This window comes from Streptomyces sp. NPDC051133, from assembly GCF_040682635.1.
In the GTDB taxonomy this organism is placed as follows: domain Bacteria; phylum Actinomycetota; class Actinomycetes; order Streptomycetales; family Streptomycetaceae; genus Streptomyces.
Window position 1 is genome coordinate 113,828 of record NZ_JBFBBK010000005.1, and the last position, 57,671, is coordinate 171,498.

Here is a 57,671-nt window from a genome sequence, read left to right on the forward strand (position 1 = left end):
AAGGACAAGCCCGACCCGAACGCCACCACCCGCATTCCGTCGACGTCCTCCTACCCCTCCTCGCTGCGCAGGCAGGAGATGCCGGGCGCTGCCTTCGGGCAGATCGCCCGCACCCAGGAGAAGCTCGACAACTTCCAGGTGATCCTCGCCGACCAGTCCCGGGTCGTCACGCCGTTCGGGCGGGCCATAAACCGTGAGATGTCGACGTCGTGGCGCGGCCGGAGCGGTGCCGCGGACGGCTTCCGGGGTGGCGTGGAGGCGTGGCTCGACGAGCTGACCGACGAGGTCAAGCTGATCGACAAGTCGGAGACCAAGCTCTCCGGCCGCAGCGCCACGATCCCGGTGACCGTCCAGAACAACCTCGTCCAGCCCGTCGGCCACCTGGTCCTGCGCCTCACCTCGACCATGCCCACCCGGCTGAAGATCGGCGGCAAGGCCTACTCCGAGCAGCGCGTCGAGGTCTCGGGCGGCCACAGCCAGTCCGTGAAGTTCACCACCTCGGCCAATGCCAACGGCCGGGTCGGGCTGATCGCCCAGCTGTACACCGAGGACGGTCAGGAGTACGGCGACCCCGTCAGCTTCGATGTGAAGGTCACCGAGGTCACGCCCACCGTGATGCTGGTCATCGGCGGCGGTGTGCTCCTCCTGGTCCTCGCGGGCTTCCGGATGTACACCCAGCGCAAGCGCGCGGCCGCGCGTCAGGCCGACGAGGACGGTCCCGGCGGCGCGGGGGAGGACACCGACGAGCCCGGGAACCCCGACGCGCCCGCGGACCGTCTCCCGGAGGAACCGGAGGAATCCGGTCCCGCCTCCGGGGCAGGCGACCCGGAGCAGCCGAGTGACCCTGCACCGGACACCGCACCGGAAAACGCCGACCCGTCCGGCACGGGTGAGAGAGTGGACCGTTGAGCGATGTCGTGGCCGGTGGGCCCGGGACGATGAGGTGGGGTAAGCATGAACGCGCCGTACGACGGTGACCGCGGCCAGGGCGCGGCCGGCTCGGGCTACCCCGAGCCGCCGCCCGAGCCCGGCCAGGTGCCGCCGCAGCACGCTGCGGACATGTACCTCCAGGACGCCTACGACCAGGACCCCTACCGGGCTCAGGACCTGACCGCTCAGGACCCGGTCGCCGAGGCGCTCTACGACCGTGCCGCGCACCCCCCGCCGCCTCCGGGTAGCTACGAGCAGCAGCAGCCGCTGTACGGCCAGCCCGCCCAGTCGCCGTACGCCCCCGACCCGCGCGTGTGGGCGCAGACCCCGGCGCCCGAGCCGGACGGCACCGCCCCGTACATGCCGTACGGGGACGACCCCCGCACGACCCGTTTCGTGGGGGTGGACGACCTGGTCACGAACTCCGGCGAGGAGTACCACGAGCCGGACGCCTTCGCGCACCTCTTCAAGGACCAGCAGCAGAGCGGCGGCCACACGCCGATGAACTCCCCGGGCGCACCGTCCGCCGTCCCCGGCATCGGATACGGCCCCGCGGGCGGCCAGTACGCGCCGGTGCAGGGGCAGGGTCCGCAGCAGACCGCCCCGTACGCCGCGGCCTCCTACCCGGCCGCCTCCGGGAACCCCGTGCCGCCCCCGGTGCCCGCACCGGCGGCGGCGCCCGATCCCGCCGGCCCGTCCGGCACCGCGGAGACCGAGGCAGCCGCCGCACCGGCGAAGAAGGGCGGCAAGGCCGCAGGCCTGCTGAAGTCCAGTGCCGTGATGGCGGCGGGCACCATGGTCTCCCGCCTCACCGGTTTCGTCCGCTCCGCACTGATCGTCTCGGCGCTCGGCCTGGGCTTCCTCGGCGACTCCTTCCAGGTCGCCTACCAGCTGCCGACCATGATCTACATCCTCACCGTCGGTGGCGGCCTCAACTCCGTCTTCGTGCCCCAGCTGGTGCGGGCGATGAAGGAGGACGACGACGGCGGCGAGGCCTTCGCCAACCGGCTGCTCACTCTGGTGATGGTGGCCCTGGCCGCGCTCACCGGTCTCGCCATGTTCGCGGCGCCGCTGCTGGTGCGGATGCTGTCCAACCCGGTGGCGACCAACCCGGCGGCCAACGACGTCGCGGTCACCTTCACCCGCTACTTCCTGCCCTCGATCTTCTTCATGGGCGTCCATGTGGTGATGGGTCAGATCCTCAACGCGCGCGGGAAGTTCGGCGCGATGATGTGGACGCCGGTCCTGAACAACATCGTCATCATCGTGACGCTCGGCATGTTCATCTGGGTCTACGGCACCTCGGCCAACTCCCACATGGCGGTCACGAACATCCCGCCGGAGGGCCAGCGCCTGCTCGGCGTCGGCGTGCTGCTCGGTCTGGTCGTCCAGGCGCTGGCGATGATCCCGTACCTGCGCGAGACGGGCTTCCGCATCCGGCTGCGGTTCGACTGGAGGGGCCACGGCCTGGGCAAGGCGGCGATGCTCGCCAAGTGGACGGTCCTGTTCGTCCTCGCCAACCAGGCCGGCGCCATGATCGTCACCCAGCTGTCCACGGCGGCCGGAAAGGATGCCGGCGTCGCCGGCACCGGCTTCGCGGCCTACGCAAACGCCCAGCTGATCTGGGGCCTGCCGCAGGCGATCATCACGGTCTCCCTGATGGCCGCCCTGCTGCCGCGTATCTCGCGCTCGGCCGCCGAGGGCGACGGAGGCGCGGTCCGTGACGACATCTCCCAGGGCCTGCGGACCACCGCCGTCGCCATCGTCCCGATCGCCTTCGGCTTCCTCGCGCTCGGCATCCCGATGTGCACGCTGATCTTCGGCTCCTCGGGCACCGACGAAGCGACCAACATGGGCTACATGCTGATGGCCTTCGGCCTCGGCCTGATCCCGTACTCGGTGCAGTACGTCGTCCTGCGCGCCTTCTACGCCTACGAAGACACTCGCACGCCCTTCTACAACACCGTCATCGTCGCCGCGGTCAACGCGGGCGCCTCGGCGCTCTGCTACTTCCTGCTGCCGGCCCGCTGGGCGGTCGCCGGTATGGCCGCCGCGTACGGCCTCGCCTACGCGATCGGCGTGGGGGTCGCCTGGCGGCGGCTGCGCAAGAGGCTGAACGGTGACCTGGACGGTTCCAGGGTGCTGCGCACGTACGCGCGCCTGTGCATCGCGTCGGTGCCCGCCGCCCTGCTCAGCGGCGCGGCCTGCTACGGCATCGGGCACACGCTCGGCCAGGGCGTCATCGGCTCCTTCGCCGCACTGATCGCCGGCGGTGCCGTCCTGCTCGGTATCTTCTTCGTCGCCGCCCGACGGATGCGCATCGAGGAACTCAACTCGCTCGTGGGTATGGTGCGCGGGCGTCTGGGTCGCTGAGGCGGGGGTAGGCGCACAACCATCGTCGGCAGCTGTGTGTCGTGCATAGCGGCAGACTGTGGGCACAATTGGTTTCGGCGTCGACAGCGTGCAACGGATGGGGAGGCAGGGACGACGGTGGCAGAACGGAGCACAGCTGCCGTCGACGTGGCAGACAACAGCGGCGAGCAGCCGCTGACCGCCAAGGCGGAGCAGTCCACGGCCGACGGGGTGGCCAAGAACCCGGAGCGGGACACGGACAGCGACGAGGCGCAGGGGGGCGGCGGGACCGAGGGTTCCGCGAAGAAGGCCTCGTCTCCCGAACTGCACAGCGGTCACAAGCTCGCCAGACGGTACCGGCTGGAGGAGTGCGTCACCCGTCTGGACGGATTCAGCAGTTGGCGTGCGGTCGACGAGAAACTCCGTCGTGCCGTCGGCGTCCACGTGCTGCCGGCGGACCATGCCCGGGCCCGGTCGGTCCTGGCCGCCGCCCGTTCCTCCGCGCTGCTCGGCGACCCGCGTTTCGTGCAGGTCCTCGACGCCGTCGAGGAGAACGACCTCGTCTACGTCGTGCACGAGTGGCTGCCCGATGCCACGGAGCTGACCACGCTGCTCGCGGCCGGACCTCTGGAGCCGCACGACGCCTACCAGATGGTCAGTCAGATCGCCTCCGCCATGGCCGCCGCCCACCGCGAGGGCCTCGCCCATCTGCGGCTGAACCCCAACGCCGTCCTGCGCACCTCGAGCGGTCAGTGGCGCATCCGCGGCCTGGCCGTGAACGCCGCGCTGCGCGGCATCAGCTCCGACACCCCGCAGCGCACGGATACCGAGGCGATCGGCGCCCTGCTGTACGCGGCACTCACCCAGCGCTGGCCGTACGAGAGCGACGCGTACGGCCTGTCCGGCCTGCCCAAGGACGTCGGCCTCATCGCACCGGACCAGGTGCGGGCCGGTATCCACCGCGGCCTGTCCGAACTGGCCATGCGCGCCCTCGCCAACGACGGTGCCACCGCCTCCCGGCACGAGGCTCCGTGCACCACGCCGGAGGAGCTGGTGAAGGCGATCGGCGAGATGCCGCGCATCCGCCCGCCGGAGCCGGCTTTCACGGCACCGCCGGAGTACCAGCGCACCACCTACCAACAGGGCACGTACGGCCGTCCCGCCTCGCATCCCGGCGCCAGTCAGCCGATCGCACCCCCGCCGCCCCCGCTGCAGAGCCGCACCGGCAAGGCCCTCAAGTGGGCCGTGTCGGCGCTTCTCATCGCGGCCCTCGGCCTCGGCAGCTGGCAGTTGGCGGACGCGCTGATGGACCGAAGTGGCAAGTCGGACGACACCCACAAGAGCCAGGGGACGGACGACGGCGACAAGGGGGCCGCGAAGCCGAAGCCCCAGCCCATAAAGATCCAGGACGGCAGGGAGTTCGCCGCCGAGGGCAGCCTCCAGCATCCCCGTGACGTCCCCAAGACGTACGACGGCGATCCCTCGACGTACTGGAAGACCATGTCGTTCGCCCAGGGCCCCGTCATCGCGCCGTACAAGCCGGGCGTCGGCATCGTCTACGACCTCGGCTCCGCCAAGGAGCTCAGCACCGCCACCCTCGACCTGCGCTACGGCAGTGACCACACCACGGTCGAGCTGTACGCGGCGGACTCGCTGGCGCCGTCCTCGCTGGACTCGACGACCCAGATCGGCAAGCTCACGACGACGGACAAGACCGCCACGGTGAAGGTCACCAAGTCGGTGAAGACTCGGTACGTCCTCGTCTGGCTGACGGCCGTGCCCTACTCGGGGTACGACTCCACGCTGTACGCCAGTGAGGGCTACAAGCAGGCCATCGGCGAAGTGAAGTTCACGGGCTGACATCTCACCCGGACCGGAGGGGGCAGATGGCGGAGGGCGCCGGATACGGCGGGGTGAGCGACAAGGATCTGCTCGCCCGCCATGTGGAAGGCGATTCCGATGCCTTCGGTGAGATCGTGCGGCGGCATCGGGACCGGCTCTGGGCAGTCGCGCTGCGCACGCTCGGGGACCGCGAGGAGGCCGCTGACGCCGTCCAGGACGCGCTGGTGTCGGCCTACCGGGCTGCCCACACCTTCCGGGGGCAGTCGGCCGTCACGACATGGCTGCACCGCATCACGGTGAACGCCTGCCTGGACCGTGCCCGCAAGGCCGCCTCCCGGAAGACCTCCCCGGTCGATGACACGGAGCGTCTGGAGCAGCTGCTGGAGCCGCACGAGTCGGCCTCGGCGCCGGCCGAGCGCAATGATGTGCACCGCCAGCTCCTCGAAGCACTCGGCACGCTTCCCCATGATCAGCGTGCTGCTCTGGTCCTCGTGGACATGCAGGGATACCCCGTCGCGGAAGCCGCTCGCATCCTCAACGTGCCCACGGGAACGGTGAAGAGCCGATGCGCGCGGGGCAGAGCACGACTGCTGCCTCTACTCACTCATCTACGGCCCGAGGGCACCGGGGGCGGAAAAGAACCCGGCGCGGGACGGAACCGGATGCAGGGGACATCCGTCCCACCGGCAACGGAGCCTCCCAGCGGAAGCCCCGGAGACACCGGACCGAGCGATTCAGCCGTAGTGAAGGGCGGAGGTGGGCGAGCGTGACTTCCACGACGGACACGGCCGGGCACCCGGACGTCGAGGAGATCTCCGACCTCACCGAAGGCCTTCTCCCGCCGGACCGCACCGCGGACGTAAGGCGCCATCTGGACGCCTGCGAGCTGTGCGCGGACGTCCATGCCTCGCTGGAGGAGATCCGCGGGCTGCTGGGCACCGTATCGGGAGCGGAGCGCATGCCGGCCGATGTGGCCGGTCGTATCGATGCCGCCCTCGCCGCCGAGGCGTTGCTGAGCGCCACCGCCCCCGATACGGGGGAGCCACGAATGCCCGTCCGTGAAACGACGCATGTTTCACGTGAAACATCGCCCCCCTCGGACCGGCCCGCCGGGCGTCCGCAGGCGGCGTCCGGGCCCGGACGCCAGGGCCGGGAGCGAGGCCGACGTCGCAGGCGTGCGGTTCTGGGGGCTGTCCTCACCGCCGCCGTGCTGGGCGCGGGGTCGCTGGTGCTGCAGTCGCTCGGTGACCGCTCCTCCGACACCACCGCCCACACGAAGCCGACTCCTTCGGTGGGTCCCTTCTCCGGCACCAGCGTGCAGAGCCAGGTGAAGGGGCTGCTCGCCGGCCAGAGCAAGCCGCAGCCGGGATCCACCAGCCAGCGCCCCCGGTCGGGTGTCGAGTCCCAGCAGAACACCCCTGGCTCCTCCGAGAGCGCGAACACCCTGATCCAGAGGAGCGCCGCCGTTCCTGACTGCGTCCGGCAGACGCTCCCCCCGGGAGGCGATGTCCTGGGCGCCAAGGCGGGAACCTACGACGGGAAGTCCGCCTACCTGGTCGTGGTGCCCGATGCCGACGACACCGCCCGTGTCACGGCCTACGTCGTCGACGCGTCCTGCGTCCGTCAGCAACCCGCCTCTGCCGGCAAAGTGCTCCTGAAACACTCCTACGCCCGGTCCTGAGTCTGCTGGGCCTCTCTGTCAGTCACACCCGTGCGTGTGCCCGGACACAACGGGAATGCGCGCCCCGTAGGATCCGTTGGGTGGGGTGAGAGTCCTGAAAGGGACTCCCACCGGTCGACTGACACAGACCAGAGACGAGGAATCAAGCCGTGAGCGACGTCCGTAACGTGATCATCATCGGCTCCGGGCCCGCAGGCTACACGGCGGCGCTCTACACCGCCCGTGCGTCGCTGAAGCCCCTGGTGTTCGAGGGCGCCGTCACCGCGGGTGGTGCGCTGATGAACACCACCGAGGTGGAGAACTTCCCGGGCTTCCGCGACGGCATCATGGGCCCCGACCTCATGGACAACATGCGGGCACAGGCCGAGCGCTTCGGCGCCGAGCTCATCCCGGACGACGTCGTCTCCGTCGATCTGAGCGGTGAGATCAAGACCGTCACCGACACCGCCGGCACGGTCCACCAGGCGAAGGCCGTCATCGTCACCACCGGCTCGCAGCACCGCAAGCTCGGCCTGCCGAACGAGGACGCCCTGTCCGGCCGTGGTGTCTCCTGGTGCGCCACCTGCGACGGGTTCTTCTTCAAGGACCAGGACATCGCTGTGATCGGCGGCGGTGACACCGCGATGGAGGAGGCCACCTTCCTCTCGCGGTTCGCCAAGTCCGTGACGATCGTGCACCGCCGCGACACGCTGCGCGCCTCCAAGGCGATGCAGGAGCGCGCCTTCGGCGACCCGAAGATCAAGTTCATCTGGGACAGCGAGGTTGCCGAGGTCCAGGGCGAGCAGAAGCTCTCCGGCCTGAAGCTGCGCAACGTCAAGACCGGCGAGCTGTCCGACCTGCCGGTGACGGGCCTGTTCATCGCGATCGGCCACGACCCTCGCACCGAGCTGTTCAAGGGCCAGCTGGACCTGGACGAGGAGGGCTACCTGAAGGTCGCCTCCCCCTCCACCCGCACCAACGTGACCGGCGTCTTCGCCGCCGGTGACGTGGTCGACCACACGTACCGCCAGGCGATCACCGCCGCCGGCACCGGCTGCTCCGCCGCCCTGGACGCCGAGCGGTTCCTCTCCGCCCTCGCGGACGAGGACAAGGCGGAGCCCGAGAAGTCCGCCGCCGTCTGATCTTCCCCGTTCCCCGCCCCACCGTACGATCAAGGTAAGGAGCCCGCTGTGGCCGGCACCCTGAAGCATGTGACCGACGACTCCTTCGAGCAGGACGTCCTCAAGAGCGACAAGCCCGTCCTGGTGGACTTCTGGGCCGACTGGTGCGGCCCGTGCCGCCAGATCGCTCCGTCCCTCGAGGCGATCGCCGCCGAGCACGGCGGCAAGATCGAGATCGTCAAGCTGAACATCGACGAGAACCCGGGTACGGCTGCCAAGTACGGCGTCATGTCCATCCCGACCCTGAACGTCTACCAGGGCGGGGAGGTCGTCAAGACGATCGTCGGCGCCAAGCCGAAGGCTGCGCTCGTCCGCGACCTCGAAGAGTTCATCGCTGAGTGACGTTTCACGTGAAACACGAATGGGTCAACCCTCAAGGGGTTGGCCCATTCGCTTATGCCCGTGCGCTGACGCACCCGCTACAGCGGCCTCAGTGCCGGTTCCTTCTGGACAGCCCCGAGAAGCCGGTCGAGGGCCATCTCCACGTCTTCCTTCCAGGAGAGCGTCGACCGCAGTTCCAACCGCAGCCGGGGATGCGTCGGGTGCTGTCGGACCGTTTTGAAGCCCACGGACAGGAGATGGTCTGCGGGCAGGAGACAGGCGGGCTCCTTCCAGCGGGCGTCACCGAAGGCCTCGATCGCCTTGAAGCCACGGCGCAGCAGATCCTTGGCGACGGTCTGCACCAGCACCCGGCCCAGCCCCTGCCCCTGATACCCGGGCATCACGAAGGCCGTCATCAGCTGAACGGCATCCGGCGACACCGGGCTCGTGGGGAAGGCCGTGGAACGCGGGACGTAGGCCGGAGGAGCGTAGAGCACGAACCCCACCGGCACGTCGTCGACGTACACGAGCCGACCGCATGAGCCCCAGTCCAGCAGGACGGCCGAGATCCAGGATTCCTTCTCCAGGGCCGCCCTGCCCGCCTTCACCGCCGCTTCGCCGCTGACAGGATCCAGCTCCCAGAAGACACACGAGCGACAGCGCTGGGGAAGGTCCTGAACGTTGTCCAGCGTGAGCGGCACAAGCCGACGCCCCATGAAGGCTCTTCCTCGCTTCCCTCGCCCGTCGTATCGCGGGCTGCAGTCAGAGCGCTTCGCTCCCTGAGCAGGCTGCCGACGAATCCGCCGACCGCTCCCAGGCTCAGGCCCGCGCTCACCAGTCCGGTCCGGCTCATCGATCGCATGGCCCCCGTCTCCCCACTCAGAGATCCAGATGCTGTCCGGTGGATGCGCCATACCCGTTCGCATCGTATCCACGATGCGATTCACTCGATACTGCCTCAAAGCAAAGAGCGGGCCGTGTTCCGGTACACACCGGACACGGCCCGCTCCCCGCACGGCCGAGTGGACTCGTCCGTGGCTCAGTCTTCCTGCTCGTCCGTCGCGCTCAGCGCGTTCTCCGAGCCGTCCTCGAACTCCTGCTGCAGGACCCGGCCCTCGCCCGGAGCGAGGGTGCCCAGGATGCGCTCCAGGTCCTCCACGGACGCGAACTCGACGGTGATCTTGCCCTTCTTCTGCCCGAGGTCGACCTTCACCCGGGTCTCGAAGCGGTCCGACAGACGGGTCGCCAGTTCGTTCAGTGCCGGGTTGAGCCGGGACCCCGCACGCGGGCCCTTGGAGCGCTGAGGCTTCTGGGGCCGCGAGCCCATGAGGGTCACGATCTCCTCGACGGCCCGCACCGACAGCCCCTCGGCGACGATGCGATGGGCCAGCCGGTCCTGCTCCTCCGAGTCCGCCACGGACAGCAGGGCCCGGGCGTGGCCGGCAGAGAGCACGCCGGCAGCGACCCTCTTCTGCACCGTCGGCGACAGCTTCAGCAGACGCAGCGTGTTGGAGACCTGCGGACGGGAACGCCCGATCCGGTCGGCCAGCTGGTCGTGCGTGCAGTTGAAGTCCTTCAGCAGCTGGTCGTAGGCGGCCGCCTCTTCGATCGGATTCAGCTGCGCCCGGTGCAGGTTCTCCAGCAGGGCGTCCAGGAGGAGCTTTTCGTCGTCCGTGGCACGGACGATGGCCGGGATGGCCTCCAGGCCGGCCTCACGGCAGGCCCGCCAACGCCGCTCACCCATGATCAGCTCATAGCGGGCGGGGCCGAGCTGCCGCACCACGACAGGCTGCAGAAGACCGACCTCCTGGATGGAGGTCACCAGTTCGTGCAGCGCATCCTCGTCGAAGATGTCGCGGGGCTGCCGGGGGTTCGGCGTGATGGCATCGAGGGGGATCTCGGCGAAGTGGGCACCCATCGGAGGCGCGGGCGTCTCCGCGACCGGGCTTGCCGGAGGCTCCTCGGTTTCATGTGAAACAGGCGGCAGGGTCGCCACCTTCGCCGCGGCGATTCCCCGCTCGCTCGTCAACACCGGGACGGCCGCGGGGGAGGTGGATGTTCCTCCCCCCGTCGCTGCCTGCGCCGGGGGCTTGTCGGTCGGGGTCGGGGCAGCGGGGATCAGTGCGCCGAGACCACGGCCCAGCCCCCTCCGTCGCTCGCTCACTGGATGCCCTCCACCATGCTCGGGTCGTTCTGGGCGCCGATATGGGCCTGGCTCGCGTCGTAGCTGATGCCGATGCCCTTCAGCGCGATTTCTCGGGCCGCCTCAAGGTACGAGAGGGCACCGCTCGAACCAGGATCGTAAGTCAGCACCGTCTGCCCGTAGCTCGGCGCCTCGGAGATACGGACCGAACGGGGAATGCTCGTCCGCAGCACCTCGTCGCCGAAGTGGGTGCGCACCTCTTCCGCGACCTGGGAGGCAAGGCGCGTCCTGCCGTCGTACATGGTGAGCAGGATGGTCGACACGTGCAGCGTGGGGTTGAGGTGCCCCCGCACCAGGTCGACGTTCCGCAGCAGCTGGCCCAGACCCTCCAGCGCGTAGTACTCACACTGGATCGGGATGAGGACCTCCTGGCCGGCAACCAGGGCGTTGACGGTCAACAGGCCCAGTGAGGGCGGGCAGTCGATGAGGATGTAATCCAGCGGCTGCTCGTACGCCTGGATCGCCCGCTGGAGCCGGCTCTCCCGAGCCACCAGGGACACCAACTCGATCTCCGCACCGGCGAGATCGATGGTGGCAGGGGCGCAGAAGAGGCCTTCGACGTCGGGGACGGGCTGGACGACCTCGGCCAGGGGCTTGCTCTCCACCAAGACGTCGTAGATGGAGGGAACTTCGGCGTGATGGTCGATCCCGAGTGCCGTGGACGCGTTGCCCTGCGGGTCGAGGTCGATCACCAGGACACGGCCACCGTGCAGAGCCAGCGAAGCGGCAAGGTTGACGGTCGTCGTCGTCTTGCCTACACCGCCCTTCTGGTTGGCCACCACGATGACGCGGGTCTGCTCCGGTCGCGGAAGGCCTTCGCCGGCGCGGCCGAGAGCCTCGACCGCCAGTTGGGCCGCACGGCCGATCGGAGTGTCGTCCATCGGAGGCGGTGTTTCACGTGAAACATCCGCCCCCATCGACTCGGTACGGGGACCGGGGACCGGATCGGCCATCGGTCCCGCGATGTTGGCGTCGGACCGCACGGATTCACTCTCCTCGACTTCAGGCTCGCAATGAACAGAGCCTCCCATGCCTTCGGGGTCGTGAACCAGTGAGGCCTGGTGTTCTGTGGAGAAATCCACCTCTGTGGACAACTCGGTACCCCTCGCAGGGGGTGGATTCTCCGGGGTTTCGGGGTCCTCTCCCAGGGAGCCGAGGGGCTTTCGGTCGCGGGGTTCGGCCGCAGCCCGGCCGCGACTGATGATGCCGTGAAGCAGTGAGCGACGTTTCACGTGAAACACGATGCACAGCGTCGGCGACCGGATCTCCGCGACACTCCGACTCGCGTGGGTTTGGAAGCTTGTGTGGAGTACGTCTCGTCGTCAGGACGGATCAGCGGCGCTCGAAGCGCCGCCGTCCCTGGTCATCCTCGACGCCTGCGCGCCCGCCCTGTCCGTGCTGCCTTGGCACGCTTCGCCGCGAAGCGCACACCGCCCGGGCTCTCGCCGACCTCAACCCGCACGACGGTGGACTGCGGGTCCACGACGCCCTCGCCCACATGCAGGATGGACGTCTCCACCGCACCGAGCTTGGCGAGCGCGGTGGCCGCCGCCTTCAGCTCCTCCTCGGCGGTGTCGCCCTTGAGGGCGAGCATCTCGCCGTACGGGCGCAGCAGCGGAATCCCCCAGGTGGCCAGGCGGTCCAGCGGCGCCACGGCGCGGGCCGTCACCACATGCACCGGCGGCAGCTTGCCCATGACCTCCTCGGCACGCCCACGCACCACGGTGACATGGTCCAGGCCGAGCAGCTCGACGACCTCGGTGAGGAAATTGGTGCGCCGCAGCAGGGGCTCCAGCAGAGTGATGTTCAGGTCCTCCCGGACCAGGGCCAGCGGGATCCCCGGAAGCCCCGCGCCGGACCCGACGTCGCAGACCGTCACTCCCTCGGGGACCGCCTCCGAGAGCACCGCGCAGTTCAGCAGGTGCCGCTCCCACAGGCGGGGCACTTCCCGCGGGCCGATCAGGCCACGCTGCACGCCCGCCTCGGCGAGCAGCTCCGCGTAGCGGACCGCATCGGCGAAGCGATCACCAAACACTTCCCGCGCCTGTTCGGGCGCGGGGGGAAGCTCCGCTGCCTCCGTCACGGGGACCGTCCTTCCGTACCGCGCCGGCGCTTCGCGCACCGGCCACCAGAACTACCAGGCTGACAAAGTTCGGCCCCGCCTGCTCTACAGACGGGGCCGGTGAAACGTGGGGCCGATCAGGCGGGCAGCACGACGACGAACCGCTGCGGCTCCTCGCCCTCGGACTCGCTGCGCAGTCCCGCGGCCTTGACCGCGTCGTGCACGACCTTGCGCTCGAACGGGGTCATCGGCTTGAGCTTGACGGGCTCGCCGGAGCTCTTCACCTCGGCGGCGGCCTTGGCGCCCAGCTCCGACAGCTCGGACCGCTTCTTGGCCCGGTATCCCGCGATGTCCAGCATCAGCCGGCTGCGGTCGCCGGTCTCCCGGTGCACGGCCAGGCGCGTCAGCTCCTGCAGGGCCTCCAGCACCTCACCGTCCCGGCCGACCAGCTTCTGCAGGTCACGGCCGCCGGTGTCGCTGATGATCGACACGGAGGCGCGGTCGGCCTCGACGTCCATGTCGATGTCGCCGTCGAGGTCGGCGATGTCCAGCAGACCCTCCAGGTAGTCCGCCGCGATCTCACCCTCCTGCTCCAGGCGGGTGAGGGTGTCTGCACCCTCGGCAGCGGCGGAGGTGGTGCCTTCCGTCACGGGATGGGCTCCTTCTTACTTCTTGGACGGGGACTTGGGCCGCTGCGGACCACCCTTGCGCTGGCCGGACTGGGCCTTGCTGCGGGTGCCGGAGCCGGGCTTCTGGGGCTGCTTGGCAGCGGCGGGCTTGGCGTCCTCGGGCTCGACGGACTCATCCAGCGCGTCGGACTCCTCCAGCGCGTCGGACTTCTCCAGCGAGGGGGAGTCGCCCGCCTGCTTGGCCGCACCGGACTGACGCTGGGCCTTGCTCTGGCGCTTGGGCTGCTGACGCCGTGCGGCGGCGGTGCCGGCGGCACCCGTGGTGGTGGTCGCGCCGTCCTCGGTCTGTGCCGCGGCCTGGGCCGTGCTCTGCAGCACGTTGCCGTCGGCCTGGGCGGCGAGGCCGGCCTTGTTCAGGGCGTTGATGAACTTGCGCTCGAACTCGTTGCGGTCGCGGCCCTTGGCGACGATCGCCTTGACGATCGTCTTCTCGCTGCGGCGACGGACCTTTCCGTGGTGCGTGACGTGCTTCGTCAGACGCTCCAGGTAGGCGGCCTGAGCCTTGGAACCCGGGGTCGGGTTGTTGTGGATCACGTACATCTGCTGGCCCATGGTCCACACGTTGGTGGTCAGCCAGTAGACGAGGACACCGACCGGGAAGTTGATACCGAAGACGGCGAACATCACCGGGAAGACGTACATCAGCATCTTCTGCTGCTGCATGAACGGCGTCTTGACCGTGGTGTCGACGTTCTTCGTCATCAGCTGGCGCTGCGTGTAGAACTGCGACGCCGACATCAGGACGATCATGAGCGCGGTGACGACCCGCACGTCGGTGACCGTGGCGCCCAGCGCGTGGACGGTGTCGGCACTGTCCTTGAACTTCGCGGCGAGCGGGGCACCGAAGATGTGCGCCTTACGGGCGCTGGCCAGCAGCGACTCGTTGATGACGCCGATGGTCGTGCCCGAGGCGATGCCGTTGAGCACGTGGTACAGGGCGAAGAAGAACGGGGACTGCGCCAGGATGGGAAGGCACGAGGAGAGCGGGTTGGTGCCCGACTCCTTGTACAGCTTCATCATCTCTTCGGACTGACGCTGTTTGTCGTTCTTGTAGCGCTCCTGGATCTTCTTCATCTCGGGCTGGAGCGTCTGCATGGCCCGGGTCGCCTTGATCTGCTTCACGAAGAGCGGGATCAGGCAGATGCGAATCAGAATCACGAGGGACACGATGGACAGGCCCCAGGCCCATCCGGTGTCGGGGCCGAAGATGGCGCCGTACACCGCGTGGAACTGGACGATGACCCAGGAGACGGGTGTCGTGATAAAGCTGAAGAGGCTGGCAATCGTGTCCACTAATCATGCTCCTTGGGCATGGGACGAGGTCTCTGCGGCCGGGCTCGAAGGAAGCTCGGAAGTGAGCCTGTCTTCGGTGGCCGGTTCGGCGGCGGAGGACCCGCCTCTGCGTGCGCGCCAAGCGTTGCGCAGTATTTCGTGCCACCGCGGGCGCTTGCGCGGCGGAACATGGTCCACACCGCCCAGCGACCACGGATTGCACCGGAGGATGCGCCAGGCGGTGAGTGCCGTGCCCTTGATCGCACCGTGCCGGTCGATGGCCGTGTAGCCGTAGTGGGAGCACGACGGGTAGTACTTGCACACCGGCCCGAGCAGTGGACTGATCGTCCACTGGTACAGCTTGATCAGAGCCAGCAGTGGGTACTTCATCGCGCGCCCCCTCCCAGCAGCCGCTGAAGGGCGGCGTCCAGGTCTCGGGCCAGCTGTGCATGGTCTGCGTCGCCCGATCCGGGCAGCGCTCGTACGACTACCAGGCTACCGGGGGGAAAAAGGGCGACTCGGTCACGCATCAGATGACGCAGTCTGCGCTTCACTTTGTTGCGCACGACCGCTCCACCCACAGCCTTGCTCACGACGAAACCCGCACGCGTCGGGGGAGCGCTCTCCCCTGGCGCGTGCGGGTCCGTTGCACCGCTACGAAGGTGGACGACGAGGGTCGGGCGACCTGCCCGGCGACCCCGTCGTACCGCGGTCGCGAAGTCCTCGCGCCGCCTCAGCCGATGCTCGGTAGGCAGCACGACGTCATGACCTGATCAGGATCAGGCGGACAGGCTGGCGCGACCCTTGGCACGACGGTTCGCGAGAATCGCGCGGCCGGCACGGGTGCGCATCCGCAGGCGGAAGCCGTGGGTCTTGGCGCGACGACGGTTGTTCGGCTGGAAGGTGCGCTTGCTCACTCGGGGGCTCCAGAAAAGAATCGGTAGTGGCGGGGTGCCGTCCTGGCTGTCACCGTGCGCCCACGAGTAGCTCGCGTCACGCCCGATTGCACCGCTTCCCGATCACCTGACGTGACCTGTGCCCATCGGTAGGCAGGCGGCAGCAGCCATCGACAACTCGACCTGGTTACGGTACGCGGGGCTGAGCCATGCGGTCAAACCGGCGTCCACGGGGGACACTATCCACAGGCTGGGGACAACAACTTGAACCGTACCCGCCGCGCTGACTACCGTGGCTGGACTCCGATTCGTTCCTTTATCCCCGGCCGACCCGATATTCATCCTGACCCGTCCCCGAACCACACGTTCGAGGGACCTGTGAGAGAGCGTGCCCTGTGGCTGACGTACCTGCCGATCTTGCCGCAGTGTGGCCACGAGTACTGGAGCAGCTCCTCGGAGAGGGCCGCGGTCAGGGCGTCGAGTCGAAGGACGAGCACTGGATCCGGCGCTGCCAGCCCCTCGCGCTGGTCGCGGACACCGCCCTGCTCGCCGTACCGAACGAATTCGCGAAGAACGTACTGGAGGGCCGGCTCGCGCCGATCGTCAGCGAGACCCTGAGCCGTGAGTGCGGCCGCCCCATCCGCATCGCGATCACCGTGGACGACTCCGCGGGCGAGCCGCCGGCCCCCGCCGCGCCGCCCGCGCACCAGCAGCCCAAGCCTCGCTACGAGGAACCGGAGCTGCCCTCCACGCCGTACGAGGGCTACGGTCGCCACCGCGCCGGCGACCAGCTGCCGGGCGGTGAGCCGCCGTCCCGCGCCGACCAGCTGCCCACCGCACGCCCGGCCTACCCGTCCGAGTACCAGCGCCCGGAGCCCGGCGCCTGGCCGCGCTCCGCGCAGGACGACTACGGCTGGCAGCAGCCGCGGCTCGGCTTCCCCGAACGCGACCCGTACGCGTCGCCGTCGTCCCAGGACGGCTACGGCTCCGGGCCGGACGCCTACGACGCGCCGTCCCAGGACTACCGCTCGAAGGGCATGGACCGGCCGGGGTACGACAAGCAGCGCGGCGAGTACGACGGACCGCGCGGAGAGTACGAGCCGTCCCGGTCCGACTACGACTCCGGCCGTCCCGACTACGACACGGGACGTCCCGACTACGGCTCCGGCCGCTCCGACTACGACGCGAAACGTCCGGACTACGAGACGGGCCGTCCCGACTACGAGACGGGCCGTTCCGAGTACGACTCGTCACGGACCGAGTACGACCAGCGTGATCCCGTCCGCCGTGAGCTGCCCGAGCAGCCGACGGGCGGCGGTCCGTCGCACCGCGGCGGGCCGGGCCGCCCGGACCTGCCCGGGGCCCCCGGCCCGCTGGCCTCGAAGCCGGCGCCGGCGAGCGGTCCGGCCGAGCCGACGGCACGGCTGAACCCGAAGTACCTCTTCGACACGTTCGTCATCGGCGCCTCCAACCGGTTCGCGCACGCGGCCGCCGTCGCCGTCGCCGAGGCACCGGCGAAGGCGTACAACCCCCTGTTCATCTACGGGGAGTCGGGGCTCGGCAAGACGCACCTGCTGCACGCCATCGGGCACTACGCGCGCAGCCTCTACCCGGGCACGCGTGTGCGGTACGTGAGCTCGGAGGAGTTCACCAACGAGTTCATCAACTCCATCCGCGACGGCAAGGGCGACAGCTTCCGCAAGCGCTACCGCGAGATGGACATCCTGCTCGTCGACGACATCCAGTTCCTCGCGGACAAGGAGTCGACGCAGGAGGAGTTCTTCCACACCTTCAACACGCTCCACAACGCCAACAAGCAGATCGTGCTCTCCAGCGACCGGCCGCCCAAGCAGCTGGTCACGCTGGAGGACCGGCTGCGCAACCGCTTCGAGTGGGGACTGATCACCGACGTCCAGCCGCCCGAGCTGGAGACGCGTATCGCGATCCTCCGCAAGAAGGCGGTGCAGGAGCAGCTGAACGCCCCGCCGGAGGTCCTGGAGTTCATCGCCTCCCGGATCTCGCGGAACATCCGTGAGCTGGAGGGCGCGCTGATCCGGGTGACGGCGTTCGCCTCGCTCAACCGGCAGCCGGTGGACCTGGGCCTCACCGAGATCGTCCTGAAGGACCTGATCCCGGGTGGGGAGGACTCCGCGCCCGAGATCACGGCCACGGCGATCATGGCGGCGACCGCGGACTACTTCGGGCTGACGGTGGAGGACCTGTGCGGGACCTCGCGCGGCCGCGCGCTGGTCACCGCTCGGCAGATCGCCATGTACCTGTGCCGTGAGCTGACGGATCTGTCGCTGCCGAAGATCGGGGCGCAGTTCGGCGGCCGTGACCACACGACCGTGATGCACGCCGACCGGAAGATCCGGGCGCTGATGGCTGAGCGGCGGTCGATCTACAACCAGGTGACCGAGCTGACGAACCGGATCAAGAACGGCTGAGGCAGGGCTGAGGCACGGCTGGGCGCGGCTGAGGCCGGCTCTTCGCAGACGCCTAGGGCGCCTTCGGGACACGCATCCCGGGGCGCCCTTCGTGCTTCCGGTGCTCCCGGTCGCCGGCCCGTCCACGCGCCGCCTCACGGCCCACGCGCTGCCGTACGTCATGACCGGTCGCTGCCAGGTGGACGCCTTCCCAGGGTCGTGGACGACGTCCCAGGGTCGTGGACGAGGGCGCCGGGAGTCCCGCGAGCGCCGGCCGGCGTTCCCCGTCCGCTCCCGCTCCCGCTCCCCGGTGTTCGATTTCCTGGTGGGTTACGGCCACTCTCCACAGATTCGGTGACTTTCTTCCTTCCACATCCTGGGGACTGCGAAGTTGTCCCGAACGGCGTCCACAGGGACCCTGTTCATACCGAGTTCGCCCAGCTCAGGTGCCTGTGGAATCGTGGACGAACGATCTCCACAGACTGTGGACAACGCGGAGATCCACAGGCTGTGCACGAAGTTGTCCACGGGCAACCCACAGGCTGGGGGCGGTTGTCCCCAGCGATCGCTCGCTTCTCCACATGGCTGTCCACTGTTCGGCAACCCGACGCACCCTCTCACCGCGTCGAGTGAAAGGCGTCACACGAAGGTGCCGGATTGGGGTGTGGGAAACCCGGGTAAACCTGGGGACGCAGCTGGGGAGAACTGCCCTCAGGCTGTGGGCGAGGTGTGCAGAACTTTCCGTTCTCCACAGACAGCCCCAGTTGTCCACCGGCTCCACCCACAGGGGCAGTGGACAAAATTTCCGTGCTGAGCTGGGCAAACGTGGTTATCCACGGTATCCACAGGCCCTACTACTACTCCCGACTAGAGAGAGCTCGGCAATCGTTTGGAAGCGGGGCCTGTGCACAACTCGGCCTCTCGGGCCCGGCTGCCCCTCTGAGCGACTTGACCCCGACAGGCGCCTACTGTCAGTGCGGTGCGTCAGACTGGTCCCCGGTGTCCTGCCCGTCGCAGTGGGCGGTGACACCGAGTCGGAGGACTCAGAAGCAACAGCAGCAGGAGGCGGCTTACGGTGAAGATCCGGGTGGAACGCGACGTACTCGCGGAGGCAGTGGCGTGGGCGGCACGCAGCCTCCCGGCCCGTCCGCCGGCGCCTGTCCTCGCCGGCCTGCTGCTGAAGGCCGAGGACGGCCAGCTGAGCCTGTCGAGCTTCGACTACGAGGTCTCCGCGCGGGTCAACGTCGAGGCGGAGGTCGAGGAGGAGGGCACCGTCCTCGTCTCCGGCCGTCTGCTCGCGGACATCTCGCGCGCCCTCCCCAACCGTCCGGTGGAGATTTCCACAGACGGTGTACGGGCGACCGTGGTCTGCGGCTCCTCGCGATTCACACTCCACACCCTGCCTGTGGAGGAGTACCCGTCGCTGCCGCAGATGCCGAACGCGACCGGCACGGTGCCCGGCGAGGTCTTCGCCGCCGCCGTCTCCCAGGTGGCCATCGCGGCCGGCCGTGACGACACGCTTCCCGTCCTCACCGGTGTGCGCATCGAGATCGAGGGCGACACGGTCACCCTGGCCTCCACCGACCGGTACCGCTTCGCGGTCCGCGAGTTCCTGTGGAAGCCGGAGAACCCGGACGTCTCCGCCGTCGCCCTGGTGCCCGCCAAGACGCTCCAGGACACCGCCAAGGCGCTGACCAGCGGCGACAGCGTCATCCTCGCGCTGTCCGGCTCCGGCGCGGGCGAGGGCCTGATCGGTTTCGAGGGCGCCGGGCGGCGTACCACCACGCGTCTGCTCGAGGGTGACCTGCCGAAGTACCGGACGCTGTTCCCGACCGAGTTCAACTCCGTCGCGGTGATCGAGACGGCGCCGTTCGTGGAGGCCGTCAAGCGCGTGGCGCTGGTCGCCGAGCGCAACACCCCGGTGCGGCTGAGCTTCGAGCAGGGCGTGCTGATCCTGGAGGCCGGTTCCAGCGACGACGCACAGGCTGTGGAAAGGGTGGACGCCCAGCTGGAGGGCGACGACATCTCGATCGCCTTCAACCCGACGTTCCTGCTGGACGGTCTGAGCGCGATCGACTCGCCGGTGGCGCAGCTGTCGTTCACGACGTCCACGAAGCCGGCGCTGCTGAGCGGGAAGCCGGCGGTGGACGCGGAGGCCGACGAGGCCTACAAGTACCTGATCATGCCGGTGCGGCTCAGCGGCTGACGTCGTCCACAGGTGTGCACAGTGCCGGGTGCCTTCTGTGGGTGCCCGGCGCCGTGGTTCGGCGGGGACAGGTCGCGCCCGCGGTCACGGTGGCAAAGCCGCAGGTCAGGCGGGTCACGTATGAGCGCGTATGCCCACAGCTGTGCGTGACGGTGCGGGTTTAGGCTCGGCGGGGCACGTCGTGCCTCTCACGCCACACAGCGACCTTAAGGAACACCACTGATGGAGCTCGGTCTCGTCGGCCTCGGCAAGATGGGCGGCAGCATGCGCGAGCGGATCCGCCGCGCGGGCCACACCGTCATCGGATACGACCGCAACGCGGACCTCGCGGATGTCCACAGCCTGGAAGAGCTTGTGGGCAAGCTCAGCGGGCCCCGCGTGGTCTGGGTGATGGTCCCGGCCGGTGAGCCCACCCAGTCGACCGTCGACCAGCTGGCCGAGCTGCTGGAGCCCGGCGACGTGGTCGTGGACGGCGGCAACTCCCGCTGGACGGACGACGAGAAGCACGCCGAGGAGCTGGCCGCCAAGGGCATAGGCTTCGTCGACTGCGGCGTCTCCGGCGGCGTCTGGGGCTTGGAGAACGGGTACGCGCTGATGTACGGCGGCGACGCCGAGAACGTCGCCAAGGTGCAGCCGGTCTTCGACGCGCTGAAGCCGGAGGGCGACTTCGGCGCGGTGCACGCCGGCAAGGTCGGTGCGGGCCACTTCGCCAAGATGGTCCACAACGGCATCGAGTACGCGATGATGCAGGCCTACGCCGAGGGCTGGGAGCTGCTGGAGAAGGTCGACTCCGTCACGGACGTCCGCGAGGTCTTCCGTTCGTGGCAGGAGGGCACCGTCATCCGGTCCTGGCTGCTCGACCTCGCGGTCAACGCGCTCGACGAGGACGAGCACCTCGCCGGCCTGCGCGGTTACGCACAGGACTCCGGTGAGGGACGCTGGACTGTGGAAGCCGCGATCGACAACGCGGTACCGCTGCCCGCGATCACCGCGTCGCTGTTCGCGCGGTTCTCCTCGCGCCAGGAGGACTCGCCGCAGATGAAGATGATCGCCGCGCTGCGCAACCAGTTCGGCGGCCACGCCGTAGCGAAGAAGTAGGCCTTCAGCAGGCCGCAGGAAAGCAGGGAGGGTCGGCGAACGACCATGCACGTCACGCATCTTTCGCTGGCCGACTTCCGCTCGTACGCCCGGGCCGAGGTTCCGCTCGACCCGGGCGTCACCGCCTTCGTCGGTCCCAACGGGCAGGGCAAGACCAATCTCGTCGAGGCCGTCGGCTATCTCGCCACCCTCGGCAGCCACCGCGTCGCCTCCGACGCCCCCCTGGTCCGCATGGGCGCCGAGCGGGCGATCGTCCGGGCCCAGGTCCGGCAGGGCGAGCGGCAGCAGCTGGTGGAGCTGGAGCTGAACCCCGGCAAGGCGAACCGTGCCCGCATCAACCGGTCCTCGCAGGTCAGACCGAGGGATGTGCTGGGCATCGTCCGGACCGTGCTGTTCGCGCCCGAGGACCTCGCGCTGGTCAAGGGGGACCCCGGGGAGCGGCGGCGGTTCCTCGACGAGCTGATCACCGCGCGTTCCCCGCGCATGGCGGGGGTGCGCTCCGACTACGAGCGCGTCCTCAAGCAGCGCAACACGCTCCTGAAGACCGCCGCGCTGGCCCGTCGGCACGGCGGGCGGTCCATGGACCTGTCCACGCTCGACGTGTGGGACCAGCATCTCGCGCGCGCGGGCGCCGAGTTGCTCGCCCAGCGGCTCGATCTGATCGCCACGCTGCAGCCGCTCGCCGACAAGGCGTACGAACAGCTGGCCCCCGGCGGCGGCCCTGTCGCGCTGGAGTACAAGCCGTCGGCGCCCGGTGAGGCGCACACGCGCGAGGACCTGTACGTCCAGCTGACGGCGGCCCTCGGTGAGGTGCGCAAGCAGGAGATCGAGCGCGGTGTGACCCTCGTCGGCCCGCACCGGGACGACCTCGTCCTCAAGCTGGGGCAGCTGCCCGCCAAGGGGTACGCCTCGCACGGCGAGTCCTGGTCCTACGCCCTCGCGCTGCGGCTGGCGTCGTACGACCTGCTGCGCGCGGAGGGCAACGAGCCGGTGCTGGTCCTGGACGACGTCTTCGCCGAACTGGACGCCCGCCGCCGGGAGCGGCTGGCCGAGCTGGTCGCGCCCGGCGAGCAGGTGCTGGTCACCGCCGCTGTGGACGACGACGTGCCGCACGTACTGGCCGGGGCGCGCTACGCCGTGTCCGGCGGGACGGTGGAGCGCGTATGAGCACCGACGAGCCCGGCCCACAGACCCCGAAGGCCTCGCAGACCCCGAAGACCCCGAAGGATTCGAGGAAGCAGCCCGAGCCCTCCGGTGTCGACCTCGCGCGCGTGGCGTTGCGCGCGGCGAAGGAGCAGGCACGCGCGCGTGGGGACGCGGCTCGGCAGAAGAAGCAGGCCCGGCGCGGCGGTGGCCTGCGCTCCGGTGCGCGCGCCGACGGCCGCGATCCGATGGCCCTGGGTGCCGCGATCAACCGGCTGCTCACCGAGCGCGGCTGGGAGACCCCCGCGGCGGTGGGCGGGGTGATGGGCCGCTGGCCGCAGATCGTCGGCGAGGACCTGGCGAAGCACTGCGTGCCGCAGAGGTACGACGAGGACGAGCGGGTGCTGACCGTGCAGTGCGACTCGACGGCCTGGGCGACGCAGCTGCGGGTACTCGCGCCCACGCTGGTCGCCCGCCTCAACGAGGACCTGGGGCACGGCACGGTGCGGTTGATCAAGGTGCTCAATCCCGGTGGCCCCGCCCGTCGCTACGGCCCCTTGCGCGCCCCTGGCAGCACCGGTCCCGGCGATACCTATGGGTGACGTACATCACGTGACGGCGAGGGCGGGCGGTGCCGTCGTACCCCTGCGCCGGGCCGTGGAACAGCCCCGCGCGACGGCGTGGATCGGCTTCTGACCCCTCAGTAGCCAAGGGTTGACGGCTCGAAGCGCTGAGTGCCGCTGTGAGCCCCTTGGAGCCCCCATCCGTATATCGGGACCCGGCAGAGGCCGGTTCAGGGCGGCACATGGGGACTCAGGTACCGGCAAACCCCCATCGATGTCAGCGCTACCGGTAGACTGGAAGGCAATCCCGCCCCAACGTGGGGACCGCCCGGGAAAAGCTGAGCAACGCTGATCAAGGCTTACCAACGCAACATGCCGCAGCCGCTCCGGCAATCCGCCGACGAGCCCGGCTCGTGCTGTGCCAGAAAGGGCGCTTCGTGGCCGATTCCGGCAACCCCAACGAGAACATCCCGTCCACCGACGCCGGCGTGAACGGCGAGGCTGCTGCCTCCGCCTCGTACGACGCCAGCGCCATCACCGTGCTCGAAGGGCTGGACGCGGTCCGCAAGCGGCCCGGCATGTACATCGGCTCCACGGGCGAGCGCGGCCTGCACCACCTGGTGTACGAGGTCGTCGACAACTCGGTCGACGAGGCGCTGGCGGGCTACGCGGACACCATCGACGTGACGATCCTCGCCGACGGCGGGGTGCGTGTCGTCGACAACGGCCGTGGCATCCCGGTCGGCATCGTGCCCTCCGAGGGCAAGCCGGCCGTCGAGGTCGTGCTGACCGTGCTGCACGCGGGCGGCAAGTTCGGCGGCGGCGGTTACGCGGTCTCCGGCGGTCTGCACGGTGTCGGTGTGTCCGTCGTGAACGCCCTGTCGTCCAAGGTCTCCGTCGAGGTGAGGACCGACGGCTACCGCTGGACGCAGGACTACAAGATGGGCGTCCCGACGGCGCCGCTGGCCAAGCACGAGGCGACCGAGGAGACCGGCACGTCGGTCACCTTCTGGGCCGACCCGGACATCTTCGAGACCACCGAGTACTCCTTCGAGACGCTGTCGCGGCGTTTCCAGGAGATGGCGTTCCTCAACAAGGGTTTGACGATCAAACTCACCGACGAGCGCGAGTCGGCGAAGGCCACCGCCGGGGCGGACGAGGCGGGTGCGGACGAGAAGGACGAGGTCAAGACCGTCACGTACCACTACGAGGGCGGCATCGTCGACTTCGTGAAGTACCTCAACTCCCGCAAGGGAGAGGTGGTGCACCCCACCGTCATCGACCTCGAGGCCGAGGACAAGGACAAGAGCCTGTCCCTCGAGGTCGCCATGCAGTGGAACAGCGGCTACAGCGAGGGCGTGTACTCCTTCGCGAACATCATCCACACGCATGAGGGCGGTACACACGAGGAGGGCTTCCGCGCGGCCCTCACGAGCCTGATCAACAAGTACGCGCGCGACAAGAAGCTGCTGCGCGAGAAGGACGACAACCTCACCGGTGACGACATCCGTGAGGGTCTGACCGCGATCATCTCGGTCAAGCTGAGCGAGCCGCAGTTCGAGGGTCAGACGAAGACCAAGCTGGGCAACACGGAGGCCAAGACCTTCGTGCAGAAGGCGGTCTACGAGCACCTCAACGACTGGCTGGACCGCAACCCGGTCGAGGCGGCGGACATCATCCGCAAGGGCATCCAGGCGGCCACCGCGCGCGTGGCGGCCCGCAAGGCCCGCGACCTGACGCGCCGCAAGGGCCTGCTGGAGTCGGCCTCCCTGCCGGGCAAGCTGTCCGACTGCCAGTCGAACGACCCCACCAAGTGCGAGATCTTCATCGTCGAGGGTGACTCCGCCGGCGGCTCGGCCAAGTCCGGCCGCAACCCGCAGTACCAGGCGATCCTCCCGATCCGCGGCAAGATCCTCAACGTGGAGAAGGCCAGGATCGACAAGATCCTGCAGAACCAGGAGATCCAGGCGCTGATCTCGGCCTTCGGCACGGGCGTGCACGAGGACTTCGACATCGAGAAGCTCCGCTATCACAAGATCATCCTGATGGCGGACGCCGACGTCGACGGCCAGCACATCAGCACCCTGCTGCTGACCTTCCTGTTCCGCTTCATGCGGCCGCTGGTCGAGGCCGGGCACGTCTACCTCTCCCGCCCCCCGCTGTACAAGCTCAAGTGGGGCCGGGACGACATCGAGTACGCGTACTCGGACCGTGAGCGCGACGCCCTGATCGAGATGGGCCGCCAGCGCGGCAAGCGCGTCCGCGAGGACTCGATCCAGCGCTTCAAGGGTCTCGGCGAGATGAACGCCGAGGAGCTGCGCGTGACCACGATGGACCAGGAGCACCGGGTCCTCGGCCAGGTCACCCTCGACGACGCCGCCCAGGCCGACGACCTGTTCTCGGTCCTCATGGGCGAGGACGTCGAAGCCCGCCGCGCGTTCATCCAGCGCAACGCCAAGGACGTCCGCTTCCTCGACATCTGAGTCGGTCTCAGCTGACCGCACCAGGAAGGATCTTCACCAGCAATGGCCGACGAGAACACTCCAGAGACTCCTGAGACCGAGGGCGAACTCGCCATGCGCGTCGAGCCCGTCGGGCTCGAGACGGAGATGCAGCGCTCGTACCTGGACTACGCGATGTCCGTCATCGTGTCCCGTGCGCTGCCCGACGTCCGGGACGGCCTCAAGCCCGTCCACCGGCGGGTGCTGTACGCGATGTACGACGGCGGCTACCGCCCCGAGCGCGGCTTCTACAAGTGCGCCCGCGTGGTCGGCGACGTCATGGGCAACTACCACCCGCACGGCGACTCCTCGATCTACGACGCCCTGGTGCGCCTCGCCCAGCCGTGGTCGATGCGGATGCCGCTGGTGGACTCCAACGGCAACTTCGGCTCTCCCGGCAACGACCCGGCGGCCGCCATGCGGTACACCGAGTGCAAGATGGCGCCGCTGTCGATGGAGATGGTCCGCGACATCGACGAGGAGACCGTCGACTTCACGGACAACTACGACGGCCGCTCCCAGGAGCCGACCGTCCTGCCGGCCCGCTTCCCGAACCTGCTGATCAACGGCTCGGCCGGTATCGCGGTCGGCATGGCGACCAACATCCCGCCGCACAACCTGCGCGAGGTCGCGGCCGGCGCCCAGTGGTACCTGGAGAACCCCGAGGTCTCGCACGAGGAGCTGCTGGACGCGCTCATGGAGCGCATCAAGGGCCCCGACTTCCCGACCGGCGCGCTCGTCGTCGGCCGCAAGGGCATCGAGGAGGCGTACCGCACCGGCCGCGGCTCCATCACGATGCGCGCGGTGGTCGAGGTCGAGGAGATCCAGGGCCGGCAGTGCCTGGTGGTGACCGAGCTGCCGTACCAGGTGAACCCGGACAACCTGGCGCAGAAGATCGCCGACCTGGTGAAGGACGGCAAGATCGGCGGCATCGCGGACGTCCGCGACGAGACGTCGTCCCGTACGGGCCAGCGCCTGGTGATCGTCCTCAAGCGGGACGCGGTCGCCAAGGTCGTGCTGAACAACCTGTACAAGCACACCGACCTGCAGACGAACTTCGGCGCCAACATGCTGGCGCTGGTGGACGGCGTTCCGCGCACCCTCTCGCTGGACGCGTTCATCCGTCACTGGGTGACGCACCAGATCGAGGTCATCGTCCGCCGTACGCGCTTCCGGCTGCGCAAGGCCGAGGAGCGGGCGCACATCCTGCGTGGTCTGCTGAAGGCCCTGGACGCCATCGACGAGGTCATCGCGCTGATCCGGCGCAGCGAGACCGTCGAGATCGCGCGCAACGGCCTGATGGGCCTGCTGGAGATCGACGAGATCCAGGCGAACGCGATCCTCGAGATGCAGCTGCGCCGCCTGGCCGCCCTGGAGCGGCAGAAGATCGTCCAGGAGCACGACGAGCTCCAGGCGAAGATCAACGAGTACAACCAGATCCTGGCCTCCCCGGTGCGCCAGCGCGGGATCGTCAGCGAGGAGCTGGCCGCGATCGTCGAGAAGTACGGCGACGACCGCAAGACCAAGCTGATCCCGTACGAGGGCGACATGTCCATCGAGGACCTGATCGCCGAGGAGGACATCGTCGTCACCGTCTCGCGCGGCGGCTACGTCAAGCGGACCAAGACGGACGACTACCGGGCGCAGAAGCGCGGCGGCAAGGGCGTGCGCGGCACGAAGCTGAAGGAAGACGACATCGTCGACCACTTCTTCGTCTCCACCACGCACCACTGGCTGCTGTTCTTCACCAACAAGGGCCGGGTGTACCGGGCGAAGGCGTACGAGCTGCCCGAGGCCGGCCGGGACGCGCGCGGCCAGCACGTGGCGAACCTGCTGGCCTTCCAGCCGGACGAGGCGATCGCCGAGATCCTGGCGATCCGTGACTACGAGGCGACCCCGTACCTGGTGCTGGGCACCAAGTCCGGCCTGGTCAAGAAGACGCCTCTGAAGGATTACGATTCGCCGCGCTCCGGCGGTGTCATCGCGATCAACCTGCGCGCGCGGGAGGACGGTACGGACGACGAGCTGATCGGCGCCGAGCTGGTCTCGGCCGACGACGACCTGCTGCTGATCAGCAAGAAGGCACAGTCGATCCGGTTCACCGCCTCGGACGAGTCCCTGCGCCCGATGGGCCGCGCCACCTCCGGTGTGAAGGGGATGAGCTTCCGCGAGGGCGACGAGTTGCTCTCGATGAATGTGGTGCGACCCGGTACGTTCGTGTTCACTGCCACCGACGGTGGGTACGCGAAGCGGACCGCCGTCGACGAGTACCGTGTCCAGGGCCGCGGCGGCCTCGGCATCAAGGCCGCCAAGATCGTGGAGGACCGTGGTTCGCTCGTCGGCGCGCTGGTGGTCGAGGAGAACGACGAGATCCTCGCCATCACCCTCTCCGGCGGTGTGATTCGTACGCGAGTCAACGAGGTCAGGGAGACGGGCCGTGACACCATGGGCGTCCAACTGATCAACCTGGGCAAGCGCGATGCCGTGGTCGGTATCGCACGTAACGCCGAGGCGGGGCGCGAGGCGGAGGAGGTCGACGGCGAGCTGTCCGTCGACGAGGCCGCCGAGTCCGCCGCGACCACCGGCACGGACGAGGGTGAGGCGCCCTCGGCCGAGTAGGCACGAGGAGTGAGTCATCGTGAGCGGAGCCACGGGCGCCGGATCGGCCGGTACCCCCACGGGTACGGAAACGGACGGCGGCGGCCGTGGCTCCGCCGCGCGTGCGGGGAGTGCCAACGACCCGCACACGACCAACCTGAAGCCGGTCAAGGCGTCCGAGAAGGATTCCCCCGGCACGTCTGGACCCCAAGGGGGAACTGTGACGGACACCCGAGGCCAGGCCGCGTCCGGGGAGGCGCAGCAGGCGTCTCCGCTGCCCGGTGAGCGGCGTCCCGAGCAGCCCGCCGGGCCCTACCACCCGCCGCAGGCCTATCCCGCGCAGCCGCCCGCCGGCGCGGTACGCCGGCCGCGCACCGGCGTCCGGACGGCGCCGCGCACCCGCAAGGCGCGGCTGCGGGTGGCCAAGGCCGACCCGTGGTCGGTGATGAAGGTCAGCTTCCTGCTCTCCATCGCGCTCGGCATCTGCACGGTCGTCGCCTCGGCGGTGCTGTGGATGGTCATGGACGCGATGGGCGTGTTCTCGACGGTCGGCGGCACGATCTCGGAGGCGACCGGCTCGAACGAGGCGAACGGCTTCGACCTGCAGGCGTTCCTGTCGCTCCCCCACGTCCTGATGTTCTCGACGATCATCGCGGTCATCGACGTGGTCCTGGCCACGGCCCTCGCGACGCTCGGCGCGTTCATCTACAACCTCTCCGCGGGCTTCGTGGGCGGCATCGAGCTGACGCTGGCGGAGGACGAGTGAGGCCTGCCGGGCCCCTGACCTGACGGTCCCCGGACAACCGATTTTGGGACTGCCGTGGTCGTGCGCTAATCTTCAGGAGTCAGCGCGCGGGACACACACCGCAGAGCGCGGCGGGGCTATAGCTCAGTTGGTTAGAGCGCATCCCTGATAAGGATGAGGCCACAGGTTCAAATCCTGTTAGCCCCACCAGCGAAGAGACCCCCAGTCAATACCGGCTGGGGGTCTTTGACATCCAGCTCGGCGAGCATGCCGAAAATCATTGTCGGACTGTCGTCACGCGGTGGTAGAGAGTCCCTGTGACGACGACATCTGGCGGAGCACATCGGCGAGGGGCGCCGCGCCTGGGCCGCCACCGTCGCCGCAGGGCCTGCTCCGGCCAAGTCCGTACCGGAGGACGCCCCGGGTGCGCCTCGGGAGCGCGAGGCCGTGCCGGCCTGGTTGGCCGCGTCGACGCAGGAGTTGGTGGACGCACTGCGGGAGGCCGGCCCGGATCGCGGTTGCTGGACGTGGTGGGGTGCGTCCCAGTCGCCGCAGACCTGTGGCGCCGTCGCCCGGCACCAGCTCCAGCAGATCGCGGTGCACACCTACGACGCCCAGGTCACTGTGGGTGCGCCGGAACCGCTGCCGGGCGAGGTGGCACTCGACGGTGTCGAGGAGTTCCTGTTCACCTGCGTCGCCACGACGAGTGCCTGGCCGCACAAGCCCACTGCCTTCGACTTCCACGCCACCGAGGGCCACTCCTGGCGCCTCACGGTCGACGGCGACGGCGCACGCACCACCCGTATCCCCGCGCCCGGCACGACGCCGGTCGCCGCTGCCGACGAGGGCCCGGACGCGGCCGGCGTCTCCGTTCGCGGCACGGCCAGTGAGCTGGTTCTCTTCGTGTACGACCGTATCCCGGCGGACTCCCTGCAGATCGAGGGAGACGCAGGTCTGTTCGACCTGCTCCGCGCGTGGGAGCCGGAGGAGTAGGGGTCTTCGCCACTCGCTGTGCCCGACTGGTGGCCTTGGAACGGGGCGGGGCGGGGCGGGACGGGGTGTCCCTCAGGGCATGAGAAAAGACCCGACCGCTGGCGACGGGGGATGCACCAGCGATCGGGCCATGGCCAAGGGTAACAAGGTTGGGCGCCCAGCGGGGCCAAGTCGGCCGGGATCACGCCAGGTTGGCCGATCAGTGATCACAGGGAGGGTCGTAGGAGAGGCGGGGCAGGTACTCGTGCCACGTCTGCGGGGTCACCACGCCCCCGGTCACCGAGCAGATGTGCGCGATCGCCGCGTCGGCGTCCAGGTTCCACAGCCGGACCGTGTCGGTGCCGCTGGAGACGCCGAGGACGTTGCTCCCGGAGCTGAACGACAGGAACGTGCCCGACCTGGCGTTGGGGCTCATCGACTGGCCGATGGGGTTCGCCGAGGCGGGGTTCCCGACGTTCCACAGCCGGATCGTGTTGTCGCTGCCGCCGCTGGCCAGAACATGGCCGTCCGGGCTGAAAGTCAGCAACTTGACCGCCTCGGTGTGGCCGGTGAGCGGCGCACCCAGCGCGGTCGCCGAGGCGGGGCGGCCGACGTTCCACAGCCGGACCGTGTCGTCGTCGCTGCCGCTGGCCAGAACTCGCCCGTCCGGGCTGAAGGCGAGCGTGTTGACCGCACCGGAGTGCTTCGTGAGCCGGCCGAGTCCGGCCGCGTGGGCCGGGTCGGTGACGTTCCAGAGCCGGACGGTGCTGTCCGCACTGCCGCTGGCCAGGGTGTGCCCGTCGGGACTGAACGCGAGGGCGTTGACGTAGCCCCGGTGGCCGGTGAGCGGGCTGCCGACCCGGACGGGGTGCGCCGGGTCGGCGACGTTCCACAGTTGCACGGTGTCGTCGTCGTAGGCGGTGGCCAGGGTGCGGCCGTCCGGGCTGAAGGCGAGCGCGGGCCCGGCGAAGCGCGTCCGCAGGTGGATGGGCTTGCCGGTGACCGGGTGGGACGGATCGCCGATGTTCCACAGGTACACCGAGTGGTTGTTGGTGAGGACGGCGAGGGTGCGGCCGTCGGGGGAGAACACCAGAGGTGCACGGTGTCCGCCGTCGGCCTGCATGAACGGTTTGCCCAGTGGCACGGGCCGCCCGGTACGCGTCACACGCCACAGCCGGAGCCTGCCGTCCCGCGCCCCCGTGACCAGCACCCGTCCGTCCGGCCGGAACGCGCCGGTGCGGCCGACGATGTCCGACGTCGGCAGCGACCACAGGCGCACCTTGCTGTCACCGCTGCCGGTGGCCAGGGTCCGTCCGTCGGGGCTGAACGCCAGGGCGTACATCTCCCCGCTGCTCCCCGCGAGCGGCGCCCCGACCTGGGAGGGGGCCGTCGGATCGGCCACGTTCCACAGGGTGGCCGTGCTGTCCGCGCTCGCGGCGGCGAGCCGGCCGCCGTCCGGGCTGAAGGCCACCGACCAGATCGGGCCGGTGTTCCCGGTCAGCGGTGCGCCCAGCGGGGCGGGACGGGTGGGGTCGGTGACGTTCCACAGGCGGATCGTGTCGTCCGCGCTGCCGGAGGCGAGGGTGTGCCCGTCGGGACTGAAGGCCACCGAGTGCACGAGGTCCGTGTGGCCCTTCAGCGCCGTGGGGTACGGCTTCGCGTGCCGCGGGTCGGCCGTGTTCCACAGCCGGACCGTGTCGTCGTCACCGCCCGCCGCGAGGGTGCGGCCGTCGGGGCTGAACGCCACGCTGCGCACCGCGGCGGTGGGGCCGGTCAGCACCTGGAGCTGTTCGGCCCGGCCCGGGTCGCGCACGTTCCACAGCCGTACCGTGTGGTCCTCGCTCGCCGAGGCCAGCGTGTGTCCGTCCGGGCTGAAGGCGATCAGGTAGATCGTGCCCCGGTGACCGGTGAGCGGCTTGCCCAGCAAAGACGGGTGGGCGGGGTCCCGCACGTCCCAGAGCCGGATCGTGCCGTCGTCGCCGGCGCTCGCCAGGGTGTGCCCGTCGGGGCTGAAGACCGCGCTGCTCACCCAGCTGGTGTGCCCGGTCAGCGGCCTGCCCAGCGGCTTCGGCCGGTGCGGGTCGGACACGTCCCACAGCCGGACGGTCCGGTCGTAGCTGGCCGTGGCCAGGGTCTTGCCGTCCGGGCTGTAGGAGGTGAGGTAGACGGCACCGGTGTGCCCGGTCAGCGAGGTGGCCAGCGGCGCGTTCACGATCGAGAGCAGCCTGCTGTACGTTCCCTCGTCGTGCGGGCGCAGACGGTGGGCGACCAGATCGAGCTGGGCGGCCAGCGACGGATCCGAGCGCTGCACCCGGTCGGCCTCGGCGAGGACCTGCTCGAACACGGCGTCGTCCCGCTGCTGCCGGGCGATCAGCGCCGAACCGCCCGCGACCAGGGCCAGCACCACCAGTGCCGCGACCGCGGCCCGGCTGATCCACACCGAGCGCTTGCGCAGCCGCACCGAGGCGGCCAGGAACTCCACCGCGCTCCGCGTCAGATACGTGTCCCCGGCCGACTTCGCCCAGGTGCGGGCCTGTTCGAGCCGCGACCCCCGGTACAGCAGCGAGCTGTCGCGTTCCGAGTCCTCCCAGGCCCGGCCGTCCTCCTCCAGCCGCTGGCGCAGCAGTTGGTCGCCCCGGTCGTCGTCGATCCAGTGCCGCAGCCGCGGCCAGGCGTGCAGCAGCGCCTCGTGGGTGATCTCCACGGTGTCCGCGTCCAGCGTCACCAGCCGCGCCTGTACGAGGGCCTCCAGCGACTCCTCCGTCTTGCCCGGGTCCGCCGACTCCGCCGCCAGCTGGCGGCGGGTGCCCCGCCGCCGGGTGGCCTGGGTGTCCTCACCCAGCCGGACCAGCCGCAGCAGGAGCAGCCGGGCCGCCGTACGGGCCGCGGGGTCCAGCCCCGACCAGGCACGCTCGGCGGTCGCCGCGACGGCCCCCTGGATCCCGCCCGCCGCGCGGTAACCGGCCAGCGTCAGCCGGCCGGCCTTTCGGCGCTGCCAGGTGGCGAGCAGGGCGTGTGACAGCAGGGGCAGCACGCCCGCGTGGTGCGCCCCGCGCGGGCCGTCGGCGCTCACCTCGCGGACGATCAGCTCGGCCAGCCCCGGCTCCAGTTCCAGTCCCACCGCCTTCGCCGGTCCGGTCACCGCCTCGCGCAGCTCCGCGCTGGTCAGCGGGCCGAGCACCATGTGCCGGTACTGCAGCGCGTCGGCCAGTTCGGGGTAGCCGAGGCACTGCTCGTAGAAGTCGGCGCGGATGCCGAGGACCACGCGGACGGGGGCGGGGTCGTCGGTGCCGGGAGGCGGGGTGCACGCGGCGTGCAGCAGCTGGATGAAGGTGCGCCGGTCCGCCTCGTCGGGGCAGAGGGTGAACGCCTCCTCGAACTGGTCCACGATGACCACCGGCCGGGTTCCCGGGCCGGTCTCCCGGTGCGCCCACCGCGACACGGCCGTGCGGGCGGCGCGGGCGAGGTGCGGGGCGTCGGAGCCCGGTGCCGCCGGATTCTCCGTCGCCGCCTGCTCGGCCACGCGCGCGTCGGCGGCGACGGGGGCGAGGTCGGGGATGCGGCGGACCAGTTCGCCGAGGGGGTCGGCACCCGGGACGAGGTGCAGGACGGAATCGTCACCGCCGTCGGGGGGCGGGGCGCCGCCGGGGTCGGCCGGGGCGCCGGGGTGCGGGCGGGAGCCGTCGGCGGCTGCCCCGGGGCGCGTGTGCGATACATCGATCGCCGTGCCGGGGTGCGTGTGCGGTGCGTCGGTCTTCGTGCCAGGGCGCGTGTAGGATGCATCGATCGTGGTGCCGCGCCGCGTGGGCGGTGCGTCGAGCAGAGCGCCGTCCCGCACCGCGGGTACCAGACCCGCGTTCAGCAGGGACGACTTCCCCGCTCCCGACGCGCCCACCAGCATCACCAGGCCACCGGACACCTCGGCGGCGCGGAGCTGGGCGACGAGGGCGTCCGTGCTGCGCTCCCGGCCGAAGAACCAGCGGGCGTCCTCCTGCCGGTACGGGGCCAGCCCCCGGTAGGGGCAGACGCCTCCGGCGACGGGCGGCGCCTGGGCGGGCGGCCGACGGTTCTCCTCGGCGGGCGGCGCGGGCCGGTCGCCGACCGGGTCGGCCAGCGCCCGCTCCCACAGCCGCTGCCACTGGGCCATGTCGTACAGGCCGGTGGACACCGGTGCGGGCCGCTGGCGGCGCGCCTCCGGGATCAGGATCTGCAGGACCGCCGCGAGGGCGGTGAATTGCGCCGGCACGTTCTTCGCCCGGCGCCAGTCGCTGATGCGCTGCGCGGACACCCGCACCGGCCGCCCGCGCTCGTCGACCCGCTGCAGCCGTACGACCGCCTCGGAGACGCTCTTCAGGGGAGGGTTTCCGGCCTCCTTGTACAGCAGCGCCAGGCGCTCGGCGAAAGCCGTGCGTGTCCCTGAGTCGGAACTCAAGGTCCCACCCCTCTACGTTCCCCCCGCTTGTGGACGTCCGGACCGGAAAACTCACCTTATATGGCTGACCTGCGGTTAAGGCCAGGACCGGAGACCGGAACCTCCTCGACGAGGGCGACAGATGGCAGGATCCCGACCCGGTAGCGCATCCGTCACGCACCGTCCGGACAGGCCACCGGGTGGGTGCCCCGATCGGCAGCCCGCCGCACCAAAGGTTCTCGGCCAACTTCCGCCACCGGCGGAAAGCGGCCACCACACCGACGCGTGAGCCCGTACGCGCCACCCGGCGACCGGCTCCCGACTTCGGCCCGCGCCAGTACGCCGACGTGGCACGGGTCGACACCGCTGCACCGTCCGGCACCGGTCCCCACGAGGGGAGGGACCGGTGCCGGACGGGCAGGGGACACGAATGTCACCGGGGTTCCCGGAAACCACTCCTGAAGACGGCCCGGCCCTCAGCGAGCAGCCGGGTCCGTGTCCAGCCAGCCCGCCGCCTTCGCCGCGGCGACGGCGTCCTGCTCGGCCTGCCCGGCGCGGGCGTTGAGGGCCGCGTCCCGTCCCTGCGCACCGCCTGCCGCGGCGGCCGCGGCGGCCTGGGACGCCGTCAGGGCCGCGCGCAGAGCGGCGGCCGACGTCACCGAGCCGTCCCGCGCGGCGGCCACCTGGGCGGCCAGGGCGGCGGTGGCGGCGGCGTTGCGGGCGCAGCGGGCGTCCGCGGCGGGATCAGGCGCCGACGCGTCCAGGGCGGCGAGCGACGAGGCCGACAGCCGCAGCGCGTTGGCGGCCCTGCCGGCCGGGTCCTTCGGCACGACCTCGGCCGCGTCCTTGCCGACACCGGCACTCCGGCACGCGGCGACGGCACGCGCGTGGGCGCTGTGGGCGCGGCCGCCGTGAAGCCGGCGCAACGCCTCCGCCTGCCCGGCGGTCCCGGCCGCCGTCTCCTGCTGTCCGCTCATCCTCGGCCTCCCTGCTCGGGGTGCGGGCAGGGTGCCACGTCGACCGTGAAGAGAACAGACGGAGGACGGACGTGAGGAGGACGGACGGGAAGAGGGAGGAGGGCGGACGTGAAGAGGGAGGAAGGCGGACGTGAAGAGGACAGGAGAGTGCGGGAGCGGACGGGAAGGAGGGGGCCGGGGACGCCTGGAAATCTGACGACTCGTCAGCTACGGTCGGGCTCGTCGGCCGTCCCCGAAGGGGCACGAGGCTGCCCCGATGGCCTTCGGGGCTGTCCTGAGGAGGTTTCGAGAGGGATGAGTGCCCTGCAGGAACGCCCCCCGTGCCCACGACCGCCCGGGGCCCCCCGCTGGGTCGCGCTGTTCCACCGGCCCGCCGGCGCCGGCTCCTGGACGGTGGGCGCACAGTCCCCGTACCGGGCGCCCGTGCTGTATGCCGTCGGGATCATGACCCGGACGCTGCGGGCGCGGGGAGACGAGGTGACGGTCGCCCTGTGGGGCCCCAAGGACGGTGCCTGGCACCTCTTCGACACCCCGGCCGCCGCCGAGGACCCCGCGCCCGCCACCCCGTCCGGACAGCCCGCGCCCGGCCCGGCGGAACCCGCCGGGCTCACCGAGCGCATGACGGGCCGCAGGCACCAGGTGCTCCTGGCCGGCCTGAGCAAGGCGGGTCTGTACGACCTCGGCCCCGAGGACGACGAGGCGGTGCGGGCCCTGGCCGACCGCCTGGACGAGCCCACGGTCCGCCGGGTCGCCCACTGGCTCTCGGTGGCGGGCAGGTAGAAGGGCGGTAGAAGAGGGCGCGTAGAAGAGGGCGCGTAGAAGAGGGCGCGTCCTTCCGGGCCCACGTGTGCCGCCCGGCCGGTGCCCCGGCCCGCCCACGTGCGGTGCAGCGGGCGGGCCGCCGCCGAGGACCAGCCGCGGCTCACCGCGTTCGGCGCCGGCAGCGGACCCGTGCCCTCGGCGCGCGCCGGCGCGATCGTCCGGGCGGATCCGGGCCGCCCGGGCGCCCCTGCCGGAAGGACACGCGCGTGTCGTCCGGGGGGACGCGGGGGCGGACCTCGGCCGTGCCGCCGTCCTCCTGGGCCGGCCGGTCCCGCTGGGTCAGGCGTCGCCGGTCTTCGTCCCGGCCCTGGAAGCCGCTCAAACGCGCGAGACCCCCGGCCGAACCCGGCCGGGGGTCTTTCCGTATCGACTCGTGCGTACGCAAGTCGCCGTGAGTGTCGAGACGTTGCGGTACAGCGGGCGGGGCGGGGACTCAGCAGTCGAGTCTGGCCGACGAGGGGTCTTCCGGGGTGGTCTCGCCCTCGGTGTCGGTGAGGGGCCGGTGCCGGCAGCTGGGGGACTTTCCGTGGGCCTCGGCCCCGATCCGCTGTTTCATCGTGGGGGGCAGGGCCTTGGTGCGGGGCCAGGACCAGTGTCGTGGTGCCGGGATCGTCGGGGCCGTGCGCTGCGGGGTGCCGGTGCTGGGGGTCTCGGTCCGGGGCGCGGCCGACGCGGCGGTCGCGGTGGTGGTGGCGAATCCGAGCGCGGTGCACAGCGCGATGAAGGCGGTGACGATGGCGGTCCACAACTTCATGACCTTGTTCCGGTTCATGGCCCCTCACTTTCAGGTCGGGCGATTTGCGTACTTTCCTCATGATGTGTACGTGGGCCGCGAAGTGGTGGACCGAAGCCCGTGGCGCGTCGATGTTCCGATGAACACCACTCGGATGGCCGTAAGAGGGTCGGAAAACCCGCAAATCGCGCCGAGTGCGAGCGAAAGGGGAGCAAAATCACCGTCCGTGGAGGTGTGATCACCCTCCGATCCGAACGGCCCGGGACCTGGCCTATTGGGCTCCCGGGGGCCCGAGTTGAGCCCCGACGCAGGTCACCGATCGATATCGGTCGGTGTGTATAGTCGGGCGCCAGAGGTCCCCTACGTCAAGGAAAGACGAGGTCGCGCGGTGAAGAAGCTGCTCCTGGTCGCACTGGCCGCCATCGGCGGGCTCCTCGTGTACCGCCAGATCCAGGCGGATCGCGCCGAGCAGGACCTGTGGACGGAGGCGACTGACTCCGTGCCCACGGGTTCGTGAGTGCCGACACCAGAATCTGAACGAGACCCCGGCCGCCGTCGCGGCCGGGGTCTCGTCTTTTCCCGCTGCTCCCGCAGCGTGCTCCTTCACGGTGGGCTTCGCCGTGTTGCGGGGTGGTGCGGGTTGAGGTAGGCGTTCTCCGACGCCGCCCGCATCGCGCCGGAAGTTGCCGGGCGTTTCGGACGGCCGTACGCATTGCCCGGATGGCGCAGGCCCGCTCGGGGCAGGATGGGCCACGATCCGGCGGGGGCGCCGGTGTGTTCCACCGGATCCGGCTCGGTCCGGTGGGTGTTCCGGCCCGGTGCGGCGGGTTCCGGTGGCGACGACAGGGGGTGGCGCGTGCGGGGGCGAGGGCGTACGGCGAGGGCCGCGGTGAAGGTCGCGGTGAAGGCCGGCGCCGTGCTGTGGGCACTGTGCGCGACCGCCGTCCTGACGACGGGGACCGGCACCGCGACCGCCGTCCTGACGGCCGGGACCGGCACCGCGACCGCCGCCGATGCCGGTCCGGAGCCCTACGCCTTCACCCCCGGCGCCCGTCCCGTCGACGGCACGGAAGGCACCGCGGACGCCGCACGGCTGACCCCCGGCCGCACCTACCGCAGCTCCCTGCCGAGGAACGGCAAGGTCTACTACCGCCTCCACCTCACCGCCGGCGCCACCGCGTACGTCCCCGTCACCGCCGTACCCCCGCCGGACACCACGGTCTCCGCCACCGACGGAATCCGCGTGTCGCTCCGGGACACGCACGGTGCCGCCTGCTCCTACGACTCCGCACGCTTCGGCCCCGCGCTCAGCCCCCGACCGGTCACGGCCCTGGCCCAGCGCGACGCCGGCAAGACCCTCTGCCGGGGCGCGGGCACCTACTACCTCCTGGTCGAGCGCCTCGACGCCGAGGGATCCGGCGCCGCGGCATCGACGCGGCCCTGGGACCTGGAGATCGCGCCCGTCACCGAACCCGGCCTGGCGCGGACCGGACCCACCACGGCACCGCGGACCTGGAACTCCGCCACCCCCGAGCCGGCCACCGGCGAGCCCCGGAACCGGTCGGGCGGCACCGGCTTCGCCTCGGCACGCCCGCTCGGCCCGGGGGTCTGGCGGACGGACCTGGTGCCCGGCCGCACCCAGTTCTACAAGGTGCCGCTCGACTGGGGCCGGCACCTGGAGGCCTCCGTCGACCTGGGCAGCGCGTCCGGACACGGCTACGTCGGCGGCGCCCTCGACCTCTCCCTGTACAACCCCGTCCGCGGCACCGTCGACGACGCCTCCCTCGGCTACACCGGCCTGCGGAAGTCCGTCGCCCTCACCCCGCTCCCACCGGTGGAGTACGCCAACCGCTACGCCGTCCCCACCGGGGTGACCTCCGTACGCTTCGCCGGCGACTACTACCTGGTCGTGCACCTCAGCGAGCGGATGGCCGGCACGTTCGGGCGGGGGCCCTTCGCCGTGACACTGCGGGTCCGAGTGGACGGACAGGCGCACACGGGCCCGGGCTACGCCGGGAACCCCCTGCCGGCAGACGTCTTCACGGTCACCCGGCACGACCGGGAGACGGCGCTCACCACAGGCGCCGGCGGCCCTGACACCCGGGTGATGAAGCTGGTCGCCGTCGGCGGGATCGGCCTCGGGACCGCGCTGCTGCTGGTGCTCGGCGGATGGACGCTGGCGGCCCGCCGGGCTCAGACCCGGGCCAGCGCCCAGAAACCCACGGCGTAGCAGGCCAGCGCCAGCAGCAGGATGGGGATCGCGGCCTTGGCCGGGGGCCATGCCCGGCGCTTCGCCCGCCGCGCCCGCCGCCCGTGCGCGGACGGTCCGGAAATCCGCGGGACCGGGGTCGGGACCTGCGTGTCGCGCGCGGTGTACGAAGCGGTGGAGGGATCGACGGGATCCGCGCGACCGAGGCGATGGACGGGATCCACGCGACCGAGATGATCGACGGCATCAACGCGACCGAGGCGATCGACGCCGTGGTCCGGCACGGCGGGCGGGAGGGGACCGGCGCCCCACGGTGCGGGCGGTTGCGGGGAGGCGTAGGACTCGTGGGGGGAGAGCCTCGGGGGATGCGAGGGGGACGAGGGGGACGAGGGCGCCGAGAACGACGGTGGCGTGAGCGGTGAGGAGAACGGGTCCGGGACCGCCGGTGGGGAGGCGTCCGCGCCCCGGTACGGGCGCCGGGGCGCGGTACTCGGAGTGCCCTCGGGAGCCTGCCCGGGAAGGTGTCCGCGCTGCTCCTCCGCGCGTCCGGGCGCCGGGCGCGGGTACGGCCCGGAGTCCGGAGCCGCCTGCGGCGGCGGGAGACGGAAGCTGCCCGTGTCCGAGAGGGAGCCGGTGTCCGACGCGGAGGAGGCATCCGCACCCCTGGTACCGCCCTCCGTCACGCCGTCACCGGCACCCGCCCGCACGTGCCCCGTGCCCGAGGACGCGGCAGCCCCCTCCCGTACGTCACGGGCCACCCCCGAGGCCCGCTTGAAAGGACCGTCGGACCCGAACCCGGGCGGCAGCGGCCCGAGTTGGTCGAATATCTCGATCAACTCGTCGTCGGGGCCGGGCTCCGGAAGGAGCTCCGCGGCAGAGGCGAGCGCCTTGCGCGCCCCGGTCGCGGTGCGGAACCGCGCCGCCGGATCGGGCTGGAGCAGGGCCGCGACGACCTCCCACAACGGCTCGGGCATCCCCTTGGGCGCACCCGGCGTGCCGTGCTCCAGGAAGTGCTGCACGAGCGCCTTCGCGTCGGGCTTGGCGCCTTCGAGGAGATACAGGGCCACCAGACCCACGGCGAACAGGTCGGCGGGGAAGTCGGGTTCGGACCCCAGCAGCTGCTCGGGGGCGAGATAACCGGGCGTCCCCACCACGAGGTTGGTCTCCGTCAGACGTGGCTCGCCGAGCCGCATGGCGATGCCGAAGTCGGACAGCCGCAGCCGTGGCCGGCCGGTGCCGGTGGCCTCGAGAAGCACGTTGGCGGGCTTGATGTCCCGGTGCACGACGCCCTCGGCGTGCACGGCGGCCAGCCCGGACAGAAGCTGGTCGAGCAGGGTGCACACGAACGCCGGCGGCAGCGGGCCGTAGTCATTGACGAGATGGACCAGCGAGCCACCGCCGACCAGCTCCATGGTGAACAGCACCTGTTCGTCGTCGGCGGCCCAGCTGGCCGGTGCGAGCACATGGGGGTGGTCGATCCGCAGGGCCTGCTCCCGCACGAAGCGCAACAGGGAGTGCGCATCGCGCTGCTGGAGCACCTTCGCGGCCACGTAGCGTCGCCGGCGATGGTCCCAGGCACGCCACACGGCGCCCACACCACCGCGTCCGATCGGGTCGGCCAGCTCGTACCGGCCGGCGAAGACCTCACCCATGACAGCCCGTCGCTCCTCCCCCTAGCCCCCGTGATCCCCCTGTCCCCCCTGTCACGCTCCCCCTAACGTCCCCCGTTGCCCCGGGCCCGGCCCCCGAACCCCCTTCGGTGAACCGGGCCGTGGGATCAGTTCTGGTGGGACTGGTAGTGCGCGACCGCGTCAGAGGTGCGGCCGGCGCCGTACACCCGGAGGAACTCGGCCAGTTCGGGATGGGTCGGGGCCAGGCTCTCCGCGGCGTCGATGATGTCGCCCGCGGCGGCCACCGAGCGCAGCAGGGACTGGATCTCACGGACCACCCGCTTGACCGTGGGCGCCCCCGAGCCGCTCGTGGTCTGGGTGCTGTTGCTGAGCACGGATCCCCCCTGCGACTTCTTGATCTCGTCCATCCGCTCGGTCGCCTCGGCGGCGCTGACACTGCCGTCCGCGACCTGCGCCGCCAGCTCCTGCAGCAACTGCACCCGCTGCACCACAGCAGGATTGCCGATCTTCGCGCGCTGGCCGCTCATCAACTGCGAGAGCATCGGCGCTGACAGCCCCAGCGCCGCCGCGAGACGGGCCTGGTTGAGCCCGAGGTCGTCGATCAGCTTACGGAAGAGCGCCCCCAACGGCTCCCCGTACCAGTTCCGCTGCAGCTCCCGCGCTCTCGCGGTGGCTTCCTGCTGTGCGGCGTCCATTGCGTCTCCCCATCGCTTCCCCTGAAATACCGCGGTTCGCTGTAGCGAACCACGTCGAGCATCTTACGGAGAGTGGTCATCCGCGGGGACCCCCAATCTTTTTGCGGGATACGGGGGGTGACCCGGTACTCTGGTCTGCGACGCCCGCCGGAGCATGATTCGTCCGGCCGGTCGCACCTTCCCGGGGCCTTAGCTCAGTTGGTAGAGCGCCGTCTTTGCATGGCGGATGTCAGGGGTTCGACTCCCCTAGGCTCCACCCCGTCAGAGCCCCTCCGACCTGTACAAACGCAGGTCGGAGGGGCTCTTGTCATTCCGGGGCGCATACGTGCGCGCGCCGAGACCCCCAGCAGGTCCAGCCCGTTGCCCGCCCCGATCCGGGCCCGGCACGGGAAACGGGCTGTGGGACGAGCGAGCGCCGCTCGCCCGTCCCACAGCCCGTCTCCAGCTCTTCCTGCGCGGCCCGACCGGACCGGGGCCGGCTCAGCCCTGGTCGTCGCGGTCCGCGGCCTCGTCCTCCGCCTGCTTGGCCTGGACCTCGGGGTCCAGCACCGCGCCGGTGCCGTCCACAGAACTCAGCCGGCCCGACTCCGGCACCTCCGTCGCGGCGGGCGGTTCCACCAGCCAGTCCGGGTTGGCCTGCTTGTCCCACCACTTCCAGGCCGCGAACGCACCGCCCGCCAGCATGGTCAGCAGCGCCAGCCCCTTCACGGCCCGGCCGACCCCGGACCGCCGCTGGTTCTTCCGGGCCAACTTCTGGATCTTCTTCGCCGGGACCTGGCCACGCAGGGCGACCAGGGCGGCGGCACTGCGCGCGGCGGCCTCATCGGCCACCGGAGCGGCCGCGGCCACAGCCTGCTCGATCTTCGGACGCGAGTATGCGGCGGCCTGCCGGGCAGCCTTACGGGTACGGACGGCGGCCTCATGCGCTGCCAGGTCCATCTTCGGCGGCACATGCGCACGCGCCTGCTCCAGACGCGGGGCGAGCCGGGCGTCGTACTGCACGCGGGCCTGGTCGGCGGCCTGCGACATGACGGGCGCCAGCCGTACGCGTGCCTCCTGCGCATAATGCGCGGCACGCTCCTTGGCCGTGTCGGCGTAAGGCGCCACCACTTCCGCGGCGTGCAGCACGCTGTCCTTCGCCGAGCCGGTCGCGGCGCGCACGCTGTCGATGCGGGTCACGGGTTCCTCCTCCTCGGTGGCGTACGGTATTTCGACTTTCCACCCTTTTACGGATCATGCCTGTCCGCGCTCCCTGCGGCATGCGAGGACGGGCATATGGGTGCCTATCGCTCTCTTCGGCCGGATTGCGGGCAAGGGGAGCGTGTCGTCGACACTGCCACGAATCGCCGCGCCGCGCTGCCCTCCGGGCCGAACCCGACGCAACTCCCGGCCGCCGGGAGCCGCGGATGCGGGGCCGTGCGAGGATCGGAGGAGTCACAGGAAGACAACGGAAGGCAGATCGTGGCCGAGCAGCTTTACGCCACCCTGAAGACCAACCACGGCGACATCCAGATCCGGCTGTTCCCGAACCACGCGCCCGTCACGGTCAAGAACTTCGTCGAGCTGGCCCAGGGCGAGCGCGAGTGGACCCACCCGGAGACGGGTGAGAAGAGCCGGAACCCGCTCTACAACGGCACGATCTTCCACCGTGTCATCAGCGGCTTCATGATCCAGGGCGGCGACCCGCTGGGCAGCGGCATCGGCGGCCCCGGCTACAAGTTCGAGGACGAGTTCCACCCCGACCTGTCCTTCAACAAGCCGTACCTGCTCGCCATGGCCAACGCCGGCCCGGGCACCAACGGCTCCCAGTTCTTCCTCACCGTCGCCCCCACCACGTGGCTGAACCGGAAGCACACCATCTTCGGCGAGGTCACCGACCCGGCCGGCCAGAAGGTGATCGACGCCATCGCCGGCCTCCCCACCGGCCGCAACGACCGCCCGCACGACGACGTCGTCATCGAGTCGGTCGTCATCGAGAAGCGCGAGGGCTGACCCCACCGCACGCGGACCCCCGCCCGGGCCTGGCCCGGCCCCCCGCGGATCCCCTCGGGCCCCGCGCGGCCCGTACCATCCGCAGGGAACCAATCGCCCCGCTCGTCCGTAAGGATGGGCGGGGCGGGGTATTGCGGGGGTGTAGCCCCACGACGAGCAAGGGGATGCGATGGACCAGGCCGCAGGCAGCCCGCAGGACGCCGCCCGCAGCGTGCCCGTGTGCTACCGGCACCCGGACCGCGAGACCGGTGTGCGCTGCACGCGCTGCGAACGCCCCATCTGCCCCGAGTGCATGGTCAGCGCCTCGGTCGGCTTCCAGTGCCCCGACTGCGTCCGCAGCGGCTCCGGCACGGGACACGCACCGCACGCGTCCCGGCCGCGCACGGTCGCCGGGGGCACGGTGACGGCCGACCCACGCCTGCTGACCAAGATCCTCATCGGGATCAACATCGCGGTCTTCATCGCCATCCAGGCCGACAGCTCCCTCGTGAACCACCTGGTCCTGATCGGCCAGTGGCCCCCGAAGCCGTTCACGCCGATCATGGGCGTCGTCGACGGCGAGTGGTACCGCTTCATCACGTCGATGTTCGCGCACCAGGAGTACTGGCACATCGGCTTCAACATGCTCAGCCTCTGGTGGATCGGCGGCCCCCTGGAAGCGGCGCTCGGCCGGGCCCGGTATCTGACGGTCTACTTCGTCTCCGGGCTGGCGGGCGGGGCGCTGACGTACCTGGTCGCCTCTCCGTCGCAGGCCTCGCTCGGCGCCTCCGGCGCGATCTTCGGCCTCTTCGGCGCCACCGCCGTGCTGATGCGCCGGCTGAACTACGACATGCGGCCGGTCATCGCGCTGCTGGTCATCAACCTGATCTTCACGTTCAGCGGCGGTATCGCCTGGGAAGCCCACATCGGCGGCCTGATCGCCGGAGTCGTGACCGGCTACGCGATGGTCCACGCCCCGCGCGAGAGGCGGGCGCTCGTGCAGTACGGCACCTGTGCCCTGGTGCTGGTCGTGTCCCTGGTCCTCGCCCTGGTCAGGACCGCTCAGCTCACCTGATTCCGAACCGTTGTCCACAGCGTGTGGCGGATCTTGTGCACGCCGTGCGGGAACAGGTGTGCCCCCTGTCGCTCACCTGTGTTTATGCAGGTCAGGCAGGGGGCGTGTCGGTGTCGGAGGCCGGTAGGGCAGTCACACCGGCGTCAACACTCGATGAGTTATCCACAGATCGTAGTCTTTTCCCCAGGGAGGGTGTGGACAATCTCAGGCCTGTGGATAACTCAAACGGCTACTTCCACTGGGTGGAGACACCGAAGCCCGCGGCGATGAAGCCGAAGCCGACGACGATGTTCCAGTTGTCCAGCGCGTCGATGGGCAGCGAGCCGTCGGTCACATAGAAGACGACGATCCAGGCCAGGCCGATGACGAACATGGCCAGCATGACCGGCGCGACCCAGGCACGGCTGTTCAGCTTGATCGCCGTCGCCTGCTTCGCCGGCGGCGGCGTGAAGTCGGCCTTCTTGCGGATACGTGACTTCGGCACGAGGGTCTCTCCTGTCGATGCGCTGCGTGGCCGCGCAGGTAACTGGGTCGGGCTCGGGGCAGCGTACAAGGGGCCAACATGACGACTCTGTGTGCTCCCCCGGGCGTCCGTTAGCGTAGTGCTTCCGCGGCGCAGAAGGAGATAAGGGTACGTTGAGCAATTCTGCCGACTCCCCCGGGACGGGATCAACGGGTTCCGGCTCCGATTCCGGCCGTGGTCCGCGTGTCCGGCCGGTGCGGGTGCTGACGGCGGCGGTCTTCGCCCTCGCCGGTCTGATCTTCTTCACCAGTTTCGACACGGCCAAGGGCACCGACATTCGCCAGGACGGCTCCCTGCTGAAGCTGTCCGACCTGATCCAGCAGCGCAGCCGCAAGAACAAGGACCTGGACGAGTCCAACGCGACCCTGCGGGGCAGCGTGGAGTCCCTCGCCGAGAGCGACGACGGCAGCACCAAGGCCCAGGACCAGAAGCTGAACGGGCTGGAGAAGAGCGCGGGCACCCAGAAGCTGACCGGCAAGGCCATCACCGTCACGCTGAACGACGCCCCGCCCAACGCGACCGCCAAGCTCCCCGGCTACCCCGAGCCGCAGCCCGACTACCTGGTCATCCACCAGCAGGACCTGCAGGCGGTGGTGAACGCCCTGTGGAAGGGCGGCGCCCAGGGCATCAAGGTCATGGACCAGCGGCTGATCTCCACCAGCGCGGTGCGCTGCGTCGGCAACACGCTGATCCTGCAGGGCCGCGTCTACTCGCCGCCGTACAAGATCACGGCTGTCGGGGACCCGGCCAGGCTGCAGCAGGCGCTGGCCGCGAGCAAGGCGATCCAGACGTACATGGTGTACGTGAACGTGTACGGCCTCGGCTGGAAAGTCACCGACGACGGGACGGTGACTCTTCCCGCCTACTCGGGCACAGTGGATCTGCACTACGCGAAGCCCGTGCAGTAGCCAGCCGTCAGCCGTCAGCCGTCCGTCGCGGAGGCGCCGGTGCGCGTGATCGTCAGGACCGTCAGCGAACTGTGCATCACCGTCGGCACCCTGATCGTGCTGTTCGTCGCCTATGTGCTGTTCTGGACGGGCGTGCGGGCCGACGGCGCGATGAGCGACCAGATCGATCAGCTGCACCGGCAGTGGTCGAAGGGGAGCGTGCAGCCGTCCACCGACGCCCCGGGCGAGAAGACGGTGACCGTGACGGACCCCGCGCCGTACCGCTACGGCAGTCCCTTCGCGATCATGTACATCCCGCGGCTCGGTTTCACGTGGAACAAGCCGGTGCTTGAGGGCACCGGCCGGGACGTGCTGGCGAAGGGGCTCGCCCACTACCGGGGGACCGCCCGGCTCGGCCAGGAGGGAAACTTCGCGGTGGCCGGGCACCGGCGCACCTACGGCGACCCGTTCAAGGACTTCCCGGAGCTGCGCCCCGGCGACGCGGTGGTGCTCACGGACGGAACCACCTGGTTCACGTATCGGATCGACAAAGGGCCCTACAAAACGGTTCCGACGGACGTTGAGGTGATCGACCCTGTGCCACGTAAGTCCGGGTACACCCGTCCGGGCCGGTATCTGACGCTGACCACGTGCGATCCGGAATGGGGGCACAGTCACCGGCTGATCGTCTGGGCGCATCTGGACTCCACACAGCCTGTGGAGGAAGGCCAACCGGAGGCGCTGCGCCGTTAGTCTGGTGCCGTACGGCGTGGGTTACCGGTGCCGTGGCGAAACGGAAGGGACGGCATGTACGGCTGGATCTGGCGGCATCTGCCGGGGAACGCGTGGGTCAGGGCGCTCGTCTCGCTCGTACTGATCCTGGCCGTGGTCTACGTCCTCTTCCAGTACGTCTTCCCGTGGGCGGAGCCGCTGCTGCCCTTCAATGATGTGACGGTGGACAACCAGTGAGTGCGCGGATTCTCGTCGTCGACAACTACGACAGCTTCGTCTTCAACCTCGTGCAGTACCTGTACCAGCTGGGTGCCGAGTGCGAGGTGCTGCGCAATGACGAGGTCTCGACCTCGCACGCCCAGGACGGTTTCGACGGTGTGCTGCTCTCGCCCGGGCCGGGGACGCCGGAAGAGGCGGGTGTGTGCGTGGACATGGTGCGGCACTGTGCCTCGACCGGGGTGCCGGTGTTCGGGGTGTGCCTCGGCATGCAGTCGATGCAGGTGGCGTACGGCGGTGTGGTCGACCGGGCGCCCGAGCTGCTGCACGGCAAGACCTCGCTGGTCGAGCACGAGGGCGGCGGTGTCTTCGCCGGGCTGCCCTCTCCGTTCACGGCGACCCGCTACCACTCCCTGGCGGCCGAGCCGGCCACCGTGCCGGCGGAGCTGGAGGTCACGGCCCGCACCCAGGACGGCATCATCATGGGGCTGAGGCACCGTGATCTTCCGGTGGAGGGCGTGCAGTTCCATCCCGAGTCGGTGCTGACCGAGCATGGGCACCGGATGCTGGCCAACTGGCTGGTGGAGTGCGGCGACCAGGGTGCCGTGGCGAGGTCGGCGGGGCTCGCCCCGGTGGTGGGCAGGGCCACGGCGTGACCGCACTGCGCCCGGAGCGCGAGACCGATGCCTCGTACGGGGATCAGTCGTACGAGGCTTCCGGTGCGCTTGGGGACTGGGGTGGGGCGGGGGCGCAGGAGCCGTACCGGCCGCCGCCGGACGACGAGACGATGGCCCTGCGGATGCCGGGCGCGGTCTCGGGCCGGGAGAGCGGGTCTCTGCTCGCCCCGGGCTTCTCCACGGCCTCAGGGGCCTCGTCGGCCTCCTCGGCCACGGGAACCCCGTCGGGTGGCCGGGCGGCCCGGAGAAAGGCCGCCAAGCGGCGTGGTGGGCGTCATGGCGGGCAGCGGGGGCAGGCGCCTCAGGGCACGCCGGAGTCCGGGCGGCCGCTCTCGCGGGTGGAGGCGCGGCGGCAGGCGCGGTCGCGCAGGCCGACCCCGGCGGTCCTCGCGAGCCGGGCGATCGGCGAGGTGTTCATCACCACCGGTGTGCTGATGCTGCTGTTCGTCACCTACCAGCTGTGGTGGACCAACGTCCGGGCGCATGCGCAGGCGGGCAGCGAGACGCATCAGCTGCAGGACGACTGGGCGAGCGGCAAGCGCAATCCGGGTGTGTTCGCGCCGGGGCAGGGTTTCGCCATCCTGCACATCCCGAAGCTGGACGTGGTGGCGCCGATCGCGGAGGGCGTCAGCAACAAGAAGGTGCTCGACAAGGGCATGGTCGGGCACTACGGCGAGGGGGCGCTGAAGACGGCGATGCCCGACGCCAAGACGGGGAACTTCGGTCTCGCGGCTCACCGGAACACGCACGGTGAGCCGTTCCGGTACATCAACAGGCTCACGGCGGGTGACGCGGTCGTGGTCGAGACGCAGGACACGTACTTCGTGTACAAGGTGACCTCGACGCTGCCGGTGACGCCGCCGTCCAACACGAGCGTGCTGAATCCCGTGCCGCCGGGTTCGGGGTTCACCGAGCCGGGCCGGTACATCACCCTCACCACCTGTACGCCGGAGTTCACGAGCAAGTACCGGCTGATCGTCTGGGGCAAGATGGTCGAGGAACGCCCGCGCAGCAAGGGCAAGCCGGACGCGCTCATCGAGTAGGGCTCATCGAGTAAGGCAGAGGAAACTGTGGCAGCGACCGCCGACGAGACCGAAGAACACACGGACGCGTCCGGTCCGGCGCCCACCGCACGGCGGTGGCCCGGCCGGATCGCGACGGCGGTCAGCGTCATCGGCGAACTCCTCATCACGGCCGGGCTGTTGCTCGCGCTGTTCGTCGTCTACTCCCTGTGGTGGACGAACGTGATAGCGGACCGCAAGGCGGACAAGCGCGCCGACACGGTCCGTGAACACTGGGCGCAGGCCCGGGATTCCGGTCCGGGTGCGCTGGACACCAAGGACGGCATCGGCTTTCTGCACGTGCCGGCGATGAAGAACGGCGAGGTGCTGGTCGAGAAGGGCACCGGCACGGACGTGCTGAACGACGGTGTGGCCGGCTACTACACGGACCCGGTCAAGGCCACCCTTCCCATGACCGGCAAGACCGGCAACTTCTCCCTCGCCGCCCACCGGGACGGCCACGGCGCCAAGTTCCACAACATCGACAAGCTGAAGGACGGCGACCCGATCGTCTTCGAGACGCGGGACAAGTGGTACGTCTACAAGGTCTACTCGATCCTCCCCGAGACCTCGAAGTACGACGTCAAGGTAGTCGACCGGGTCCCCAAGGAGTCCGGCAAGAAGAAGACGGGCCACTACATCACGCTGACGACCTGCACTCCGGTGTACACCTCGGAGTACCGGTACGTGGTCTGGGGGGAGCTGGTCCGGGTGCAGAAGGTCGACAGCAAGCGGACGCCTCCGGCGGAGCTGCGGTGAGTCCGTAGCTGCTCCGGGGCGAGACGAGTGGGCCCCTGCCGGAAAGTTCCGGCAGGGGCCCACTCGTGGGTGCGGGGTGTCAGCCGTTCACCCCGCCGAAGAGGTTGGGGCCTCCGTTGTTCCCGTTGCCGCCCTGGCCACCGCCGACGGTGATCAGGTTGACCGAGGAGCCCTGCTGGACCGGCGTTCCCTGGGTGGGGTCGGAGGAGAAGACGATCGCGTTGTCGTCCTGCGAGCCCTGGATGTTGCCGACCTGCAGGCCCGCCTGCTGCAGCATCTGCTTGGCGTCCTTGAGCTTCTGGCCCTGGATGTTCGGGACCGGGACCTGCTGCTGTTGCTGGAACTTGCCGACGCTGAGCGCGACGGGGGTGTTCTTCGACACCTGCTGGCCCGGCTGCGGGTTGACCGCGGTGACCTTGCCGTCCTGGTTCTGGTCGTTGGTCGGGGTGTCGTTGCAGGTCGGGGCCAGGCCCGCCTGCTGCAGCTCGGCCTTGGCGTCGTCGCAGGACTTGCCGACGAGGTCGTCGGGGATGGTGACCTTCTCCTCGGCCTTGGCGACGGTGAGGGTGATCGTGGAGCCCTTCTCCCTCTCGCCGCCGTCAGGGTTCTGAGAGATGACGACGCCGGGCGTCTGGGCCGAGACCTGGGTCTTCTTCTCCACGTTGAAGCCCTTGGCCTTCAGCTGGGCTTCCGCATCGTCGAACTGGATGCCGCGGACGTCCGGCACCGCGACCTTCGGCGCCCCCGTCGACACCGTCAGGTTGATCGTCGTGCCCTTCTTCACTTCCGTCTTGGGCTGCGGGTCCTGGTCGCAGACGTTGCCCTTGGCCTGGTCGGCGCAGCGTTTCCTGGTGACCGAGATCTTCAGGTCGACGTTGTTGGCCGTGCTCCGTGCCGACTTCTCCGACTGGCTGACGAAGTTCGGCACCTCCACCTTGCCGTCGCCGGTGTTGTGCCCGCTGAACGCGTACTTGCCGATCAGGATCGCGCCGATCAGGACCAGGACGCCCGCGACCACCAGGAGGATCGTGGAGGTGTTGGACTTCTTCTGCTGGCGGCGGCGGTCGGGGCGGTCGTCGTAGCCGTAGCCGCCGTCGTCCGGGTTCATCGGCGGGAGCATGGAGGTCGCTCCCGCGGGCCCGGCGTCCGAGCGCAGGGCCGTCGTCGGCTGGTCGTCCGGGTAGCCGCCGTAGCCGACGGCGCCCAGCGCGGCCGTGGCGCCGACCGGCTGGCCGTCCAGGCACGCCTCGATGTCGGCGCGCATCTCGTCGGCCGACTGGTAGCGGTAGTTCGGGTCCTTGACCAGCGCCTTGAGGACGATCGCGTCCATCTCGGGCGTGATCTCGGGGTCGAAGACCGACGGGGCCTGGGGTTCCTCGCGGACGTGCTGGTAGGCCACCGCGACCGGGGAGTCGCCCACGAAGGGCGGTCGGACGGTCAGCAGCTCGTACAGCAGGCAGCCGGTGGAGTAGAGGTCCGAGCGCGCGTCGACCTGCTCGCCCTTGGCCTGCTCCGGGGAGAGGTACTGGGCGGTGCCGATGACCGCGGCCGTCTGCGTCATCGTCATGCCGGAGTCGCCCATCGCGCGGGCGATGCCGAAGTCCATGACCTTGACCTGGCCGTTGCGCGTCAGCATGACGTTGGCCGGCTTGATGTCGCGGTGGACGATGCCGCTGCGGTGGGCGTACTCCAGGCCCTGGAGGATGCCGACGGTCATCTCCATCGCGCGCTCCGGCAGCAGCTTGCGGCCGGAGTGCAGCAGCTCACGGAGCGTGGAGCCGTCGACGTACTCCATGACGATGTACGGGATCGAGACCCCGTCGATGTAGTCCTCGCCCGTGTCGTAGACCGCGACGATCGCGGGATGGTTGAGCGAGGCGGCCGACTGGGCCTCCCGGCGGAAGCGGGCCTGGAAGGACGGGTCACGCGCGAGGTCCGCGCGCAGCGTCTTCACCGCCACGGTGCGGCCGAGCCGGGTGTCATGCGCGAGGTAGACCTCCGCCATGCCACCACGGCCGAGCACCTGGCCCAGCTCGTACCGGCCGCCGAGGCGACGCGGCTCTTCCATAGCTACCTACCAGCCCTCTCCGTCGGTCTCGGCCGTCACGTCGATGTGCGTCCGAGGCTGCCGTCCGGGCCTACGGTACCCGGCTCGCTTTGTATGACCTGGCCAAGCCCGGAACCCGATACAGGACCGGTATCGCAACGTGCATCGATGTGAAGGGGATGTGAGAGGGTTCACGTCGGGTGAACCGGTGGTCTCACGTCCGCGGCCGGCCGACTCACGTCTTGGACTTGATGACCGCCTCCATCACGTTCTTCGCGATCGGCGCGGCCAGGCCGCCGCCGGAGATGTCGTCGCGGTTGGCGCCCTCGTCCTCGATCACGACGGCGACCGCGACCGGCGAGCTGCCGTCGGGAAGCTTGGCGTAGGAGATGAACCACGCGTAGGGGTTGGCGCTGTTCGCCACACCGTGCTGCGCGGTACCGGTCTTGCCGCCGACGGTGACGCCGGGGATCTGCGCCCTCGTGCCGGTGCCCTTCTCGACGACCGTCTTCATCATCTGCTGGAGCACCTGCGCGTTGGCCGGGGACAGCGGCCGGCTCATCTCCTTCGGCTTGGTCTTCTCGACCGGGTCGACGTTGGAGGACTGCAGCGTGTCGACCATGTACGGCTTCATCAGCTTGCCGTCGTTGGCGACGGCCGAGGCGACCATGGCCATCTGCAGCGGGGTCGCGGCGGTGTCGAACTGGCCGATCGAGCTGAGCGCCGTCTGCGCGCGGTCCATGTCCTTGGGGAAGACGGAGGCGTTCGACCGCACGGGCGTGAACTGCTCCGAGTTGAAGCCGAACTTCTCAGCCTCGCTCAGCATCTTGTCCTTGCCGAGCTGGGCACCGATGTGACCGAAGACCGTGTTGCAGGAGATGCGCAGCGCCTCCTCCAGGGACACGTTCTTGCACTGGATGCTGCCCTCGTTCTTCAGCTCGGTCGAGGTGCCCGGCAGGGTGTAGGGCTGCGGGGAGTCGGTGGCCTGGTCGGCCGACGAGTACAGGCCGTTCTCCAGCGCCGCGGCGGCGGTGACCACCTTGAAGGTGGAGCCCGGCGGGTAGGTCTCGCGCAGCGCCCGGTTCAGCATCGGGTCGGCCGGGTTGTTCTTCTTCTGGAGACCGTTCCAGGCCTTTGCGTCGGCGTTCGTGTTGCCCGCGAAGGACGAGGGGTCGTACGACGGGTAGGAGGCCAGGGCCAGGATCTTGCCGGTGGACGGGTCGAGGGCGACGACCGCGCCCTTGCCGCCCTGGGACTTCAGGCCGCTGTACGCCGCCTTCTGCGCGGCCGCGTTCAGCGTGGTGACCACGTTGCCGCCCTGCTTCGGCTTGCCCGTGATCATGTCGAGGGTGTTGCGGAAGAAGAGCCGGTCGTCGTTGCCGGTGAGGATGCCGTCGTTGATCTTCTCCAGCTGGCTGGCGTCGAAGGCCTGCGAGGAGTACCCGGTGACGGGGGCCCACATGGGCCCGTTCTTGTACGTGCGCTTGTACTTGAAGTCACCGCTCTTGGAATCGGCGGACCCGGTTATCGGGTTGCCGTCCACGATGATGTCGCCGCGCGGGTGGGCATAGCGCTCGATGGCGACCCGGCGGTTGTCCTTCTCGCCGGCCAGCTGGTCGGCCTTGAGGTACTGGAGGTAGTTGTCGCGGATCAGCAGAGCGAGGACCAGCAGGCCGCAGAAGATCGCGATCCGGCGCAGGGGCTTGTTCATGACGGGCGGACCACCTGGGTCATCTCGGCGTCGGGGTTGGTCGCGGGGGTGGGCGCCGGGCGGCGGGCGGTGTCGCTGATGCGGATCAGGATGGCGATCAGCGCCCAGTTGGCCAGCACGGAGGAACCGCCGGAGGCCAGGAACGGCATGGTCATACCGGTCAGCGGGATGAGGCCCATGACACCGCCGGCCACGACGAACACCTGCAGCGCGAAGGCGCCGGACAGGCCGACGGCGAGCAGCTTGCCGAACGGGTCGCGGGCGGCGAGGGCGGTGCGCACGCCGCGCTCCACGATCAGGCCGTAGATCAGCAGGATCGCCATGATGCCCGCGAGTCCGAGCTCCTCGCCGAAGGTCGCAAGGACGAAGTCGGAGTTCGCGGCGAACTTGATCAGGTCCGAGTGGCCCTGGCCCCAGCCGGTGCCGAGGGTGCCGCCGGATCCGAACGCCCACAGGGACTGCTGGAGCTGGTCGGAGTGGAGGATGCCGTCGTGCGTGACCTGGCGGCTGAGCTGGTATTCGCGCATCGGGTTGAGCCAGGCCTGGACACGGGTCTGGATGTGCGGCTCGAAGCTCGCCACACCGACCGCGCCCACCGCGGACATCAGCAGACCGAAGACGATCCAGCTGGTCCGCTCGGTGGCGACGTACAGCATGATCACGAACATGCCGAAGAACAGCAGCGAGGTACCGAGGTCGGTCTCGAAGACCAGGATGAGGATCGAGATCGCCCAGACGACCAGGATGGGGCCGAGGTCGCGGCCGCGCGGCAGGTAGAGGCCCATGAAGCGGCGGCTGGCGAGGGCCAGGGCGTCGCGCTTGACCATCAGGTAGCCGGCGAAGAAGATCGCGAGGACGATCTTCGCGAACTCACCGGGCTGGAGCGAGCCCAGACCGGGGATGCGGATCCAGATCTTCGCGCCGTAGATGTTGGCGCCGAGGCCCGGCACCAGCGGCAGGATCAGCAGGACCAGCGCGCCGAACATCGAGATGTAGGTGTAACGCTGCAGGACGCGGTGGTCCTTCAGGAAGATCAGCACCACGGCGAACACGGCGATGGCCAGCGCGGTGTACAGCAGCTGGCGGGGCGCGGCCGGGGCGAAGTGGGGCAGCGACTGCAGCAGCTTGGACTGGTCCAGCCGCCAGATGACGACGAGTCCGAGTCCGTTGAGCAGCGTGGCCAGCGGCAGCAGCAGCGGGTCGGCGTACGGCGCGAACTTCCGTACGGCGAGGTGGGCGACGCCCGCCAGCAGGCCGAGGCCGAGGCCGTACTCCAGAAGTCCGGCGGGCACGCTGCCGTTGATGGCCAGGCCCACGTTGGCGTAGGCGAACACCGGGACGGCCACGGCGAAGATCAGCAGGGCCAGCTCGGTGTTGCGGCGGCTGGGTGCGCCGATCGCGCCGATGGTGGACGTGTGGTGCGTCGGCGGGTTTGTCGTACTGCTCATGGTGTGACAGGGCCTCTCACGGCTGGCTTACTGCTTGCCGCACTGATCGACGACCTTCTGCTCATCCTCGGAGAGGCTCGGGCCGGGGTTGGGGGTGGCGGTCGCGGACGGGGACTTCGAGGGGGACTTCGACGACGGTGCCGTCGGCGCCGACGACGACGGGTTCGGCGTCGGTGATGCCTTGGACGTGAAGGCGGTACGGGTGGTTCCCGTGGTGCCCGTGGTCTTGCCCTGGCCCGTCTTGGGGGTCTTCCCGCTCTCGGCGGCCGCGCGCTCCGCCTGCTTCCTGCAGGCGGACGCCTGCACGGCCAGCGCGTCGATCTTCGTCTGGGCCTGCTGCAGGCCGCCTGCCGCGATCGTGTTCTTGACCTGCTTCTGCTGGTACGGAGGCAGGTACTTCAGTTCGATCTCGGGGTGGTCCTTCTCCACCTTGGACAGCGACACCCAGGCCAGGTCCTGGCTGATGCCGCGGTAGAGCGCGACGTGTTCGCCCTGGGCGCCGACGTAGTACTGCGTCTGCGTCCAGCGGTAGCCGCCGTACAGCCCGCCGCCGACGACGGCGAGGGCGAGGGCGCCGTAGAGGGATCTCTTCAGCCAGGGGCGCCGGGACCGCTGCTTGGTGAAGTCGTCGTCGGCGTAGTCGCCGAAGCCGCCGGCCGGGACGTAGCCGGTGGTGTCGCCGGAGCCGGGCGGGCCGAACTCGCCGCCGCCGTGCCCCTGGCCCTGGCGGCCGAGGTGGGCGGCGCGGCCGGCGGGGGTCTGCATGATGCCGTTGTCGTGCAGGTGGTGCTGGTTCTCGGCGACCGCGCCGACGATCACCGGCTGGTCGGACAGCTGTCCGGCGAGGGTGTCGCCCGTGTCCAGGTCCAGGACGTCGGCGACGATCACGGTGATGTTGTCGGGGCCGCCGCCGCGCAGCGCGAGCTGGATCAGCTCCTGCACGGTCTCCTGCGGGCCCTGGTAGCTGGCGAGGGTCTCCTCCATCGTCTGGTGGGAGACGACGCCGGACAGGCCGTCGGAGCAGATCAGGTAGCGGTCGCCGGCGCGGACCTCGCGGACGGACAGGTCGGGCTCGACGTGGTCGCCGCTGCCCAGTGCCCGCATGAGCAGGGAGCGCTGCGGGTGGGTGGTGGCCTCTTCCTCGGTGATCCGGCCCTCGTCGACGAGCCGCTGCACCCAGGTGTGGTCCTGGGTGATCTGGGTGAGGACGCCGTCACGCAGCAGATAGGCGCGGGAGTCGCCGACGTGGACGAGGCCGAGCCGCTGGCCGGTCCAGAGCAGGGCGGTGAGGGTCGTCCCCATGCCCTCCAGCTGGGGGTCCTCCGCGACCATGGCGCGCAGCTGGTCGTTGGCGCGCTGCACGGCCGTGCCGAGCGAGGTGAGGATGTCGGAGCCGGGCACGTCGTCGTCGAGGGTGACCAGGGTGGAGATCACCTCGGAGGAGGCGACCTCACCGGCCGCCTGTCCGCCCATGCCGTCGGCGATCGCGAGCAGCCGGGGACCGGCGTAACCGGAGTCCTCGTTGTGTCCGCGGATCATGCCTTCGTGCGATCCGGCGGCGAAGCGCAGTGACAGACTCATGCGCACCTCGCCCGTCGGCTCCTGCAGCCGGTCGTGTCGAGCCACACTGCCCACCCTCCGGTCGGGAGCGCGCCGGAGACCGGGTGGCGGCCTGCCGCTGCGTGCTCGCTCCGCTCGCTCATTGTCGTACTACTTCCGCAGCTCGATGACGGTCTTGCCGATGCGGATCGGCGCGCCCAGCGGGATCGGCGTGGGTGTCGTCAGCCGGGACCGGTCCAGGTAGGTGCCGTTGGTGGAGCCGAGGTCCTCGACGATCCACTGCCCGCCCTGGTCCGGGTAGATCCTGGCATGCCGGCTGGAGGCGTAGTCGTCGTCCAGCACGATCGTGGAGTCGTGGGCCCGGCCCAGGCTGATCGTCTGGCCCTGCAGCGCGACCGTGGTTCCGGTCAGTGTGCCTTCGGTCACGACCAGCTTGGTGGGGGCGTTGCGCCCGCGCCTGCCGCCGCTCTGCTGTGCGCGCTGGGGCGGGGGCGCGGCCTGCTGGCGGGGCGCCTGCTGCCGGCCCGCTTGCTGCGGGCGGGCGGCCTCCCTACGCGATCCGCGCTGTGTGACGCGCGTACCGAACAGGTCGCTCCGGATGACCTGCACGGCCACGATCACGAACAGCCACAGTACGGCCAGGAAACCCAGCCGCATGACCGTGAGGGTCAGCTCTGACATTGCCCCCGCTTCACCCTTCGGCTTGCCGGTAAATGATGGTGGTGCTGCCCACGACGATCCGCGAGCCGTCGCGGAGCGTAGCGCGGGTGGTGTGCTGCCCGTCCACCACGATGCCGTTGGTGGACCCGAGATCCTGGATCGTCGAGGGCGTTCCGGTCCGGATCTCACAGTGCCGGCGGGAGACGCCGGGGTCGTCGATCCGCACGTCGGCTTCGGTGCTGCGGCCCAGCACCAGAGTCGGGCGGGAGATCTGGTGGCGGGTGCCGTTGATCTCGATCCAGTAGCGGGTGCGGGCGCCGCTCATCGGGGCGGCCGCGGGTCGCTGGGTGGCGGGCTGCGGGTAGCCGTAGCCGCCGGGGCGGGCGCCGGGTGGCGGCGCGGACGGCATCGGGGGCGCGCCGGCGGGCGGAGCGGCCGGCGGGTAGCCGTAGCCGCTCTGGGCGCCCGCCCCGGGGCGGCCGGGGGCCGCGGCCGGGGCGGCGGGTGCGCCGCCCTGCTGGCTGCTGGAGGAGGCGAGGGTGCGCGAGCGCACCCGGTACAGACCCGTGTCGAGGTCGTCCGCCTTCTCCAGGTTGACCTTGATCGGGCCCATGAAGGTGTAGCGCTGCTGCTTGGCGTAGTCGCGCACCATGCCGGCCAGCTCGTCGCCGAGCTGCCCGGAGTAGGGGCTGAGGCGCTCGTGGTCCGGCGCGCTCAGCTCCACGATGAAGTCATTGGGGACGACCGTCCGGTCCCGGTTCCAGATGGTGGCGTTGTTGTCGCACTCCCGCTGGAGCGCACCGGCGATCTCCACGGGCTGGACCTCGGACTTGAACACCTTGGCGAAGGTGCCGTTCACCAGACCTTCGAGACGCTGCTCGAACTTCTTCAGGACTCCCATGGGGCACCTCCTCCGTCCTTGCCGTTGCCTTGACCTGCTGTGTGCCGCTGTCTTGCCCGGTACTTCCGGTACTGCTCACCGATCGTATCTACGCGCCCGGCAATCAGCCGGTTCCCCCAGCGGCTCCCCTTCGAACTCCTGGCGGGCACTGCTGCTGCGCGGCTCCTGCTGCGCACTCTTGCTGCCATGGATCGTAGAGGCGGGCGAAGACCAGTGTCCCGCACCCGGCTGTGGACCCGGCCCGCCTCCTGGGCAGACGGCCGGGACCGGTACGAGGTTGATACGTGAACCGGCACTCCTTGATA

48 protein-coding genes, 2 tRNA genes and 1 pseudogene (1 of these 51 cut by a window edge) are annotated in these 57,671 nt (G+C 70.1%); 29 read left to right on the forward strand and 22 right to left on the reverse strand.

Going from position 1 to position 57,671, the window contains the following annotated elements:
• The 7 genes from AB0N17_RS08125 to trxA form a co-directional block, all read left to right on the forward strand.
• Positions 1-909 carry the 3' end of a DUF6049 family protein gene (locus AB0N17_RS08125; protein WP_366010323.1) on the forward strand. It extends 1,473 nt beyond the left edge of the window, so the window shows 909 of its 2,382 coding nt (coding positions 1,474-2,382); its start codon lies off the left edge, out of view; its stop codon occupies positions 907-909.
• Between the two features lie 45 nt (positions 910-954).
• Positions 955-3,303, forward strand: a complete 2,349-nt coding sequence (gene murJ / locus AB0N17_RS08130) for a murein biosynthesis integral membrane protein MurJ (protein WP_366010324.1) — start codon at positions 955-957, stop codon at positions 3,301-3,303.
• A 117-nt stretch (positions 3,304-3,420) separates the two neighbouring features.
• Positions 3,421-5,142: a protein kinase family protein gene (locus tag AB0N17_RS08135; protein ID WP_366010325.1), complete on the forward strand. Its 1,722-nt coding sequence runs from the start codon at positions 3,421-3,423 to the stop codon at positions 5,140-5,142.
• 26 nt (positions 5,143-5,168) lie between these two features.
• Positions 5,169-5,894, forward strand: coding sequence for an RNA polymerase sigma factor SigM (sigM, locus tag AB0N17_RS08140; RefSeq protein ID WP_366010326.1), 726 nt, complete (start codon positions 5,169-5,171; stop codon positions 5,892-5,894).
• The gene (locus AB0N17_RS08145) at positions 5,891-6,805 is read left to right on the forward strand and encodes a hypothetical protein (protein WP_366010327.1); all 915 of its coding nucleotides are present in this window, start codon (positions 5,891-5,893) and stop codon (positions 6,803-6,805) included. The genes sigM and AB0N17_RS08145 overlap by 4 nt, the downstream gene beginning before the upstream one ends.
• A 149-nt stretch (positions 6,806-6,954) precedes the next feature.
• Positions 6,955-7,926: a thioredoxin-disulfide reductase gene (trxB, locus tag AB0N17_RS08150; protein ID WP_366010328.1), complete on the forward strand. Its 972-nt coding sequence runs from the start codon at positions 6,955-6,957 to the stop codon at positions 7,924-7,926.
• 48 nt (positions 7,927-7,974) lie between these two features.
• Entirely contained in the window at positions 7,975-8,307 is a 333-nt protein-coding gene (gene trxA, locus AB0N17_RS08155) for a thioredoxin (protein WP_366010329.1), read from the forward strand.
• Positions 8,308-8,384: 77 nt separating this feature from the next.
• Here trxA and AB0N17_RS08160 read toward each other — a convergent pair whose 3' ends face one another.
• The 9 genes from AB0N17_RS08160 to rpmH all read right to left on the reverse strand — a co-directional run bounded on the left by AB0N17_RS08160 (position 8,385) and on the right by rpmH (position 15,429).
• Entirely contained in the window at positions 8,385-9,002 is a 618-nt protein-coding gene (locus tag AB0N17_RS08160) for a GNAT family N-acetyltransferase (protein WP_366010330.1), read from the reverse strand.
• 323 nt (positions 9,003-9,325) lie between these two features.
• Entirely contained in the window at positions 9,326-10,450 is a 1,125-nt protein-coding gene (locus AB0N17_RS08165) for a ParB/RepB/Spo0J family partition protein (RefSeq protein WP_366010331.1), read from the reverse strand.
• A complete protein-coding gene (locus AB0N17_RS08170; protein WP_366010497.1) occupies positions 10,447-11,520 on the reverse strand; it encodes a ParA family protein in 1,074 nt (357 codons plus the stop codon). The genes AB0N17_RS08165 and AB0N17_RS08170 overlap by 4 nt, the downstream gene beginning before the upstream one ends.
• Positions 11,521-11,852: 332 nt before the next feature.
• Positions 11,853-12,572 (reverse strand): 16S rRNA (guanine(527)-N(7))-methyltransferase RsmG, encoded by a 720-nt coding sequence (gene rsmG, locus AB0N17_RS08175; protein WP_366010332.1) that lies wholly within the window; start codon positions 12,570-12,572, stop codon positions 11,853-11,855.
• A 116-nt stretch (positions 12,573-12,688) separates the two neighbouring features.
• On the reverse strand, positions 12,689-13,201 hold the full coding sequence (locus AB0N17_RS08180; RefSeq protein ID WP_366010333.1) for a R3H domain-containing nucleic acid-binding protein: 513 nt from the start codon (positions 13,199-13,201) through the stop codon (positions 12,689-12,691).
• A gap of 15 nt (positions 13,202-13,216) precedes the next feature.
• The gene (gene yidC, locus AB0N17_RS08185) at positions 13,217-14,533 is read right to left on the reverse strand and encodes a membrane protein insertase YidC (protein WP_366010334.1); all 1,317 of its coding nucleotides are present in this window, start codon (positions 14,531-14,533) and stop codon (positions 13,217-13,219) included.
• A 3-nt stretch (positions 14,534-14,536) separates the two neighbouring features.
• Positions 14,537-14,902, reverse strand: a complete 366-nt coding sequence (gene yidD / locus AB0N17_RS08190; protein ID WP_366010335.1) for a membrane protein insertion efficiency factor YidD — start codon at positions 14,900-14,902, stop codon at positions 14,537-14,539.
• On the reverse strand, positions 14,899-15,270 hold the full coding sequence (gene rnpA / locus AB0N17_RS08195; protein WP_078992730.1) for a ribonuclease P protein component: 372 nt from the start codon (positions 15,268-15,270) through the stop codon (positions 14,899-14,901). The genes yidD and rnpA overlap by 4 nt, the downstream gene beginning before the upstream one ends.
• 21 nt (positions 15,271-15,291) lie before the next feature.
• Positions 15,292-15,429 carry a 50S ribosomal protein L34 gene (gene rpmH / locus AB0N17_RS08200; protein ID WP_015659252.1) on the reverse strand — a complete coding sequence of 46 codons (138 nt, stop codon included), beginning with the start codon at positions 15,427-15,429 and terminating at the stop codon, positions 15,292-15,294.
• 374 nt (positions 15,430-15,803) lie between these two features.
• Between rpmH and dnaA the strand changes: the two genes are divergently transcribed.
• The 10 genes and pseudogenes from dnaA to AB0N17_RS08250 all read left to right on the forward strand — a co-directional run.
• Positions 15,804-17,855 (forward strand): chromosomal replication initiator protein DnaA, encoded by a 2,052-nt coding sequence (gene dnaA, locus AB0N17_RS08205; protein WP_366010336.1) that lies wholly within the window; start codon positions 15,804-15,806, stop codon positions 17,853-17,855.
• Between the two features lie 1,054 nt (positions 17,856-18,909).
• Complete coding sequence (gene dnaN / locus AB0N17_RS08210; RefSeq protein ID WP_366010338.1) at positions 18,910-20,040, forward strand: DNA polymerase III subunit beta; 1,131 nt, start codon at positions 18,910-18,912, stop codon at positions 20,038-20,040.
• 222 nt (positions 20,041-20,262) lie between these two features.
• Entirely contained in the window at positions 20,263-21,138 is an 876-nt protein-coding gene (gnd, locus tag AB0N17_RS08215; protein WP_366010339.1) for a phosphogluconate dehydrogenase (NAD(+)-dependent, decarboxylating), read from the forward strand.
• A 45-nt stretch (positions 21,139-21,183) separates the two neighbouring features.
• Positions 21,184-22,305, forward strand: a complete 1,122-nt coding sequence (gene recF, locus AB0N17_RS08220) for a DNA replication/repair protein RecF (RefSeq protein ID WP_366010340.1) — start codon at positions 21,184-21,186, stop codon at positions 22,303-22,305.
• Positions 22,302-22,883: a DciA family protein gene (locus AB0N17_RS08225; RefSeq protein ID WP_366010341.1), complete on the forward strand. Its 582-nt coding sequence runs from the start codon at positions 22,302-22,304 to the stop codon at positions 22,881-22,883. The genes recF and AB0N17_RS08225 overlap by 4 nt, the downstream gene beginning before the upstream one ends.
• 374 nt (positions 22,884-23,257) lie before the next feature.
• On the forward strand, positions 23,258-25,327 hold the full coding sequence (gene gyrB / locus AB0N17_RS08230) for a DNA topoisomerase (ATP-hydrolyzing) subunit B (RefSeq protein WP_366010342.1): 2,070 nt from the start codon (positions 23,258-23,260) through the stop codon (positions 25,325-25,327).
• 42 nt (positions 25,328-25,369) lie between these two features.
• Positions 25,370-27,964, forward strand: coding sequence for a DNA gyrase subunit A (gene gyrA, locus AB0N17_RS08235; protein WP_366010343.1), 2,595 nt, complete (start codon positions 25,370-25,372; stop codon positions 27,962-27,964).
• A gap of 19 nt (positions 27,965-27,983) precedes the next feature.
• On the forward strand, positions 27,984-28,709 hold the full coding sequence (locus AB0N17_RS08240; protein WP_366010345.1) for a DUF3566 domain-containing protein: 726 nt from the start codon (positions 27,984-27,986) through the stop codon (positions 28,707-28,709).
• A gap of 112 nt (positions 28,710-28,821) precedes the next feature.
• A tRNA-Ile gene (locus tag AB0N17_RS08245) sits at positions 28,822-28,898 on the forward strand.
• 120 nt (positions 28,899-29,018) lie between these two features.
• Positions 29,019-29,681, forward strand: a pseudogene (locus AB0N17_RS08250) (maleylpyruvate isomerase N-terminal domain-containing protein); the annotation flags it as partial.
• A 199-nt stretch (positions 29,682-29,880) separates the two neighbouring features.
• Here AB0N17_RS08250 and AB0N17_RS08255 read toward each other — a convergent pair.
• Together AB0N17_RS08255 and AB0N17_RS08260 are read right to left on the reverse strand one after the other, a co-directional pair.
• Positions 29,881-34,092 carry a hypothetical protein gene (locus AB0N17_RS08255; protein ID WP_366010346.1) on the reverse strand — a complete coding sequence of 1,404 codons (4,212 nt, stop codon included), beginning with the start codon at positions 34,090-34,092 and terminating at the stop codon, positions 29,881-29,883.
• A gap of 455 nt (positions 34,093-34,547) precedes the next feature.
• Positions 34,548-35,048 (reverse strand): hypothetical protein, encoded by a 501-nt coding sequence (locus AB0N17_RS08260; protein WP_366010347.1) that lies wholly within the window; start codon positions 35,046-35,048, stop codon positions 34,548-34,550.
• Between the two features lie 294 nt (positions 35,049-35,342).
• On the opposite strand from AB0N17_RS08260, the gene AB0N17_RS08265 reads away from it, so the two are divergent.
• Positions 35,343-35,828, forward strand: coding sequence for a hypothetical protein (locus AB0N17_RS08265; RefSeq protein ID WP_366010348.1), 486 nt, complete (start codon positions 35,343-35,345; stop codon positions 35,826-35,828).
• A gap of 475 nt (positions 35,829-36,303) precedes the next feature.
• Here AB0N17_RS08265 and AB0N17_RS08270 read toward each other — a convergent pair whose 3' ends face one another.
• On the reverse strand, positions 36,304-36,642 hold the full coding sequence (locus AB0N17_RS08270) for a DUF6344 domain-containing protein (protein ID WP_366010349.1): 339 nt from the start codon (positions 36,640-36,642) through the stop codon (positions 36,304-36,306).
• A gap of 349 nt (positions 36,643-36,991) precedes the next feature.
• Here AB0N17_RS08270 and AB0N17_RS08275 point away from each other — a divergent pair, with 349 nt between their 5' ends.
• Together AB0N17_RS08275 and AB0N17_RS08280 are read left to right on the forward strand one after the other, a co-directional pair.
• Positions 36,992-37,120 carry a DLW-39 family protein gene (locus AB0N17_RS08275; protein WP_003999697.1) on the forward strand — a complete coding sequence of 43 codons (129 nt, stop codon included), beginning with the start codon at positions 36,992-36,994 and terminating at the stop codon, positions 37,118-37,120.
• A 339-nt stretch (positions 37,121-37,459) separates the two neighbouring features.
• The gene (locus AB0N17_RS08280) at positions 37,460-38,833 is read left to right on the forward strand and encodes a hypothetical protein (protein ID WP_366010350.1); all 1,374 of its coding nucleotides are present in this window, start codon (positions 37,460-37,462) and stop codon (positions 38,831-38,833) included.
• Here AB0N17_RS08280 and AB0N17_RS08285 read toward each other — a convergent pair.
• Both AB0N17_RS08285 and AB0N17_RS08290 read right to left on the reverse strand, forming a co-directional pair.
• Positions 38,797-40,464, reverse strand: a complete 1,668-nt coding sequence (locus AB0N17_RS08285; protein WP_366010351.1) for a protein kinase — start codon at positions 40,462-40,464, stop codon at positions 38,797-38,799. The genes AB0N17_RS08280 and AB0N17_RS08285 overlap by 37 nt on opposite strands.
• A gap of 125 nt (positions 40,465-40,589) precedes the next feature.
• Complete coding sequence (locus AB0N17_RS08290) at positions 40,590-41,138, reverse strand: helix-turn-helix transcriptional regulator (protein ID WP_366010352.1); 549 nt, start codon at positions 41,136-41,138, stop codon at positions 40,590-40,592.
• Positions 41,139-41,321: 183 nt separating this feature from the next.
• On the opposite strand from AB0N17_RS08290, the gene AB0N17_RS08295 reads away from it, so the two are divergent.
• Positions 41,322-41,394: transfer RNA gene (locus AB0N17_RS08295), tRNA-Ala, on the forward strand.
• A gap of 224 nt (positions 41,395-41,618) precedes the next feature.
• Here the strand turns inward: AB0N17_RS08295 and AB0N17_RS08300 are convergent.
• Entirely contained in the window at positions 41,619-42,317 is a 699-nt protein-coding gene (locus AB0N17_RS08300; protein ID WP_366010353.1) for a DUF5324 family protein, read from the reverse strand.
• Positions 42,318-42,599: 282 nt separating this feature from the next.
• Here AB0N17_RS08300 and AB0N17_RS08305 point away from each other — a divergent pair, with 282 nt between their 5' ends.
• Positions 42,600-43,130: a peptidylprolyl isomerase gene (locus AB0N17_RS08305; protein ID WP_366010354.1), complete on the forward strand. Its 531-nt coding sequence runs from the start codon at positions 42,600-42,602 to the stop codon at positions 43,128-43,130.
• A gap of 169 nt (positions 43,131-43,299) precedes the next feature.
• Positions 43,300-44,184, forward strand: a complete 885-nt coding sequence (locus tag AB0N17_RS08310; protein WP_366010355.1) for a rhomboid family intramembrane serine protease — start codon at positions 43,300-43,302, stop codon at positions 44,182-44,184.
• Between the two features lie 229 nt (positions 44,185-44,413).
• Here AB0N17_RS08310 and crgA read toward each other — a convergent pair whose 3' ends face one another.
• Entirely contained in the window at positions 44,414-44,668 is a 255-nt protein-coding gene (gene crgA / locus AB0N17_RS08315) for a cell division protein CrgA (RefSeq protein ID WP_366010356.1), read from the reverse strand.
• 152 nt (positions 44,669-44,820) lie between these two features.
• On the opposite strand from crgA, the gene AB0N17_RS08320 reads away from it, so the two are divergent.
• The 6 genes from AB0N17_RS08320 to AB0N17_RS08345 are packed head-to-tail and all read left to right on the forward strand — an operon-like array spanning position 44,821 to position 49,039.
• Complete coding sequence (locus tag AB0N17_RS08320; protein ID WP_366010357.1) at positions 44,821-45,615, forward strand: DUF881 domain-containing protein; 795 nt, start codon at positions 44,821-44,823, stop codon at positions 45,613-45,615.
• Positions 45,616-45,654: 39 nt separating this feature from the next.
• On the forward strand, positions 45,655-46,347 hold the full coding sequence (locus AB0N17_RS08325; protein WP_366010358.1) for a class E sortase: 693 nt from the start codon (positions 45,655-45,657) through the stop codon (positions 46,345-46,347).
• A 54-nt stretch (positions 46,348-46,401) separates the two neighbouring features.
• Positions 46,402-46,563 (forward strand): hypothetical protein, encoded by a 162-nt coding sequence (locus AB0N17_RS08330; RefSeq protein ID WP_366010359.1) that lies wholly within the window; start codon positions 46,402-46,404, stop codon positions 46,561-46,563.
• Entirely contained in the window at positions 46,560-47,198 is a 639-nt protein-coding gene (locus AB0N17_RS08335; protein WP_366010360.1) for an aminodeoxychorismate/anthranilate synthase component II, read from the forward strand. The genes AB0N17_RS08330 and AB0N17_RS08335 overlap by 4 nt, the downstream gene beginning before the upstream one ends.
• The gene (locus tag AB0N17_RS08340; protein ID WP_366010361.1) at positions 47,195-48,262 is read left to right on the forward strand and encodes a class E sortase; all 1,068 of its coding nucleotides are present in this window, start codon (positions 47,195-47,197) and stop codon (positions 48,260-48,262) included. Before AB0N17_RS08335 ends, AB0N17_RS08340 begins: the two co-directional genes overlap by 4 nt.
• 27 nt (positions 48,263-48,289) lie before the next feature.
• Positions 48,290-49,039 carry a class E sortase gene (locus AB0N17_RS08345; RefSeq protein WP_366010362.1) on the forward strand — a complete coding sequence of 250 codons (750 nt, stop codon included), beginning with the start codon at positions 48,290-48,292 and terminating at the stop codon, positions 49,037-49,039.
• Between the two features lie 79 nt (positions 49,040-49,118).
• On the opposite strand, the gene pknB is transcribed toward AB0N17_RS08345, so the two are convergent.
• The 6 genes from pknB to AB0N17_RS08375 form a co-directional block, all read right to left on the reverse strand.
• Complete coding sequence (gene pknB, locus AB0N17_RS08350; protein ID WP_366010363.1) at positions 49,119-51,107, reverse strand: Stk1 family PASTA domain-containing Ser/Thr kinase; 1,989 nt, start codon at positions 51,105-51,107, stop codon at positions 49,119-49,121.
• Positions 51,108-51,321: 214 nt separating this feature from the next.
• Complete coding sequence (locus AB0N17_RS08355; protein ID WP_366010364.1) at positions 51,322-52,797, reverse strand: penicillin-binding protein 2; 1,476 nt, start codon at positions 52,795-52,797, stop codon at positions 51,322-51,324.
• A complete protein-coding gene (locus tag AB0N17_RS08360; protein WP_366010365.1) occupies positions 52,794-54,245 on the reverse strand; it encodes an FtsW/RodA/SpoVE family cell cycle protein in 1,452 nt (483 codons plus the stop codon). Before AB0N17_RS08360 ends, AB0N17_RS08355 begins: the two co-directional genes overlap by 4 nt.
• A gap of 27 nt (positions 54,246-54,272) precedes the next feature.
• Positions 54,273-55,826 carry a Stp1/IreP family PP2C-type Ser/Thr phosphatase gene (locus AB0N17_RS08365; protein ID WP_366010498.1) on the reverse strand — a complete coding sequence of 518 codons (1,554 nt, stop codon included), beginning with the start codon at positions 55,824-55,826 and terminating at the stop codon, positions 54,273-54,275.
• Positions 55,827-55,955: 129 nt separating this feature from the next.
• Positions 55,956-56,486, reverse strand: a complete 531-nt coding sequence (locus AB0N17_RS08370) for an FHA domain-containing protein (RefSeq protein WP_366010366.1) — start codon at positions 56,484-56,486, stop codon at positions 55,956-55,958.
• Positions 56,487-56,496: 10 nt separating this feature from the next.
• A complete protein-coding gene (locus AB0N17_RS08375) occupies positions 56,497-57,366 on the reverse strand; it encodes a DUF3662 and FHA domain-containing protein (protein WP_366010367.1) in 870 nt (289 codons plus the stop codon).
• Between the last annotated feature and the right edge of the window lie 305 nt (positions 57,367-57,671).

Bases quoted from the DNA above. Each gene is read 5' to 3' on its own strand.
- AB0N17_RS08260 (WP_366010347.1), bottom strand. From the start codon at position 35,048: ATGAGCGGACAGCAGGAGACGGCGGCCGGGACCGCCGGGCAGGCGGAG.
- AB0N17_RS08355 (WP_366010364.1), bottom strand. From the start codon at position 52,797: ATGAACAAGCCCCTGCGCCGGATCGCGATCTTCTGCGGCCTGCTGGTC.
- sigM (WP_366010326.1), top strand. From the start codon at position 5,169: ATGGCGGAGGGCGCCGGATACGGCGGGGTGAGCGACAAGGATCTGCTC.
- AB0N17_RS08270 (WP_366010349.1), bottom strand. From the start codon at position 36,642: ATGAACCGGAACAAGGTCATGAAGTTGTGGACCGCCATCGTCACCGCC.
- pknB (WP_366010363.1), bottom strand. From the start codon at position 51,107: ATGGAAGAGCCGCGTCGCCTCGGCGGCCGGTACGAGCTGGGCCAGGTG.
- AB0N17_RS08290 (WP_366010352.1), bottom strand. From the start codon at position 41,138: ATGGACGCCGCACAGCAGGAAGCCACCGCGAGAGCGCGGGAGCTGCAG.
- yidD (WP_366010335.1), bottom strand. From the start codon at position 14,902: ATGAAGTACCCACTGCTGGCTCTGATCAAGCTGTACCAGTGGACGATC.
- AB0N17_RS08375 (WP_366010367.1), bottom strand. From the start codon at position 57,366: ATGGGAGTCCTGAAGAAGTTCGAGCAGCGTCTCGAAGGTCTGGTGAAC.
- AB0N17_RS08225 (WP_366010341.1), top strand. From the start codon at position 22,302: ATGAGCACCGACGAGCCCGGCCCACAGACCCCGAAGGCCTCGCAGACC.
- AB0N17_RS08330 (WP_366010359.1), top strand. From the start codon at position 46,402: ATGTACGGCTGGATCTGGCGGCATCTGCCGGGGAACGCGTGGGTCAGG.
- AB0N17_RS08360 (WP_366010365.1), bottom strand. From the start codon at position 54,245: ATGAGCAGTACGACAAACCCGCCGACGCACCACACGTCCACCATCGGC.
- AB0N17_RS08285 (WP_366010351.1), bottom strand. From the start codon at position 40,464: ATGGGTGAGGTCTTCGCCGGCCGGTACGAGCTGGCCGACCCGATCGGA.
- murJ (WP_366010324.1), top strand. From the start codon at position 955: ATGAACGCGCCGTACGACGGTGACCGCGGCCAGGGCGCGGCCGGCTCG.
- AB0N17_RS08265 (WP_366010348.1), top strand. From the start codon at position 35,343: ATGAGTGCCCTGCAGGAACGCCCCCCGTGCCCACGACCGCCCGGGGCC.
- AB0N17_RS08365 (WP_366010498.1), bottom strand. From the start codon at position 55,826: ATGAGTCTGTCACTGCGCTTCGCCGCCGGATCGCACGAAGGCATGATC.
- AB0N17_RS08170 (WP_366010497.1), bottom strand. From the start codon at position 11,520: ATGGGAGGCTCTGTTCATTGCGAGCCTGAAGTCGAGGAGAGTGAATCC.
- gnd (WP_366010339.1), top strand. From the start codon at position 20,263: ATGGAGCTCGGTCTCGTCGGCCTCGGCAAGATGGGCGGCAGCATGCGC.
- AB0N17_RS08160 (WP_366010330.1), bottom strand. From the start codon at position 9,002: ATGGGGCGTCGGCTTGTGCCGCTCACGCTGGACAACGTTCAGGACCTT.
- AB0N17_RS08370 (WP_366010366.1), bottom strand. From the start codon at position 56,486: ATGTCAGAGCTGACCCTCACGGTCATGCGGCTGGGTTTCCTGGCCGTA.
- AB0N17_RS08310 (WP_366010355.1), top strand. From the start codon at position 43,300: ATGGACCAGGCCGCAGGCAGCCCGCAGGACGCCGCCCGCAGCGTGCCC.
- gyrA (WP_366010343.1), top strand. From the start codon at position 25,370: ATGGCCGACGAGAACACTCCAGAGACTCCTGAGACCGAGGGCGAACTC.
- recF (WP_366010340.1), top strand. From the start codon at position 21,184: ATGCACGTCACGCATCTTTCGCTGGCCGACTTCCGCTCGTACGCCCGG.